This window comes from Candidatus Eisenbacteria bacterium, assembly GCA_016930695.1.
Taxonomy (GTDB): domain Bacteria; phylum Orphanbacterota; class Orphanbacteria; order Orphanbacterales; family Orphanbacteraceae; genus JAFGGD01.
On the sequence record JAFGGD010000034.1, the window covers coordinates 1 to 57,671 of the forward strand.

The following is a 57,671-nucleotide window of genomic DNA, read 5'->3' on the forward strand; positions in this document are numbered from 1 at the left end:
CGCCTCGTGCCCCGAACCCTCGTGACGAAACCATCCCTCCCCGCGGCCTATCGAATTCTTCGGTGCCGGATACCTTTTCACTCGCTACGCTCATGAAAAGAGAATCCGGGACCGAAGAGCGCTAACCCTCTCCCGCCATCCTCTCCGCCTCCTCCTCGGACGGACGGCGTGATCCTTCGAGGAGGAGGGGCGGGCGGGACCCCCACCTCTCGAGGTGCGTGAGAAATGGCCGCGCGAGGTCGCACCCTTGTGGAAACTCCGTGGCAATCATGAACCCACCCAGGGGGCGGCACGCCCCGGACTCCGAGAGGGATTACCCGTCCGTCCCTCTCCCCACACCGTGCCCCGAAGGGAGAGCCGGCGGGGGAAGGGGATAATTCGATACCGATAACGATTCCAAACGGTACGGATCCCTCCTTCGTCGCTTCACGCGCCCGGGGGCGCTTGACAGGTGGGGCGGTCACCCGCAGACTGATAAGCCGTCCGTGAAGCGGGCTCGGTTCAGGGAGACCGGTGCCCGGCCGATGATCCGTTTGGAAGGATCGATCGAAAAGGGGCAAGGATGTACTGCCAGTACTACGGGTTCTCCGAGGATCCGTTTCAACTCACGCCGGACCCGCAGTTCCTCTATCTGGACGAGGTGTACCGCGAGGCGATGGCGCACCTCGAATACGGGGTGACCAGCGGTAGGGGATACGTTCTCCTCACCGGTGAAGTGGGAACCGGCAAGACCACCCTGATCCACTCTTTCCTCGATCAGCACCGGGAGGACCTCCTCACCGCTTTCATCTTCTCCACCGCCATGAACTTCGTCGAGCTTCTGAAGATGATCCACGAGGATTTCGAAACCGGTTTCCGGGGCGAGGACTCGGAGGCGATTCTCCTGATCGAGCTGAATCGCTTCCTGCTTCGCAAGTACCACGAAGGGGTTCGGTGCGTGCTGATCCTGGACGAAGCGCAGAATCTGAGCGTGGAGCTTCTCGAGAAGATCCGGATGCTCTCCAACCTGGAGGCGCGGAAGTCGAAGCTCGTCCAAACCGTGCTGGTGGGGCAGCCGGAGCTGGTCGGCAAGCTGGAGAGGGAGGATCTCCGGCAGCTGAAGCAACGCGTGGCGGTTCGCTTCGACATCCCGCCGATGACGGCGGACAGAACCGAGAATTACATCCGGCACAGGCTCGGCGTGGCCGGCTCGCCGGACCGCGGTCTGTTCACCGATCAGGCGGTTCGTCTGGTGCAGAAAGAGGCGGGGGGAATCCCGCGGCTCATCAACGTGATCTGCTCCAACAGCCTCCTGCTCGGCTTCGGGATGGGGGTGAGCCGGATCGACGAACGCGTGATCGGGGAGGTGATTCGGGACATGAACCGCGGACTGGACCGATTCCGCGGTTCCGAAAAGCCGGAGCGGCCGGTGGCGGCGCCTCTCCCGGCGTCCCCGCCCGCCCACTCCCTCCCCGCGACGGGGGACGCGCCCCTCACGGCGCGTGAAGGGGCCGCCTATCTACGCGTTTCCGTTCGAACCCTGCGGGAGCTCTTCCGCTCCGGCTCGATCCCCTGCGTGAAGGTGGGGGGAGGGTGGCGCGTTCTCCGGAGCGACCTGGATTCCTTCGTCCGGGGCGTCGCCGCCGGCACGGCCGCGCGGCATGACCCCGCCGGGGAGAGCGGATCGCGCGACCGGGAGGAGGACCGCCCCTTCGTTCCGGATCCCGCCGCCGTTCCGGTCCGGGGGGAGGAGGACGGCCGGTGAAGATTCTGGTGACCGGCGGGGCCGGATACATCGGTAGTCATACCGTAAAGGAACTGGTCCGGGCCGGCCACAAGCCGGTCGTTCTGGACGATCTCTCCGAGGGCCACCGCCCGGCGGTCCGGGGCGCGCCCCTGCATGTCTTCAGCCTCGCGGATCGGGAACGCCTCGCCGCGCTCTTCGAGGCCGAGCGTTTCGAGGCGGTCGTCCACTTCGCCGCTCACTGCTACGTGGGCGAGTCGATGGAGGATCCTCTCAAGTACTGGCGAAACAACACGGCGAACGCGCTGAACCTCCTGGAGGCGACCGTCGCCGCGGGGGTCCGCGCCTTCGTCTTCTCCTCCACCTGCGCCACCTACGGGGAGCCGGAGAGAATCCCTCTCACCGAGGACCATCCCCAGAATCCGGTCAACGTCTACGGGGAAACGAAACTGGCGGTGGAACGAATGCTCCGCTCCGCGGATCGGGCCTATGGACTCCGGTACGCCGCGCTCCGCTACTTCAACGCCGCCGGCGCGGATCCGGAAGGGGAACTGGGGGAGGATCACGATCCGGAGACGCACCTTATCCCCCTGGTTCTCCAGGTCGCCCTCGGCAAAAGGCCGGAGATCCGCGTATTCGGCGATGATTACGAAACACCGGACGGAACCTGCATCCGTGATTATATTCATGTCGTGGACCTGGCGCAGGCGCACATCCTCGCCCTGCGACACCTGGCCGGCGGCGGCGGGAGCCTGGCGGTGAACGTCGGGACCGGCCGCGGCTATTCGGTGCGCGAGGTGATCGAGTGCGCCCGCGGGGTCTCGGGCCATCCCATTCCGGCGGTTGTCGACCAGCGGCGCCCCGGCGACCCGGCCCGTCTCGTCGCGGGGAACGACATGGTCCGCCGCCTGCTCGGTTGGGCGCCCCGCTATCCCGATCTCGAGGATGTCGTTTCCTCGGCCTGGAATTGGCACAGAGACCACCCAGACGGCTACGGGATTTGACGGGAAGCCCGGTCCCTCCGTACAATCGGTTCGTATTCCAGAGAATCACGGAAAGGAGTCCTGTCTTGATCAAACATGTCCTGGCCCCGGCTCTGATCACTCTCCTCTTCCTCGCTCCGGCCTGTTCCAAGCAGGAGGAGAAGGGGAACCCGTCGGCGCCGGCGGCGCCGGAGTTCGCGGTGAACGCCGTCGACGACAACCGGGTGATCCATCTCACGGACTACAGAGGAAAAGTCCTGGTGCTCAACTTCTGGGCCACCTGGTGCCCGCCCTGCAAGATGGAGATCCCCGCCTTCAACGAACTCTACAAAGAGTACCAAGGCGACGGGTTGGAGTTTCTCGGCGTCAGCGTCGATCAGGGCGGCTTGGATGCGGTGAATTCCTATCTCGCTTCCGGCCCGAACAATCCCGCCGTGCCCGGTTATCCCGTGGCGATGGCGAACGATGGGATCGTGCGCGCCTTCCACGCGATTCAGCCGCTCGGGTCGATCCCCACCACGTTCATCATCGATCGAAAGGGGCGGATCCAGAAAATCGTGGTCGGCTCGCGCGAGAAGAGCGAGTTCGAATCGATGGTCACCGCGCTTCTGTAGACGGGATTGCGCGCGGAAAATACGCTGCGGCTTCGGCGGGGATCCCCACCGAAGCCGTTTTTTTAAGGGCGGCGAGCGGCGAAGGAGCGCCCTCCTCTTCGCGAGGGCGACGGACCGGATCGGGGATCGGCCGAGCCCACTCGATCCGTTCCGCCGCCCGTGGTATCTTGGAACGACCACCTTCGAGGGAGGAGCGCCGGCGTGCTGGTCCTTTTCAACGGCAGGATCGGATGGGGGGCGGTGGGGGAAACCGCCCTGCTGGCGCGCGCGGGGATCATCGAAGCGGTCGGCGGTGATGGAGAAATCCTGGACCTCGCCCCCGCCCGGGCGGAGAGAATCGATCTGCGGGGGGGGCTCCTGCTTCCCGGATTCACCGACGCGCACGTCCACCTTCTTCACCTCGGCCGCCTTTTGCACCGTACCGATCTGGGAGAGGCGCTCTCCCTCGCCGGGGCGCTGGAGAGGATCGAGCGGACCGTTCGGGAGAGCGCCGAGCCGGTCCTTTTCTTCGAAGGGGCCGACGAGTCGCTCTGGCCGGAGCGCCGCCTGCCGACGCGCCGGGAGCTGGACCGCCTCGAACCGCGCCGTCCGCTCCTGGTTCGCCGTGTCTGCATGCACATCGCCGTCGCGAACGGTCCCGCGTTGGAGCGGATCGGCGCCCGCCGCCCGGACGTGGACCCGGAGAGTGGGAGATGCGAGGAGGAGTCGGTTCTTCATCTGGAGGACGGCCCTTTCCGGCCATCGGAGGAAGAGGATCGCCGGGCGGTGCTGCGCGCCCAGGAGAGGGCGCTTTCGTTCGGAGTCACCACGGTCCACGAGATCGATTCCCCCCGGTTCGCGCGGGTCTGGCGCGCCCTGGAGAGTGAGGGACGCCTCCGGACGCGCGTCTTCTTTTACGCGGCCTCGGCGCCGGAGGAGACGGCGGAGCTGGCGGCGGAAAACCGGGAAGGGGATCTCTTCCGTGTCGCCGGCGTGAAGGCGTTCTTGGACGGATCGATCGGGGGATGCACGGCGGCGGTGACGGAGCCCTATCCGACCGGCGGCGACGGGACGCTTCTTCTGGAACGCGATGCCGTCGAAAAGTTGATCCGTAAGGCGGAGGAACTCGAGCTGCCGGTGGCGCTTCACGCCATCGGAGATCGGGCGATCGAGGAGGCTCTCGCCGCCCACGAGGCGATCCGGCGGGAGGGCCCGCCCCCCGTTCCCCACAGGATCGAGCACGCGGAGATGCTCACGCCCGCCCAGGCCGGCCGTGTCCGCCGCCAGGGGCTCCTCCTTTCCATGCAGCCCAACTTCCCGCTCCGGTGGGGCGGCCCCGGGGGGCTCTACGAGACGCGTGTCGGGCGGGAGAGAGCCCGCGGTTGGAACCGGATCGGCGAGTGGATCCGCGCGGGGATTCCGGTCGCCTTTGGGTCCGACGGCATGCCTTTCGATCCTTTCACCGGGATGGAGGGAGCCGTCCGCCATCCCGTCCCGGCGGAGAGGATCTCGCCGGAGGAAGCCTTCCACGCCTACTCCGGGAGGGCGGAGCGCTTCGTTCCCGGCGGAGGCGCGGGCGGGTCGATCGCCCCCGGTCGCCGCGCGGATCTGATTCTGTTCGACGGTCCGCCGGCGGAGGGGGAGCCGCTGCGCCGGGAAAGGCTGGCCCGCGTGTTCGCGGCGGGGGAGACGGTGTATGTGCGCGAGTGAGGAGACCCCGGACCTCTTCGGCGTCGGCCAGGGAGAAGGGGAGTCGAAAGAGCCGCGAAGCCCGCTGGCGGACCGTCTCCGGCCGCGTACGCTGGAGGAGTTCGTCGGCCAGGGGCATCTGCTCGGCGAAGGGGCGGTCCTGGAGAGGATGATCCGGGGGGGCGAACTCCTTTCCGTCATCTTCTGGGGGCCGCCGGGGACGGGGAAGACCACCCTCGCGCGGCTCATGGCGCGTTACGCCGGCGCCGTCTTTCTCGAGTTCAGCGCCGTTCTCTCCGGTGTAAAGGAGATACGCGAGGCCGTCGTCCGGGCCCGAAGGGAGAGGGACCTCCGTGGAAAGCGGACCATCCTTTTCGTCGACGAGATCCACCGCTTCAACAAGGCGCAACAGGACGCCTTCCTCCCCCACATGGAGGACGGGACCATCACTCTTGTGGGCGCGACCACCGAGAATCCTTCCTTCGAGGTGAACGCGGCGCTTCTCAGCCGGACCAGGGTCTTCACCCTCGAACCGTTACGCGAGGAGGATGTGGTCTCCATCCTGGACCGCGCGCTGGAGGACCCGGAACGCGGCCTCGGCGTTCGCGTCGAAATCGGACCGGAGGAGAAGCTGAGGATCGTTTCCTTCAGCGAGGGGGACGCGCGCCGCGCCCTCTCTCTGTTGGAGCTGGCGGTGCGGATGGCGGCCGCCGGGGAGGGGGGCGCATGCCGGGTGACGGGGGAGACGATCGACGCGGCGGCGCAGAAGAAGGCGCTCCTTTACGACAAAAGCGGGGAAGAGCACTACAACCTGATCAGCGCGCTCCATAAAAGTCTACGCGGCAGCAACCCGGACGCGGCGCTTTACTATGCGGTCCGCATGATCGAGTCGGGCGAGGACCCCCGCTACCTCCTCCGGCGCCTGATTCGTTTCGCCGTCGAGGACGTGGGGCTCGCCGATCCACGGGCGCTCGCCGTGGCGTTGAACGCCGACGACACCTACCGTCGCCTCGGATCTCCCGAAGGGGACCTCGCCGTCGCCGAGGCGGTGATCTACCTCGCCGTCACCCCCAAATCGAACGCCCTTTACGCCGCGTATAAAAAGGTGCAAGGGGACATCCGCGAGAGGCCTTCCCTCCCCGTTCCCAAGCATCTCCGCAACGCGCCGACCCGCCTCATGAAGGAACTCGATTACGGGAAGGGGTACGTCTACGACCCGAATGATCCGGAGGGAGGGATGGCGCAGGAGCACCTCCCCCAAAATCTCCGGGGGCGCCGTTATTACGAGCCGAAGGGGGAGGGGGTGGAGCGGGAGATCCGGAAGAGGCTCGAGGAGTGGCGGGCGAACCGCGAGCGGGCGTCGAAGGGGAGGGGGAAGGGGGAGACCTCTCCGAAAGGAAAAGAGCGACGCGACGAATCGGGTGGTTCCGTAAAACCATCCTAATATGAAGAAACAATAATAGTTATGGCCTTGGTCCCCGCTCCTGCTTTCCGCCTGCCGTCCGGTTTTCTCCCCGTTTTCTCCCCGTTTTCTCCCCCTGTTTTCCACTGATTCAATCATTCCGGAAAATGCGCGATAAGAAGAAGGTAAGCCGCAATCGGGGGGGTTGCGCTTCGCCCGGGACCGAGTCGGTTCGGTGCGGCGATTCGCCTCGACCGGCCGAATCCCGGCGCGGGGTGGAGATGCGCCCGCCGCGACGGTTCGCACCTCTTGCGGGGCATGTGGCTGATGATCCGTACGGGAATTTTCTTCCGGTCGGGAACGCGCCGGTTGTCGCTTCTCGCCGGTTTTCTTTTCTTCCTCACGGGGGGAACGCCGGCGGATCACGGCGCCGCCGGCGATGAGCCGCGCCGCGTTCTCCTCATCAGTTCTTATCACCACGGACTCTCCTGGGCGGACGGCATCACCGAAGCGATTCAGGAAGAATTCGCCTCCGAGAACGTCAATCTTCACGTGGAGTATCTGGACAGCAAACGCTACCCGCTGGAAGAGGTGAGCGGGCCTTTCTACGAATTCCTGCTGAACAAGTACGCCGACAAACCGGTGGATGTGATCCTCGTCGCGGACAACAACGCCTTGACCTTTCTCCGGGATCGGCGCGCCGGGCTCTTTCCCGACACGCCCATCATTTTCTGCGGGATCAACAACTTCACGCCGGAAATGCTGGAGGGATTGGGACCGGATGTCACCGGCGTGGTGGAGATCAGCGATCCCCTGAGCACGGGTCATCACGCGCTCCGTTTATTGCCGGGGCTGAAACGTCTCGCGATCGTCAGCGGTATCACCACGACGGCGATCAACGTGCGTGAGGAGGCCCGCATCGCGATGCGCCCTCTGGAGGACCGTCTGGAGCTTCTCTGGTGGGACGGATTGGAGACGGAGGAACTGATCGGCCGGCTGGAGACATTGGGGCCGGGGGACGCCGTCCTTCTCGTTCTCTACAATCGGGATGGCGCGGGACGTTACTACAGCAACGAGGCGGCCGGCCGCTTGGTCGATTCCCACTCCCCCGTTCCCGTCTTCGGTCTCTGGGACTTCTATATGGGGACCGGCGTGGTGGGAGGGCGGCTGATCAACGCCCGGGATCAGGGGACCGCCGCCGCGGGCCTCGCTCAAACCATCCTGCGCGGAATCCCCGCCTCCCGAATTTCCGTGGTCGGCGCGAGCCCCAACCGGGATATTTTCGACTATGAGGCGTTGGTGCGGCGCGGCCTGAGCAGGCAGGACCTCCCCTCCGGCGCGACCCTGCTCAACGCTCCGGACGACTCGATTCGAGAGTACCTGGTCTACCTGTTCGTCTGCCTCGCCCTCGCCTGTGTCGTTTTCCTCCTCTTCGTGGCGTTTCAGATCGTCGGCGCCCTCGCTCGAAGGCGCGGGCAGGCGCCTCGGTTCAGCGCCGACATCAACCGCTTGATCATCGCCATCCCCCTCGTCGCCATCCTGCTGGCTTCCCTCCTCTGGGCGGCGCAGGACTACATCCGCTTCCGGCAGGACACGTGGAAACTTCGCGGGGACCTTTTGGAGAAGCAAAAGACGCGGGTCGCCCACGAGGTGGACCGGGCTGTGGACGAGATCGCCTTTTTGCGGGAGACGGAGCAAAACCGGCAGAGAGAGCGGATCCGGGAAAGGGTGGATTTCGCCGAATCTCTCGCCCGGGACCTGAGCGAGAAAAATGCGGGGCGGTCCGCCGCGGAGACGGAGAACCTCGTGGCCGACGTTCTCTCCTCTTTCCGTTGGGACGGAGGCGCGGGCTATTACTTCGCTCTCGACGAGACGGGGGTTTTCCGTGTTCATCCCGTGAGGCCGGAATGGGTGGGAAAGAGTGAGTCGGATTGGGCCGACCCGTCACTGGGCAGGATCGTCCGGGAGATGTTCTCGATCGCGTCCCAGGAAAGCGGCGGGTTCATCACCTACGATTGGCCCCGTGGAGAGGAGTCCCTCTCCCCCGTGCCCAAACTCTCCTATGTCCGTGCCCTTCCTTCCTCGGGATGGATCATCGGCGCGGGATCCTATCTGATGGACCTGCGGGAGGGAGCGGAGCGCATGGTGCTCCGTCACCTGGAGTCGATTTCCTTCGGCGAGGGCGCGGGCGCTCTTTTCGTCCAGAACACCGAAGGGACTCTGTTGGCGGATCGGGAGCGGCCGGAATCGGTCGGCCGAAACTTCGTCAACCGGATCGACGCGAATGGAGTCCCGGTTACGAAGGAGATGCTCGCCGCCGCGAAAAGACCGGGCGGGGGGTTCGTTTCCTATGTCGACGGGGAGAAGGATCCCTCCGGCGCGCGCCGGGAGATGCTCGCCTATGTCCGCGGCATCGACGATTGGGGCTGGATCGTAGGAACCGACTTCCCCATCAGCGATCTCGACGAGGTCGTTGAGGCGGAGAGACGGAAGATGCTCGCCGGGTTCGTGACCCGCCTGCTGTCGATGATCGGCGCCATGCTTGCGCTGGGTCTGCTCAGCCTCGCGCTGGGGCGCCGATTCAGCCGGCGGCTGGGGGACCAGATCGAGGCCTTCGAGAGAGGTTTCGGCGACGCGGCCCGGGAAGACCGCACCATGGACGAAACCGCCTTCCACCACGCGGAAATCCGGAAGATGACCCGGCGGATCAATGAGATCCTCGCGGCGCGCAATCTCGCCCGTGAGGAACTGCGGCTCATGCGGGAGAGGCTGGAACTCGCCATGGACGCCGCCGAACACGGGTTCTGGGATTGCGACATCGAATCCGGCAATGCCTATTTCAGCCCACGCTACTACACCATGCTCGGTTATGAGCCGGGCGAACTGCCCATGCGGTTTCAGACCTGGATCGATCTTCTCCATCCGGAGGACAGGGAGTGGGCGGTTCCCCTCGTCGTTCGGAATGTCGAAGAGGGGAAACCCTTCCAGGCGGAATTCCGACTCCGCACCAAGGATGGGGGTTGGCGCTGGATCTCGGGACGGGGGAAGGGATTCGGCTGGGATCACGACACCAAGCCGCGAAGAGTGGTGGGCGTTCACGTGGATGTCACGGAGAGAAAGGAAGCGGAAGAGGAGCTTCTCAGGAGCAGGGAAAAATTCCGTTCCCTCTTCGAACAGTCGAACGACGCCGTGTTTCTTCACGACCTCCAGGGAAACATCTTAGATGCCAATGAACGGGCCGTCGAGCTTCTGGGGTACGATCGAGAGGAATTGCTGCGCACCCCTCTCGCCCGCCTACACTCCGCATCGGAGCGGGAATCGTCGAAGAAAGCCCTCGATGTTACGAAGAAAAAAGGGGGCATCACCTTCGAGTCCCGTTTCCTCGCCAAGGACGGCGATGTCATCGACGTGGAGATCAGCGCTCGCGTGACGGACAGGGAGAGAGGAATCGTTCAGGGGATCGCGCGTGACATCACGGAGCGGAAGAGGGCGGAGGCGAAACAACGAGATGTTCTGGACGAGATGAAGAGACTGAACGATCACCTGGAGCTGCAGACCGCCCGCGCGAACGATATGGCGGCGCAAGCCGGGATGGCGAGCGCCGCGAAAAGCGAGTTTCTCGCTCGAATGAGCCACGAGATCCGCACGCCCATGAACGGCGTGATCGGGATGGTCACCCTCCTTCTTCATACCGATCTGAGCGAGGAGCAGCGTCGTTACGCGGAGACGGTGCAAGCGAGCGGTGAAGCACTTTTGACGCTGATCAATGACATCCTCGATTTCTCCAAAATCGAGGCGGGCAAGATGGAAATCGAGACCGTGGACTTCGATCTGCACGCCCTTCTGGACGATTTCCTCGGGCTGATCGCCGTGAAGGCCGCGGAGAAGGGCCTCGAATTCGTCTGTTTCGCCGATCCCGAAGTCCCCGGAGCCCTACGCGGCGATCCCGGGCGGCTCCGGCAGGTGCTCCTGAACCTGGCGGGCAATGCCGTGAAATTCACCGGGGAGGGGGAAGTCGCCGTCCGAACGCGGTTGGAGGAGGAGACGGAAAGGGAAGCGGTTCTCCGGTTCACCGTGCGCGATACCGGTATCGGTATCCCGAAGGAAAAGCAGAAGCATCTTTTCCAAAGTTTTCAACAGATCGATCCGTCGAACACGAGAAAGTACGGCGGCACCGGCCTCGGACTCGCCATCTCCAAGAACCTGATCGAGATCATGGGAGGCTCCATCGATTGCGAGAGCGAGGAGGGGATGGGGACGGAGTTCGGTTTCTCCATTCGATTCCCCAAGCAGGAAAAGCGGGCGCCCTTGCCGGCGCCGGCCGGTTCGAAGGGGACGAGGATCCTGGTGACGGAAAACCATGCAACCAACCGGGAGGTGCTCGTCGCGTGGCTCCGGGCGTGGGGGATGCGCGCGGAGGGCGCGGCGGACGGCGCCGGAGCGCTGAAGCTCCTTTCCGACGCTGCGGCGGAGGGCGATCCCTACCGCGCGGTGATCGCGCAAGAGTCGATGCACGACCTGGATGGCGATGCATTCGGGCGAGCGGTCCGCGCCGACCACCGCCTGTCGGAAGTCGCGATGGCGCTGATGCGGCCTATGTCCCGGAACATGGATGAGAGAGGGATAGAGGGCGTCGGTTGGAACGCCTGCCTGGTGAAACCGGTGCGAAGATTCGAGCTCTTCGCCTGCGTGGAAATGCTGTTGGGTTCGCGCGTGGCGGGGAGAGGCGTGCGGATGGAGTCGTCCCACCCGTCCTGGTCGGGCGGGAAGAAGACCGCCGCCGCAACTCGCATTCTTCTCGTCGAGGACAACCCGATCAACCAACAGGTGGCGATCGGCATCCTGGGGAAACTGGGATACGGGGCGGATCTGGCGAACAACGGCCGGGAGGCGATCCGGGCTTTGGAGAAGCAGCAATATGATCTCGTGCTTATGGACGTGCAGATGCCGGAAATGGATGGATGGGAGGCGACCGCCGAAATAAGAAACCCCCTCTCCTCCGTACGCGACCACGAGATTCCGGTGATCGCCATGACCGCGCACGCCATGAAGGGGGACCGGGAAAAATGTCTCTCCGCCGGCATGAACGACTACATGACCAAACCGATTCGCCCGGAGGTTCTCATGGACGTGTTGATCCGTTGGGGGCGGGTGGAGTCGGGAAGGATCGAGGCGGAAGAAGAGAACGGGGTCTCGCGGGTGGACGGCGCCGGGGAATGCGTTCCTCCTTGCGTCACGGACGATCGGTCCGGTGAGCCGAGCCATCCCGAGAAAGGGCCGGCGCACCCCGTCTTCGACCGGGAGGCTTTTCTCGAGCGCGTGATGGACGACCCGAACCTCGCCAAAGTGATCGTAGAGAGTTTTCTCAAGGACGTTCCGGAACGGCTGAAAAAGATGGAGGAACATCTGGCCGAAGGGGACGTGAACAGCGCGGAGCGGCAGGCTCACAGCATCAAGGGAGCGGCGGCCAACGTGGGGGGGGAGGCACTCCGCGAGGTCGCCTTCACCATCGAGAAGTCGGGAAGAGCGGGGGACCTGGCGTCGATGAGGGACCTTTTTCCGGGGATGATCGCGGAGTTCGAACGCTTCCGGGTAGTCGCTCTCGAAACGGTTTAATCGAAACGCGTTTCCCCCGACCCCCCACCTGCCGGCCATCGCCCCGCCTTCGGCGTCGTGTCCCCTCTCTCTCTCGTTCTTTCGACCCCGAAAATAGGCCGCGCGCTCGGTAAGAGAACGCGCCGCACTCCCGAAATTACCCTACGAACTTCCCATCCGATCCCGGCGGGGGCGAGCCGGGGCCGAAAACCGGGTCCGTGCAGTTCCTCTTGAATGCCACGGTCGATCCGGGCGATTCCCATTGATCCCATCACGAACACCCCCCGATGATGCATGCATCCAATAGGGAACCAAAGGACTCCTTGCAGCAAACGGTTTGTATGAGCTTATAAAATAGTCGGTTAGCGTGTGTGCAGCTATTTTGATTAATTGATTGACTTAATCGATCGTTTGATTATAATAAAAGACAAAGTGGGAAACGGTCGTGGCTGGATCGGAGGTGTACGGATGGAAGAAAGAGGGGAGGGGGCCGGGACTCCGGAAAGACTCCGCGGACTTCTGGAGGAACTCCCGGAGGAGTTGGCGCCCCCCGCCCCCGAGTCGCCGGCCGGCAGAATCCTCGCCGCGGCGAGGGATCTCGCCGCCGAGTCGGGCTTGGAGGGAATCTCCATGCGGGCGGTCGCGGAGGGGGCCGGCGTCAACCAGGCGATGATTCACTATTATTTCGGTTCCAAAGAGAAGATGATCGGCGCCTTGGTTCGCCGGGAGATCCTCTGCATCTTGCGGGACGTGGTCCGCGGCTTGGACGCCGCCCCGGCGGGATCGGATCTGCTCGTGAGCTTCCCCCTCCGCCTTCTCGACGCGCTCCGCTCGGATCGAATTCGCCTGCGGCTCGTGCGGCGGGTTCTCGCCACCCACCCGGACCGTCTCTCCCGGGCGATCCATGAATTGGGGCGGCACGGCCTGCTCGGATCGAGCCGCATCCTTCTCGAGCGGATCGAGAGCGAGCGGGAGGAGGGGAGTCTCCCCGGCGTGGAACCCCGTTCGGTTCTGCTTTTTTTGCTCTCTTCGGTGTACGGGCTGGTCCTGTTGGAACCGGTGGCGCGGACACTCATCGGCTTTCACATGGAGGACGACGCCGACTGGCGCGGTTACGGCGTCGATCTCGGCTTCCTGATCGGGAAGGGCCTCCGGGGCGGGGCCGGAAGGGAGGAGTGAAAATGCGGTATCGGTCCGGGATCGCCGCGCTCGTGTTCGCGCTGTCCGCCTCGTGGGTCGGCGCCGCTCCGTCATCGGAAGGGGAGAGGGGGGGCGTTCTGACGCTGGAGCGATGTGTGTCGCTCGCCCGGGAAAACGCTCCCCGCCTCCGGGCGGCCTCCGCCGGAGCGGAGGCGGCGCGGGCGCGGGCCGACGAGGCGTCGTCGCGAAGATTCCCCTCGGCCGACCTGGGCGGCAGTTATCGATTCACCAGTGAAGTGATGAAAAAGGAGATCTCCATCGGCTTCGGTCTCCCTCCCTTCGCGCTCGCTTTCGGCGACGAACATCAGGCGGATTGGAATCTGGGGATCGTCGTTCCGATTTTCACCGGTGGGGAACTGGGGCGGATCGCGCGGGCGGAGGAGGCGGAGGCGCGCGCGGCGGAGAAGACGAGCGAAGCGGCTTTGCTCGATCTGACGAGGGATGTGCGCGCGGCGTTCTTCACCGCCATGGGACGGCGGGCGGGCGCGGATGCGGCGGCGCTCGCCGTCGATCGCCTGGAGAGAAGGGTGAGGGAGTTGGACGCCGCGATACGCCTGGGGGGGGCGACCGCGGAGGACAGGCTCCGCGCGGAGGCGCGTCTCGGCGACGCGCGCCGGCGGATGTTGCGCGCCGAGGCCTCGAGGGACTCGGCGGCATTCGAGCTGGGGCGCCTGATCGGGCAACCCGGTCTTCCCGCATCGCCCGAGGGGGATCTGGAGGAGTCGATCTTGAAAGGTCGCGATCTCTCGACGGATCGGATCGCGGGGAGACCCGAACTGGCGGCGATGGAGAAACGACGGGAGCGGATGGAATCGCTGGCCGCGGCGGCGGGCGGGAGGTTTCTTCCCCGAGTGATGGGTGATCTCCGCGCCCATTACGGCCGGCCGGGCGTGGACGTTTTCGAGAACGACTGGATGGAGTACGCCACCGCCTCCCTCTCGCTGAACTGGACGCTCTGGGATTTCGGCGGGCGGTCCGCCGCCAAACGCCGGGCGGAGGCGGGCGTCCGCCGGGCGGATGCGGAACGGCGCGAGATGGAGGATGTTTTCGTCGCCGCCCACGGGACGGCCGAATCCCTTTTACGCTCGTCGCGGCTCGAGTGGGCCGAGGCGGAACGCCGGGTGGAGCTGAGCCGGGCGATTGTGGATCTCGTCGGCCGTCGCCGGGCGGAGGCCGAGGCTTCGGAGAGCGAGTACCTGGACGCCGAGGACGATCGCGCCGAGGCCGAAATCGGTTTGGCCCTCGCCTACGCCCGGATTCGGCTCGCGGAAACGGCTCTTCTCTGGACGTTGGGCCAATGATCGCGGAGGAGATGAAACGGATGAGAAGAACAAAGGGAGCGGGGAGGAGCGGTGCGTTTCCCCGAGGCGCGGCGGCGCTGATCGTGCTGGTCGTGGCGGCCGGATGCATGGGCGACGAAAAGCCCCGCCCCGCCGGCACCTTCGAGGCGGCAACGGTCGACGTGGCGCCCGTCCAGAGCGGCCGAACGCTTCTCGTGGCCGCCGAAGAGGGGGAACGGATCGCCGCGGGGGATACGTTGATCCTTTTAGACACGGATCTGATCGGGCTCCGCCGGACCGAGGCCGAAGCGGGACGCGCGGGCCTCCGGGCTCAGCGCGCCGCCGGGGCGGCCGAAATCGACCAGGCGGAGAGGAGCCTGGCGCATCTGGAGACCACGCGGGAGAGGGCTGGAAAGCTGCGCGACGCGGGAACCGCCACGGACCAACGGGTGGATGACCTTACCGCCGAACGGGACATGGCGCGGAGCCGTCTCGCGGCGGCGCGGGCGCGCGTCGAGGCGATCGACGCCGAAGGGAAACGATTGGACGCGGCGCTTGCCGTTTTCGACCGGCAGATCCGGGACGGCGTCATCGTTTCTCCCGTGTCCGGCACGGTGTTGGCGCGCGCCCTCGAGCCGGGGGAGGTGGCCGTCGCCGGCCGCACCGCCCTCCGCGTGGCCGACCTCTCGGAGATGGAGCTACGGATTTATCTGGAAGCGATCGACCTGGATCGGGTGCGCGTGGGCGACGAACTCCCGGTCCTGGCGGACGCGCTCCCCGGCGAACGGCTCGTCGGAAGGGTGAGTTGGATCAGCGACGAAGCGGAGTTCACGCCCAAGAACGCCCAAACCCGAAACGCCCGCGCCCAGCTTGTCTACGCGGTCAAACTGCGGGTTCCCAATCCGGAGGGGCGTCTTCACGTGGGGATGGCGGCGGAGGTGAGAATTCCTTGACAGGCGAAACGCCCGCCCTGTTCGTCGAGGATTTGCGGAAGAGCTACGGCGCCGCCGCCGCGCTCCGCGGGCTCTCCCTCGCGGTGGAGGCGGGTCGGATCTGCGGCCTGATCGGTCCCGACGGGGCGGGGAAAACCACCGCCATGCGGATCCTATGCGGTCTTCTCCGCGCGGACGGCGGAACCGCGCGAATCCTCGGCCGGGATTGTACGGCCGAGGCGGTTTGGGTGAAGGAGCGGATCGGCTACATGCCGCAGCGGTTCAGCCTCTACCCGGACCTCACCGTCGCCGAAAACATCCGTTTCTTCGCCGATCTCTTCGGCGTACCGGCGGAGGAACGCGCCGTCCGGGAGGCGCGGCTCATGGAATTCAGCCGTCTCGCTCCCTTCCGGAAGCGTCGCGCGGGAAAACTCTCCGGAGGGATGAAGCAGAAACTCGCGCTCTGCGCCACGCTGATCCACACGCCGAGGGTGCTGATCCTGGACGAGCCGACAACCGGCGTGGATCCGGTCAGCCGCCGCGAGTTCTGGCAAATCCTGCGGGAGTTGGCCGAGGATGGACTCGCCCTTCTGATCAGCACGCCCTACATGGACGAGGCGGATCTTTGCGATGAGGTGGTCCTGATGCACCGGGGAACGGCGATCGCCCGCGGCGCGCCGTCGCAGCTCGCCTCCCTCTTTCCCCGCCGCATCCTGGAGGTCTCCGGCGCGGGATTGACCGAAGCGCTCGTTCGGCTCGAAAGCGCGGCGCTTCCCGGCGTCGCGGTGCGGCGCTTCGGCGACCGTCTCCATCTGGTTTACGACGACGACGGGCAGGCGGCGGATACGGCACGACTCCTGGAGGGTTGCGGCGTGTCTATCGAAACGGCGCGACCCGGTGTGGAGGATCTTTTTTTGGAGCGGATGGGGGCCGAGGAGGGCTCCGGCGAAAAGGGTGAAACATGAACCTCTCTCCGGCCCCGCGAATCGCCGGAACGGTCGAAGCGGCCGTCTCCGCCCGCGGCCTCACCCGGCGCTTCGGTTCCTTTACCGCCGTCGATGGAATCGATCTGGACGTGGCGCCCGGCGAGATCTTCGGCTTTCTCGGCGCGAACGGCGCCGGGAAAACCACGGCGATCCGGATGCTCTGCGGTCTCCTTCGCCCGACCGCCGGCTCGGCGACGGTGGCCGGCTGCCGGGTGGGACCGGAATCGAGCGCCCTTCGCCGGCGCATCGGTTACATGAGCCAGCGTTTCAGCCTCTACGAGGATCTGACGGTGCGCGAGAACATGGCTTTCTTCGGCGGCGTCTACGGGCTTTCCCCGGGGCGGATCCGGGATCGCGCCGCCGCGCTTCTCCCGCAACTCGGCCTTTCCGGCCGCGAAGACCGTCTCGCCGGTGCCCTCCCCCTCGGCTACAAACAGCGTCTCGCCCTCGGCTCCGCGCTCCTGCACGAGCCGCGCGTCCTCTTTCTCGACGAGCCGACCGGCGGCGTGGATCCTCTGGCGCGTCGCTCCTTCTGGGATCTGATCTACGCCCGCGCCGCCGCGGGGACCACCGTTTTCGTCACCACGCACTACATGGACGAAGCGGAGTATTGCGGTCGAGTCTCGATCATGATCGAGGGGCGCATCGTCGCGCTGGACACGCCGGCGGGGCTGAAGCGTTCCACGGGCGGAAAGGACATGCAGGACGTTTTCCTTAGGCTGGTGGACCGATGAGAAAGATCGCCGCCATCGCGCGCAAGGAAGTCCTTCACATCCTCAGGGACCGGCGCAGCCTCGCCGTGGCGATTCTCATGCCTCTCGCGATGGTCCTCCTTTACGGCTCCGCCATCGACATGGAGCTCCGCGAACTGCCCGTGGGCGTCCTCGACCAGGACCGGAGTGATAGCAGCCGCGAATTTCTCCTCGCCCTCGCGTCGAGCAAATTCAACGTGATCGCCGAGATCCTTCCGGGCCGCGGCGCCGTGGAGCCCGGATTCCGGCGCGGCCGTTTTCTCGCGGCGCTGGTGATCCCCCGGGGATTCGCGGAGCGCCTGGAGAGGGGAGAGGTTTCCCCGCTGCAGGTGTTGGTGGACGGCTCGGACGCCGCCACCGCCGCGATCGCCGAGAACTACCTCCTCGCGGTGAGCGCCCTCGAGAACGCGCGGCTTCGAGGAGAGGGAACGGCGGCCCCCTTCACCGTCCGGACCCGAATATTCTTCAACCCCGAACTGACCAGCGCCGATTTCGTCGTTCCGGGGTTGACCGCCCTCATTCTGATGATGATCTGCGCGCTCCTTACCAGCATCGCCCTTACCCGAGAGAAGGAGAACGGCACGCTGGAGCAGATCCTCACGACGCCGGTCTCTCCCGCGCAGGTGGTTCTGGGCAAGGTCCTTCCCTACGTGGGGCTCGGCGCGATCGACGCCACGCTGGTGCTGGCGACGGGGAGGATCGCCTTCGGCGTGCCGATGGCCGGCTCCTGGTGGGTCTTGGCGGCGTACAGCCTCCTTTTCATCGTCATCGCCCTCTCCATGGGGCTGCTCATCTCCGCGCGCTCGTCGACCCTCCGCGTCGCGATGATGGCGGCCCTGATGGCGACCATGCTCCCCACCATGATCCTGTCCGGTTTTCTCTTCCCCGTCGCCGGCATGCCCGAGCCGCTGCAGTGGCTCTGTCGTCTCATGCCGGCCACCCACTACCTGGTGGTGATTCGCGGTATCCTGCTGAAGGGACGTGCCTGGTTCCCGGTGGAGACGGCGGTGCTCCTCGGAATGGGCGCCGTTCTCCTCACGGCGGCTGTGCGCGGTTTCCGCCGCGACCTGGAGTGAAGCGAATGGGTCCTCTTCTCTGCATCGTGCGCAAGGAGCTGATCCAGCTGCGGCGGGACAAGGCGCTCCTCCGTCTCGTTCTGGCCGTTCCGATGCTTCAGCTCCTGATCTTCGCCTACGCCATCAACAACGACCTCAAGAACGTGAGGGTGAGCGTGCTGGACGAGGACCGGACCCCTCTCACGCGGCGGCTCGCGGAGGCGCTCTACCAGGCGGACGCTTTCGTTCCGGGGCCGGCGCCCGCGGGCGAGGCGGACGCCGCGGAGCTGCTCCGGAGGAGCGAGACGGACCTCATGGTGCATGTGCCCCGCGGATTCACCCGCGCCGTGCTGCGGGGGGAGTCGCCGCAGGTAGGCGTGGTCGTGGACGGGACGAACAGCAGCACGGCGGGCCGCGCCGCCGGTTACACCGAAGCGGTTTTGACGCGGGAGGCGGTGCGTCTCTTCCGCGCGGAGGCGGGAGCGCGAGCGGCGGCCCAGACGGGGCGGATCTCGACGACGACCCGCTTTCTCTTCAACCCGGAGCTGGAGAGCCGAATCTACATGGTGCCGGGGATCATCGTCATGTTGGTCACCATCATCTCCGTGTTCGTTACCGGAATGGCGGTGGTCCGGGAGAAAGAGATCGGCACTCTCGAGCAGGTGCGCGTGACCCCTCTTTCGACGACGGCGTACCTGATCGGGAAGACGCTCCCCTTCGCGGCGATCGCGCTGGTGGATCTCGTCCTCGCGACGGCCTTCGCCATGGCTTGGTTCGGCGTTCCCATGGTCGGATCGCCGCTGACGCTTCTGGCGGGTGTGCTCGCCTACCTGACCGTGACCCTCGGCCTCGGGCTCCTCGCCTCCGCCGCTTCGGGCACGCAGCAGCAGGCGATGTTCACGATCTGGTTCTTTCTCATCTTCGCGGTTCTTCTCAGCGGTTTTTTCGTTCCCGTGCAGAACATGCCGTCCTGGGCGCGCGCGCTCACCTGGCTGAACCCGATGCGGTTTTTCATGAACGTGGTGCGCGGGGTCCTACTTCGCGGCGCGGGTTTCGCGGACCTCCGAACCGAGTTTCTGATGCTCCTGGGAATGGGCGCGCTCGCCTATGGTTCGGCGGCGCTCCGTTTCGGCCGGGAGGGGGAGTAGGGGCGCGCTCCGGCTTCCTTCGGTCGTGAGAAAGGGCGCGACGGTTTCTTCCCGCCGCGCCCTTTTCGATCGAAAACGAGTTTCGGGCCGCTAGTCCACGCCGAGGAGCCGCTCCATCTCGGTGATGGTCCGGTCCATGAGCCGCGCCGCCGCATCCACCGCTTCCGGTTTCGTCCAGTCCAAGCCGGCCTTTTTCAGAAGCGTGAGGGGAGGCGCGGAGCTTCCCGACTTCAGCATGTCCAAGTAGCGCTCCACCGCCGAGGGATCGCCGGACTGCACCTTCTCGGCGAAGGCGATTCCCGAGGAGAGGCCGGTGGCGTAAGTATACATGTAAAACTTGTAATAGAAGTGGCCCACGTAGGCCCATTCCATGCCGTCGTTCTCGCCGAGGGAGAACCCCGGTCCGTAGTAGTCCCGGACCAGCGCGGCGTAGGTGGAGTCGAGGAAGGAGGCGGTGAGCGACACGCCGCGCTCCGCCGCCTCGTGGGCGGCCAGTTCGAACTCGGCGAAAAGTGTCTGCCTGTAGATCGTGGTCCGGATGCTCTCGAGCAGCTCGTTCAGAAGAAAGAGCTTCACTTCCCGGGACTCGGCGTTGCGCATGAGGTCGTCGGCGAGGAGCTTCTCGTTGCAGGTGGAGGCGATTTCGGCGATGAAGCTCGCGTAGTCGGCCGTGACGTAGGGTTGGTTGGTGTTGGACAGGTGGGTATGAAGCGCGTGGCCGTACTCATGGGCGAGCGTGGAGAGGCCGTCGTAATCGTCGAACCAGTTCATCTTTACGAAGGGACGAACGCCGTACACGCTGGCGCTGAAGGCGCCGCTCTCCTTGTGCTCGTGCGGGTAAAGGTCGATCCAACCGTTGGCCGGATCGAGGCCGGTCCGGAGAACGCTGCCGTACTCGTCGCCGAGCGGCGCGAGGGCTTCCGGGAGGATCCGCCGCGCATCTTCGAAGGTGAACGTCATCTCCTCGCTCGGCACCAGGGGAACGTAGAGGTCGTAGATATACAGATCATCGAGGCCGAGCACCTTCTTCCGCAGCTCCACGTAGCGATGGAGGGGCTCGAGGTTGGCGCGGATCGCCGTGATCAGGTTGCGGTAGACGGCGGGGTCGATGTCGTCCATCGCCAGATAGGCCTCGAGGGAGGAGTCGTATCCGCGCGACCGGGAAAAGAAGACCGTTTGGTTCACCTGTCCCGCGAAAGTCGCGGCGAAGACGTGCTGGTATTGGCGGAGCGTGCCGAAGAAGGCCTCCACCGCCTCGCGCCTCACCTCCCTGTCCGGCGAGCGCCGGAAGCGCGGGTAGTTGGAGAAGGCGAGCTGCACCGGTTCGCCGTCCTCGCCGGTGACCATCGGAAGGGGGATGTCGTTCATCATCGAGTTAAATGTCTTCTCGTGATCGGAGGGAAGTTCGTTCAGGTCGATCTCCGCCCACAGGTTGTCGCCGGCGAGGGAGAGGATCCGCTCCGCCTCGGCGTCGAGAACCCGATTCTTCCGCCGCCTGATCTCGTCGATGTAGGGGCGGTACGCCTCGAGCGCCGGTTCCCGTTCGTAAGCGGCGCGCATCGCCCCGTCGTTCAGGGCGAGGATTTCCCGGCGGATGAAGGACGCTTCCGCCATCAGATCGTTCATCGCCTGGAGCGCGCGGTCGTTCATCGCCTGGAGTTCGGTGGAGACCAGATCGGTTTGCAGGCGAAGGTTGGCGTAGAGGGTCAGTTTATTGGTCGCAAGACGGGTGTCGAAGTAGAGGGCGAGACACTCCCGGAGCGCTTGGGGATCGGAAAGCCGTCCCGCGTATCCGGCGAGCTTTTCCCGCTCGGTGTTCACCTTCTCCAGGGAGGGCCCGAAGGCGGCATCATTCGGAAGGAGCACCGAGAGGTCCCACTTATAAATGTCGGGAATCTCGCTGCGGGGCATGTTGGCGTCCGGCGTGAAGGTCGACGCCGAAGACGCAGCGAGAAGAAGGAGAGCAAGGACCGGAAGAAGCGGGGTTCGTCGCAAGTCGTGCATGTTCACCTCGATCGGCCCGGGATGGGGGCGCCCCGCGCCGGAAGAAAGGAAAGCCGCGGATCGATAGGGGGGCGCGCGGACCGGCGCGACCACCTGTCTCACACAAGGATAGCCGCCTTCGCTCCGGGAGACAAGCACCGGGAAAAGGGTCCCCTCTCGGTACCGGGTTTTCTTCTCAAGAGCAAAGCGAGCGAAGAGGTGTCCGGCACCGAAGAATCCGGGAGAGGGTGTCCGGCGCCGATGAAGCCGGGATCGACGGTCCCGTCGGAAATGGTGTATTCTGATCGGGAAGCGATCGCGTCAATCATTCGAAAACCAGCCCATCGGGAGAGAAACCATGCGCATCGATCGAATTCCGCGAACCGCCGCGTGGGGGGGACTGTTCCTTCTGCTCGGCCTCTCTTGGACCGCCACCCGGGCGGCGGAGCCCCCGGAGAGGACCCACGATCTCACCGTGGAGGATTACTTCACCCAGGGGTTCATTTACGACTGCGTGATCGCGCCGGAGGGCGGGCACGTGGCGCTCACCGACCTGCGTTGGGACCTGGACGCGGACACGCGCCACACCGATCTGTGGATCGCCGACGTCCGGACCGGGCGTCTCCGCCGCGCCACCTTCCACCCCACGAACGACGGCTCGCCCAGTTGGAGTCCCGACGGCCGATGGGTCTACTTCACCAGCCGGCGCGGTGAGAAGGGGGATCTGCCCCCCCGGAACGGGAAAACGCAGGTCTGGAAGGTCGCCGTGGACGGCGGGGAGCCGGAACCGGTCACCCGTTTCAAGGACGGCGTGGAGGACTACTCCCTCTCCGCGGACGGGCGCACCCTCTACTACGTGAAATCAAGCGAGCAGGTGGAGGATCCCTGGAAGGATCTCAAGGAGACCCACGACGAACTCGAGTACGGCCGCGGGGTCATGAACACCAGCGAACTCTGGTCGCTCGACCTCGAGACCTGGCGGACCGAGAAGCTGATCGACGAGGGGCGCGTGATCCGCGAGTTCGCCGTCTGCCCCTGCGGCGGCCGAATCGCGATGATCACCACGCCGAACGAGGAGAACATCTCCAACGAGGGGCTCTCGCGGGTCGATGTCTGGGACCGGAAGAGCGGCGAGATCACGATCGTGCCGGACCGCCTCTGGCGGGCCGAGGCGCCCTCTCCCTACGGCTGGCTCGAGGGTCTCGCCTGGTCCGCCGACGCCGCGGCTCTCGCCTTCCGCGTCGACTTCGACGGCTATCCGGCGGAGCTGATCGTGACGCACTTCGGCGGCGGCGCGCCGGTTTCCCGCCGGCTGGATCGCCCCCGCGAACTCACCCTCGGCGGCGAACCGGACATTCGGTGGATCGGCGACTCCAAGGACATCTGTTTCCTGGCCGAAGAGAAGGCGCGGGTGCGCCTCGCCTGCGTGCGGAACGTCACCCCCGGCGGCCAGGGAGCCTTCGAGATTCTCACCCCGGGCGATTGGGTCGCCAAGACCTTCGACCTGACGGCGGACGGGCGCACCTACGCTGCGGCGCTCGGCGACGTAACCCAGCCGAACGACGTGTTCATAGGCGCCACCCGGGGAAAGGGTAAGCCGCGCCGGATCACCCGTATCAACCCGCAGATCGATACCTGGAAACTCCCGCAAATCGAGATCGTACAATGGGCCGGCGCGGGCGGCGATACGGTGGAGGGAATCCTGGAACTGCCCCCCGGCTACGAGAAAGGGGATGGACCGCTCCCCCTTCACGTGGCGCTTCACGGCGGACCCACGGCGGCGGATCTTTTCTACTTCGAGTTTTGGATCTACGGGCGCGGCCTCTGGCCGGCGCTCGGCTGGGCGGTTTTCGCCCCCAACTACCGCGGCTCCACCGGCTACGGCGACCGTTTCATGACCGATCTGATCGGCGCCGAGTGCGACATCGAGGTGGAGGACGTGATGAAGGGGGTGGACATGCTGATCGAGCGCGGTATCGCCGATCCGGAGCGAATGGCCGTTTCCGGATGGAGCAACGGCGGCTTCGTCACCAACTGCATCATCACGCAGACGGACCGGTTCAAGGCGGCCTCCTCCGGCGCCGGCGTGCTCGATATGGCGCTGCAGTGGGGGATCGAAGACACGCCGGGTCACGTGGTCAACTACATGGAAGGGCTCCCCTGGGAGAAGCCGGAGGCGTACCGCAAGGCCTCGCCTCTCTGGGCGCTGAATCGCGTGAAGACCCCCACGCTGATCCACGTCGGCGGGGAGGATCCCCGGGTGCCGGCGGCGAACGCCCGGGCGCTTTTCCGCGGACTCGACTTCTACCTCGGCGTTCCGACGGAGCTGGTGGTCTATCCGGGCCAGGGACACGGGCTCGGCAAGTATACCTATAGAAAGGCGAAGCTCGAGTGGGACATCGCCTGGTTCGATCGTTGGGTCCTCGGCGAGAACGCGGAGGATCCGGAAAAGCCTTAGCGTCGCAAGGATCGCGGGACGCGGATCAAAAAAAGCCCCCGGCGGCCGCCGGGGGCTTTTCATGCATTCGGGGAAAGGGGCGGCCCCGCTCCGCCGCTCAACCGTCCCGGAGGCCCGCCCGGAAGACCTCCCGCGTCTCGTCGATCTCTCTTTTCGTCCGCGCCCCGTCCCATCCCGCCTCGGCGGCGACCACCGCCGCGCACTCTTCCAGCGCGCCGTCGCCGGGGTCGCCGAAGAGGCCCAATTCGGTCCTGCGGAAGACCACGTCGGCGAGCTTCATCGCCGCCTCTTCGCGGACCGCGTGAACCGCCTCCGCCGCGATCACCGGGGACGACGGGGAGAAGGGGGTCCCCGGGTCCCGGCCGACGGGCGTATGGGCGAGCACCTCCGGATAGGCGCCGCCGTAGTTGCGCGCCAGATGGCGCACCGTATCCTCGCCCAGAGCACCGCCGTCCCGCCGGATCGCCCCGGCGAGGAATTCGTCGAACCGCCCGATCGAACCGCCCCAAAGGGGCGTTATCCCGGTGCGGCAGGGGGGAGGCTTCACCCCGCGATCGCGGAAGACACGGTCCACGATCCCCTCCGCGACCCTGCGGGCCATGGTGAACTTGATCCCCACCACGGACAGAAGACCCGCCGGGCCTCCTTCGCGCGCGTGATCGATCAGGCGCGCCTTGGTGGTCAGTTTCCACTCTCCCCGAGCGGCGGCCCGTTCATCGGCGGGGAGGAGGCCGGTGTGCACGAAGGCCGCGTCTTCCCGCCGGAGTCCGAGTCCGGGACGGGCGCGGCGAAGCTCGGCGAGAAAGCCCTCCACCTGCTCCTCCCGGACCGCCGGCCGCTCCAGGTCTCCCTTCTCGACGGGGAATTCGGCGATGCCGACGAGGGAGTGATCGTGCCAGGGGAGGAGGAAGAAGTAGCGGCCGTGCCGACCGAGAAGGCCGACGGAGCCGCGCGGGACCGGTCGCCGCACGATCAGGTACATCACCTTGAGGAGAGGCACCGGCCGGACCGGCTCGCCGGTGAGGCGCCGGTTCAGGCCCTCCGCCCACGGACCCGCGGCGTTCACGACGAAACGCGCCCGCACGTCCCTCTCCGACCGATCCCCTTGGAGACGGTCCCGCACCCGCACGCCGGCGGCGCGGCCCCCCTCCAGGATGAGCCCCGTCGCCTCCGTGTAGTTCACGAGAGTCGCGCCGTCCTCCGCGGCCGACCGGAGGAAACCGAAGAGGAGCCGTTCCGAGTTGTGAATCCCGCCGTCGTGAAAGACGGCGCCCCCGGTGAGCGCCGGCTCGTCGAGTTCCGGAAGCGTCTCCAGGCTCTCCCGCCTGTCGATCAGCCGGCCCCGCGGAATCCGCCTCCGCGGGTCGTCGAGACGGTTCCGATCGAGGCTGAGGAGATCATAGACGAGCAGGGCCGCGCCGAGGAGCCAGCGCGGCTTGCCGCCGTCCCGGTAGGTGGGGATCAGGAAGGGAGAGGGATAAACCAAGTGGGGCGCGACGGTGAACCAAGCGCGGCGCTCCTCCACCGACGAGCGGATCCTAGGGAGATCCATGTTCTGCAGGTAGCGGAAGCCGCCGTGGATCGTTTTCTGGGAGTGGAAGGTGGTTCCCCGCCCGAAGTCGTCCTTCTCGACGAGAGCCGTTCGGAGGCCGCGCTGCGCGGCGTCGCGGGCGATGCAGGAGCCGTAGATCCCGCCCCCGATCACGCAGAGGTCGTAAATCCCGTCGGAGAGTCTGTCCGGGATCCTTTTCATGTCAGCGAACCGCCTTGACCACGAGATGAGCGCCGAAGGGGCGAACGATCCTCTCCGGCGTGATCCGGAAGAGGCCGAGGAGGAGAGAATAGACGAACCGCGCCGCCGCGCCGCGGTGGAGCCCCGTCTCGGCGGGGAAACGCTCCGGTACGATCTCGACGCGGGAGAAGCCGGCGAGCATCTTGCGGAGCTCCCGGGGAGAGTAAGAGCGGAAGACGGGCGCCTCTTCGTGCCGGAGGTTCTTCCCGGACAGTTTGGAAAGGAGGGTGAGCCAGGAGTATCGGTTGTAGGCCATGAGGAACATCTCTCCTCCCGGCGCGAGAACCCGGTGGATCTCGCCGATCATGCGGGCCGGGTCGGGGGTGTAGGGGAGGACGCCGTGGGCGTAAACCAAATCGAAGCTCCCGTCCGGGAAGGACATCGCTTCGCCGTTCATGACCCGGAAATCGCCGGCGAGCCCGTGCATGTCGAAATAGCGCTTTGCCTCTTCCAGGCGCGACGGGGCCAGCTCGATTCCGGTTGCGCGGGCGCCTCCGCGGGCGAAGCGAATCAGGTCGAGGCCGATCCGACAACCGATCTCGAGAACGCGCTTCCCCCGCCAGGCGCCGAAATCGACGTGGCGGGGGAGATAATCGAGCCTTCCCACGCGGAACTCCTCCAACTCGGCGAAATGCTCCACCGTGCCCGCGGGCCGGACGGCGACGCGCACGTCGTCGTAGAGGAATTCGTCCCAGAAACGGCGTACCGTCTCGACCGCCCCGTCCGTTTCGGGGGGGGAGGTGGCGTTGCGATTTCGCGCCCCGCCGGTATCGTCGATTCGATTCATTTCACTACACAAGTGATATCCGCTCCGCAGAAAACACCGCGCGCCTGCCCGGCCGTCGTCGCCCGGAGTATAGGGGATCCGGCGGCCGTTGTCTTTCGGGAAGGGAGATCGCGTCGCCGTATCCCGTTCTCGGCTTACGCCGCTTCGACGCTTCCGCCCCGGCCACGGGTCAGCAGCGCACGCCCTTTCTCCATCAATTCCTCCACCAGGAGGTAGAGGCTCGGGACCAGCACGAGCGTGATCCCCGTGGCGAAGAGGATTCCGTAGCCGAGGGAGAGGGCCATGGGGATCATGAAACGCGCCTGCCTGGAGGTCTCGAAGATCATCGGCGAGAGGCCGCCGAATGTGGTGAGCGTGGTGAGCAGGATGGGGCGGAATCGACGCACCCCCGCTTGGTGGATCGCCTCCACCTTCGGGACGCCCTCGCTCCGGAGACGGTTCGCCTTGTCGATCAACACGAGCGAGTCGTTGATCACCACGCCGGAGAGGGCGACGATTCCCATCATGCTCATGACGCTTAAACTGTAACCCATGATGTAATGGCCGATCACGGCGCCGACGATGCCGAAGGGGATCGAGATCATCACCACCAGCGGTTGGGTGTAGCTGCGGAACGGGATCGCCAATAGGGCGTAGGCGGCGAGCAGGGCGAGGGCGAAGCCGCCGACAAGCGAACTCATGCTCTCCTTCATGTCCGCCTGCCGCCCCTCGTAGGCGTATTGGAGGCCGGGGTGGTCTTTCGCGAGCGCCGGGAGAGTTTCCCGATCCAGGTCGGCCTGAACCGTGGAGGTCTTCTCGAAGGGCTCCACGTTGCAGGTCACCTGCACGGTCCGGCGACCGTTTCGCCGGGTGATCGTCGTGTAGGCGCGCCCGCGTTCCACATCGGCGATCTCCATCAACGGCACCCAGATCCCGGCCGGAGTGCGCACCATCAGCTTCTCGACGTCCGATTCCCGGGTCCGCTGCTCCTCGGGAAGGCGGACGAGAACGCGCACCTCGTTGCGGCCGCGCTGCTGCCGGATCGCTTGAGATCCGTAGAAGGCGGAACGGACCTGGCGCGCCACGTCGTCGGCGTTCAGCCCGAGCGCCCGCCCCTCCGGGCGGATCCGGAAGTCCAACTGTTCCTTCCCCGGGCTGTAGCCGTCGTCGATGTCCTTCGTGTAGGCGAACTCGTCGAGCCGCGCCGCCAGATCGGTGCTCGCCCGGTCGAGCGCGTCGATGTCCCGGTGGGCGAGTTCCACCGTGAGCGACGCGCCCGACCCGGGGCCGCCCCGGTCCGACTCGAAGCGGAGCATCTCCAGACCCGGGATTTGTCCCGTCTCCTCGCGCCAGAAACTGCTGAAGGCGGAAGTGCCGAGGGGACGCACGTCCGGATCGGTCAGATAGACCGTGACCTCCACGCGGTTCTCCTCGATATCGCCGAGAACCCCCTCGGCGAGTCGCTCGCCGCCGTGCGCGTCGATCACGCGCCGCGCCGCCTTCTGCATCCGATCCCGCACCTCGCGGGCGCGATCCATCGGCGTTCCGTAGGGGAGCACCGCCGTGGCGATGGCGTAGTCCGACTCCACCTTGGGCATGAGGACCATTCCCATCCGCCCGCTCTTCACGTAAGAGAGGACCAGGAGAAGAACCGCCAGGCCGATCGCCACGGTGATCCGGCGGTGATGGAGGGTCCAGTCGAGGAACGGCGCGTACCGGCCGTGGATGAAGCGGTCCACCCGCGCGGCGAAGGAGCGCTGCCACCGCTCGATGCGTCGCATCACTTTTCCGTAGCCTTCGGGCGGGCTGTACGCGAGGTGGGCGGGGAGGATGAAGAGCGCCTCCACCCAGGAAACGAGGAACACGGTGATCACCACAATGGGAATGGTGATCCATATCTTTCCCATAACGCCGGGGATCAGGGCGAGGGGGAGGAATGCGACGATGTTGGTCAGGATGCTGAAGCTGATCGGCATCGCCACTTCCCGAGCGCCCCGGATCGCCGCGTCGAGGAAGTTCATCCCCTTCCGCCGATACTCGTAAATGTTCTCTCCCGCCACGATGGCGTCGTCCACCACGATGCCGAGGGCGACGATGAACGCGAACATGCTGATCATGTTGATCGTGACGCCCAGGCCGGGGAGGAAGAGGAGTCCGCCGAGGAAGGAGACGGGGATCCCCATGGTCACCCAGAAGGCGAGACGCAGCTCCAGGAAGAGCCCGAGCACCACCAGCACCAGGATCAGCCCGAGAAAGGCGTTTCGGAGGAGAAGGTGGAGGCGCTGGCCGTAGATTTCCGAACGGTCTTCCGTGACCGACAGGTTCACGCCGGGCGGGAGCCCGGCCGTGAGGTCCTCCATCGCCTCGTGAACCGCCGCCGCCACGCCGAGCGGGGTTTGGTCGCCGACGCGGTAGATCTCCAGGTCCACGCAGGGGAAACCCTCGAAGCGCCGCTCCCGGTTCGCCTCTTCGAAGCCCTCCCGGACGGTGGCGATATCGCCGAGGCGGACCACGCCTCCGCCGGGAGTCGTGATCACCGGCAACTCGGCGAACTCCCGCGCCCAGTCGCGCCTTTCCTTGACCCGTAAAAGTATTTCCCCGCCCTCGGTTTTCACCGAGCCGCCGGGCAACTCCAGAGCGGCCTCGGAGAGGATTCGCGCCACGCCGTCCAGCGAGAGGCCGTAGGCGCGCAGTTCCTCGCGGGAAATCTCCGCGTGGATCTCGTAATCCCGCACGCCCGCGAGGTCCACCTGGGTGATTCCGGGAAGGGCGAGCAGGCGGTCCCGCGTCTCCTCGCTGATCTCCCGAAGAACCCATTCGTCCACGTCGCCGTAGAGGGTGAGCTGCGTGACCAGGCGCCGCCGCGTGACCAGGCTGACCCGCGGCTCCTCCGCGTCCAGAGGAAAGGTGACGATGCGCGCCACCTCCTGGTCGATCTCCTGGTAGGCTTTCTGGGCGTTCACGCCGGTCTGCAGTTCCGCCGTGATCGTGCCGGCCCCTTCCCGCGCGACGGCGGTCACCTCCTTGATCTCCGAGATCCCGCGGATCGCCTCCTCCACCACCAAAACGATTCCCTGCTCGACCTCCTCGGGCGAGGCGCCGGGATAGGCTATGGTGACGGTGACCAGATCCAGGTCGAAGTCGGGGAAGACCTCCTGCTTGATGCGGCTCGTCGTGAAGAGACCGCCGACGAGAAAGACGATCATCAGGATGTTGGCCGTGACGTGGTTTTTCGCCATCCACGCGATCGGCCCCCTTTGTTCGGTCGCCGTCATCGGCTTTCCGCCTCCTCCGCTCCGTCGCCGGGCGCCTCACCGGAAACGCCCTCCTGCACCCGGAGGGGCATCCCTTCCACGGGGGCGCCGATCTCCGTGGTGACCAGCCTCTCGCCCGTCTCGAGCCCTTCCGCCGCCAGGATCCGGTCCTCGCCGACGTACACCGGCTTGATTTTCCGGATCCGGAGAAGATTGTCTTCATCCATCAACCAAACGGTCGAACCGTCGTGGACGTGACGGCGATTGACGGCCACCACGTCCCGGAGCGTTCGTCCCAGAATCTCGACGCGCACGAAGGCGTTCATCAGAAGCACCGGCTTTCCCGCGTTCTCCGGGCGGAGGGAGAGTGGGTCCTCCACCTCGACGAGAAGGCGGGCCATGCGCCCTTCCGCCTCCAGGCTGCCGAGGCGACGAAGCACGCGGCCGGAGCGCCGCTCGCCCTCGTCCCACGCCGTGTCCTGGCGGATCCACACGGTCGACGCGCTGTCGCCGTTTCCCTCGGGGATGCGGATCCACCGGAGTTCGTCGGCGGGCACCGGCACTTCCAACCAGAAAACGTCCGTGCCGGCCAGATCGGCGATCACCGTGTTCGCCGACAGGACCGTTCCTTTATCGACGTGCTTTTCTTCGACCACGGCGTTGAAAGGGGCGGTGATCCGCGTCCGTTCCCGGTCGAGGAGCGCCTGATCGAGGGAGGCCGCCGCCGCCGCGCGGGCGCTCCGCGCCGTCTCCAGCTGGGGCCGGCGGAGTACCAATTCCGCCTCCGATTCGCTCAGGTCCTCGCCCAGAAGTTCGTACTCCCGGCGCGCGACCGCCTGGCGCCCCTCCTCCAGCAACCGGTTCTCCTCGGCCTTGGCCAGATCGTCTTCCCTCTGGCGGACGGCCAGGTCGTAGTCGCGCCGGTCGATACGGAGAATCGTTTCACCCTCGGCGAGGACGCCGCCGGGGACAAAGGATTCGCTCACTTCCACGACCTCTCCGCCGACGATGGCGCGCAGTTCCACCGAACGGGCCGCCGTCACCGTCCCCATCGCCTCGATCACCACCGGGACGTCGTTTCTCTCGAGGGGGAGCACTTCCACCAGCCGCGCCTGCCGCTGGGGGACGCGCCTGGGGGACTCGGGACCGGTGTTCGCGATGACCGCCGCGACGAGGCCGGCGCCCGCCAGTATGCAGAGGGGGAGCCAAAAGGTGCGTACCGATCGTTTCAAGACTCCATCCTTTCCTCGTAAAGGTTTGCGCCCCCGTCGATTGCTTCGGGATTCCATCCGCCGCCGAGAGCGCGGCAGAGCTGGATGCGGTATTGAATCCACGCGCGCCGGGCGGTGAGAGAGGAGCGTTGCAGCGCCTGCTGCGACGTCAGCGCCTCGAGAACGCGCAGGTAATCCGCCTGGCCGCTCAGGTAGTCGTCGCGGCTCCGCTCGACGAGCGCGTCCGCCGTCTCGAGCTGCAGGCGAACGCTCTCGAGATACTCCCCCTGCCTCGCCTCCCGCGCGAGGGCGTCCTCTACTTCCCGGAGGGCGGCGAGAACGGCGCTCTCGTAGGCGTGAAAGGCTTCCCGGGCGGCCGCTTCCCTTCGGTCCGCCTCGGCGGAGCGGGCGCCGCCGTCCAGCAGGGGGAGGGCGAGATTGGCGGCCAGTCTGCCGAACCAGTCGCCGAAGAGGACCGACGTTTGGGCGCCGCCTGTGCTCCCCGAGGCGCTGAGCGAGATCTTGGGGAATCGGTCCGCCAGGGCGGCGGCGAATTCCGCGTTCGCCGCGGCCACGTCCAGGCGGGCGGCGCGCAGGTCGGGGCGGCGACGGAGCAGGTCGGCGGGGAGGCCTGTCTCCGGGAGAGCGGGGAGATCGATCAGGACCGCTTCCGTCCCGATCCGTTCCCGGGGGGTCCTGCCGACGAGAACCGCGAGCTGGTGGCGGAGCGTGGCGAGGCGCGCCTCGGCGAGATGCAGGTCACCGCGGACCGCCTCGGTCACCCTCCTCTGGGTGAGCACGTCCGACGCGCCGGTCAGTCCGCTTCGGAAGCGGAGGCGCACCAGATCGAGCATCCGCTCGTTCGTGCCGACTTGCTCCTCCAGCAGGCGGACCTGCGCCGCCGCTTCGGCCGTTTCGTACCAGACCGAGGCGATGGACGCGCTCAGGGAAAGCTCCGCCGCCCGGAGGTCCTCGCCCGCGGCCCGCGAGGAGAGGAGCGCCGATCGGCGTCCGGCGCGGAGGCGCCCCCACAGGTCGATCTCATAGGAGGCGGCCGCGCCGAGGGCGTAATCATTCTCGTAGATGTCCGGTCCCTCCTCCGGCCAGGAGGCGGAGCGGGACGCGTCTCCGGACGCGTTCAACGCCGGGCGCAGGCCGGCTCCTCCCTTCCGGGCGAGGGCGCGGGCTTGGTCGAGCCGGTCCCGCCACGCCGCCAGGTCCGGGCTCCCGGCGAGTCCTTCCTCGATGGCGGCGTCGAGAGCGCCGTCGCCGAAGGCGGTCCACCACCGCCCCGGGAGCGGTTTCGTGCCGCCGTCTCCGAAGGATTCGGGGAGACCGGCGATGGCCGGGACGTCCCGGCGGCCGACGGAGCATGCGGTGAGGAGAAGGAGAAGAAACGCGGCGGCTCTCTCCACGGTTCGTTTCGGCCTTTTCATCGGATTCCCTCCACCGTCGAAGCAGCGCCGCGACCCGCGATTTTATCCTTTAGGTCCAAAAGTCCCGCGCGGGCGAAACGGAAGAGATGATCGGCGAGCGCGTCCGGGTCGAAACGGGGTGGGGCCCGGTGGGGGAGAGGGTGGAGGCGTTGGCGCATCCGGTGCATTCCCAACCCCATGCAGGGGGCGAGGACGGCGAGACGGCACATCTCCATCTCTTCCGGGGTCACCCCCTCGCCGAGAAAATCGCGGAGGATCGTTTCAAACGCCCTGTTCTTCCTCTTCCAACCTTCCATCAGCGCTTCCGCGAGAAAGGGTTGCGGGTCGTGGATCTCGAAAACCAGAATACGGGAGAAGCGGCCCGCCGCCCCCTCGTCCAAAATACGTTTAATATGTGAACTGAGAAAAAAGCGCAGGCGTTCCTCGGCGGGCGCGCCGGGTTCGGGATGTTCGAGCGGATGGAACTCCTCGGCCAGCGCGGCGGTATACTCCCAGACTTCCCGATAGAGATCTTCCTTGCCGCCGAAATGATAACTGACGGCGGCCTGGTTCACCCCCGCCGCTTCGCGGATCCGGGAGACGGTTCCTTCCGTGTAACCCACTTCGGCGAACACTTCGCTCGCCGCCTCGAGGATCTTCTGCCTCGTTTCCCGTCCATCGCTTCTGGGAGAACGCATCGCGAGCCTCCTAACTGGAAACGAAAATATAAAACGAGTGTTTGAATTTGTCAAACCAATCGGGGCGGATTCGTAACTATTTATAATGCAATGGAATAAAAGCTATCGGATCGCGCGCGCTCCCTCGCCGCCGTATCGGGAGAAGGGGAGAAGATCGCCGGAATCGAGGCGCGCGCGTTGACCGGAGAGGAGCGGCGCGCCCTTCCCGGAACATGGGGAACGCCATCTCCACCGGAAGGGGCTAGAAAGTGCGTTCGGGGGATCCGGCGGGCATTCTCTCCACGAGGCGGTTCTCCCCCCACGCGGCCCGGACGAGATCGAAGGCGTCGTACAGCTCGCCGGTCGCCGTTCGCGCCTCGAACCGGAGAGTGTCGCTGTCGACGGAAACGACCTGATAGAACTGTGTGTTCTCGGCGGCCCTCACCATCCAGCGTTCCTCGGGGAGTTCGTACATCTTCGGTCCGCTCACGGAGACGACATACACGGGGCCCTTCGGATCGGCCCCGCCGGTGTCCCCCGGCAGGTTTCGGCCGCGCGCGTAGGTGTGGTCGTGCCCCTGGAGAACCAGATCGACGCCGTACCGATCGAAGAGGGGACGCCACAACTCACGCAGTTCCTTGTTGTCCCGGTTTTGCGCCGCCGAGAAGACCGGATGGTGGAATGTAACCACGGTCCAGCGTTCTCCGCCCTCCCGGAGAACCCGGTCCAGCCAGGTAGCCTGTCGTTCCGGGTTGTCGCGGGAGTTCAACACGATCACGCGAACGCCGTTGTAGACGAAGGTGTAGGCGTATTCCTCCATTCCGGCGGGACCGTTCTCGGGGAGCGTGAACTGGGCGCGCCAGTGCGCCGTGGGGAGATCGGCGTCTCCCGCCCACCGCCGGTGATACTCGTGGTTGCCGACGACGGGGACGCTCGCCGTCTGGGCGTGTATCCACCCGCCCGCTTGGAACCACTCGGCCCAGATCGCGTCGTCGTCGCCGGTGGTGACCAGATCGCCCGTGTGAATCAAAAAGCGCGCGTCCGGCGCGGAGGCGTAGGCGGCGCGCACCACACGGGACCAGGAGCCGAGGATGTTGTTCTGTGCGTCTCCGAGATAGAGAAAGCGGAAGGGTTCGTCTTTCTCCCCGGCCGCGCGCAGCGTGAACCACTCGCTCCATCCCGCGCTGCTCCCGACGCGATAGAGATAGGACTCGCCGGGGAGGAGCCCGGAGAAGAGAACGGAGTGACAAAGCGCCGCACCGCTCTCCGTATCGAAACGCTCCGTCCTCGCCCGGATACGGCGCGCGTTCCGGTGGAAATCGGGGGAGGGATCGGCCGGCGTGATTTCGGCGAAGGCGTCCCCCACGGAGTCGTCCGTGCGCCAGGTCACGGCCCGGCAGGTGGAGGGGTCGCCGGCGAAGGTTTGGATGATACGGTCGGGCAGAGGGGAGGGGGCGGGGTCGACGTCCGCCGTGGGGCCGTAGTCGCCGCCTCCGGCCGGCGCGGCCAGGAAGAGCGCGAGGAGCGCGGCGATGGTGGAGAGGACGCGTCGCGGGCGGTCGGATACGAGTCGAGAACCGCGCATGGCGGAAAACCTCCTGCTGGATGAGTCCGGGCGGACCCTCTCTCCGGTCCGACCCATTCGCCGGGGTCGGGCACAGCATACGGCAAGATCTCCCTCCGGGGAAGGGTGGGTTCGAACCCACGAGGCGCGGCGCCTCCTTGGACAGGCCGCTTGAAAGCCGCGATCCCCGGCCGTCCCCCGGCGGGGGGAAGTCCCCCCTGCTCGGTCTTTTGGGTGCACCGGCGCGGAGAGGGACGGTGGATCTTGCCGGACCGGATCGCGCGGCTGTATGCTGCCGGGACACGCGCCGTCCCGGTAGGGCGCTCTCGATCGACGGACAGGAGGGAGGAACGCCGACGATGACCGAGGAGAAACGCCGCGAAGAGGAGCCGCAAGGGATCCCGAACCCGATCACCGAACTGATCGACTCGATCCGGGAACTGCGGGGCGCGCCGGCCGGTTTCTGGTACACCAACGTCGCCTACTGGATGGACGGCATCGCCTACTTCGGGATGCTCACTCTTCTCGCCATGTTTTTCCACGATCTGGCGGGGCTGTCGGACGACACGGGGCACAAGCTGGTCTCCGTATACACCGGCCTCATCAGCGGGCTCATGCTCGTTTTCGGTCCCGTCGCGGACAAGCTCGGCGTCCGCCGATCCCTGATCGTCTCGGTGGTGCTCTACATCATCGGCAGGATCTGGTTCCCCCTCGCCCCGAGCCTGGTGCCGCCCGGGTCGACGCTCATGATCGTCCTCTCCGTGGTGGCGCTCGTCATCGCCGCCGCCGGGAACGGCTTCATGCAGCCCGCCTGTTACGCCGGCGTCCGCAGGTTCACCGACGAGAAGACCGCCGCCATGGGTTACGGACTCCTCTACGCCGGCATGAACCTCGGAATCGTCGTCATCGGCCTCCTCTCGTCGCGGATCCGGACCGGGCTTCACATCGGCAGCCCCTTCGATTTCGACGGCTTTGGCATCACCGGCGTTTTCTGGTTTTGCGTCGGCGTGAACGTGCTCATGCTCGTGCTGCTTCTCTTTTTCTTCACGCCGAAAGTGGAAAGGGAGTCGACGATCTTGGGCGCGGGCCCGGAAGGGGCGGAGGGAAAGGGGGACGCCGGACCGCGACGCGGCCCCGTGGAAGGGATCGTGCACTGGTTCCATACGAGCCCCCTTCTGAACGCACGGTTCATGTTCTTCATCTTCGTCCTCCTCCCCGTGCAGACCCTTTTCGCCTATCAGTGGTTGGTGCTCCCGCAGTACGTCACGCGCGCCTACTCGGAAGCGGTGGCGAACAACATGGAAACGATCGTGAACGTCTCCAACCCGCTGATCATCGTGCTCGGCGTACCGGTGATCACCGCCCTGACCCGCCGCGTTCCCGTCTACCGGATGATGATCATCGGGTCGATGGTGAGCGCCCTTCCCACCTTTTTCTTCACCGCCGGGCCGAGCTTTACGCTTCTGATGGCGTACATCGTTCTCTTCTCCATCGGCGAGGCGCTCTGGCAGCCCCGTTTCCTCCAGTACGCCGCCGAGCTCGCCCCGGAGGGGCGGACCGGCGCTTACATCGCCTTCGCCAACATCCCCTGGTTCCTGATCAAGTTCCTCGCCGGCCTCTACACGGGCCGGATGATGGAGATCTACTGCCCGGCGGAGGGGCCGACGCGGACCGAGACGATGTGGCTGGTCTACGCGCTGATCGCGCTGGCGAGCCCCATCGGACTTCTCATCGGCCGCAAGTGGGTCGAGAGAGGTCTCCGGGAGAAGGGGGATGGCTGAGGACCGGCCGGGAAGGCCGGCATCGATCGCGCGGATCGGAGTGAACCAAAGGGGCTCGTTCCTCGTCTTTTCTTGCAAGGCGCGGGCGCTTCCGGGCGCGCCGCGCCGCGAATAGGTGCCCACCTCGCAGTGGAGTGGACCCCGTCCGGGTTCGTTCCGGCGGGACGGGCCCGCGACGGAACGACCGCCGGGCTCTCCTTCCCGCGACACCCACCGTATGGAAGGAAATCGCAATGACGACACACCGAGAAAAGAGAGCGCGCGCCGCGGGGGTGGCGCCGTTCCTTCTGGCCGTCCTGCTCGGGATCGCTCCCGTTCCGGGGGCGGCGCAAGATGTCCCTCCGGATCCGCTCGATGAATGCGTCCGGCTCGCCCCGCTCTTCCGGGAGGCGGTCGACGCGGGGGAATGGACGCTCGCCCTCGAAACGGGCGAGGAGATGGCCTGGCAGGCGATGACCCTGCACACCGACCTTCTTTTCGAGATCGCCCGCCAGCACGCGTTGCTCGGCGAGCCGGCGGAAGCGTATCTCTGGCTCGACCGGGCGCGGGCGGCCGGTTTCTGGGATGTCATGCGGGTGCGCGAGGACGAGGCGTTCGCGAATCTGATCACCGAGGATCATTTCCGCGCGCTGCTTCGCGGAATATGGCTCAACGGGTACATCGCCATGCTCGAGAGAGACGAGAGGGACGACTTCCAGATGCCCGCCCGCGTGATGGAGACCCTCGCCCTCGAACCGGGCGAGCGGGTGGCGGACGTGGGCGCCGGATCGGGCTATTTCACCATCCCGGTGGCGAAGGCGGTCGGGCCGGAGGGGGTCGTTTGGGCGATGGACATCCGTCAGGAGATGCTCGACTTTCTCGAGAAACGTCTCCGGGGAGAGAAGATCGAGAACGTCCGCGTGCGGCTGGTGGAGCCGGACGATCCCGGCCTTCCGCCCGGAGGGGTGGATACCATCCTGATGGTGGACACGTGGCATTACATCCGCGACCCGGCGTACGCGGCGAAGCTGCGGGCCGGCCTCGCTCCGGGGGGGCGGGTGGTGGTGATCGACTACCGGCCCAAACCTTGGGAAGAACGCCCCTGGGGGGTTCCTCCCCAGCAGCAGACGCCGCGGGAGGAGTTGGACGCCCACTTCGCCGAGGCGGGACTCCAACCGGTACGGGTGCACGACTTTCTTCCGGAGCAGTACTTCGTGGAGTACGAGGCGCGCTGATCGGCGGGGCGGGCGGGGGGACGCGCGCGCGCGGTGCGTTCCTCAGTCCGCCCCTTCTTCCAATTCCCGGCGAGCCGTTTCCGGGTATTCGTCCGCGCTCCCCGGCGCCATCCCCTCGCGGAGCCGGGGGGACTTGAGCGCTCGGACCATCTCTCCGCGGAGCTTTTCCGCCCTCTCCCGGGCGTTGGGGGTGAGCGTCTCCCGTTCCAAGAGGAAACCGAGCAGTCGGGCCGCGCGGTCCGGGTCGCCCGCGCCGAAGCGGACCCGGGCGATCTCGCCGAGCGTCTCGAGAACGGTGGGCTCGTCCATGTCCTCCAAGGCGGGGCGGAGCGCCGCCCGGTACCGGCGGAGCGCCCCGCCCCAATCTCCGTCCTCGGCGGCGATCCTGCCGGCGGCGAGATCCAGCCAGGCGCTCCGGTAGCCGCGCACGCTCCCGATGTCCAGCGGGGGGTTTCTCTCGTTGGAACGGAGTTCCTCTCCCCGGTCCACGATCTGGCCGAGCAGGAAACGGGCCTCCTGCAGGTCCCCGGAGGCGAAGGCGTTGTCGGCGAGCACCGCGTAGAGAAGATTCACCCAGGAAAGATCCCCCAATGATTGAGCGAAGTCGACCGCGGATTCCAGCTCTTCTCGGGCTCGGTCCCAGCGACCCATGTCGTAGGCGATCATCCCGAGGCGGGTCTGGGAGAAGGCGACGCGCCAGTCGTGCCCCATTTCCCGGGAGAGTCGAATGCACTCCTCGAAAAGGCGGAAGGTCTCGTCGAAGTTTCCCGTGCGCCGCGCCAGCGTCCCGATCCTCTCCAGGATGTTGACGCACCCGTCCAGGTCCTCCCCCATCTCCCGGCGGATTCGGACGCTTTCCCAGTATCGTTTTTTCGCCACGCGGGGCAGGTCCTGCTGTTCGGCGATTCTCCCGAGAAGAACGTGGGAGAGGGCGATCCCCCAACGATCCCCCATCTGATGCCGTAGCCGGAGGCATTTCTGCCCGCACCGGAGCGCCTCGTCGTGATCCGTGTGGGTGAGGATGCTGCTGATCACCTCCAGGGTCATGGCTTCCCAGAAACGGTTCCCTTCTCTTTCGAAGATGGCGAGGGCTTCCTCGAGCCGGACTTTCTCCTTTTCGGCGTAATCCATGAAGAGGATCGCCGACACGACCAGGGCGAAGGCGTACTCCGGTGTCGGACCGAGCGGCTCCAACGTCTTCAGGCCGCGGCGGATCAGTTCCTCGCAGAGGCCGACCCGCTCGTATCGCACGAACCAGGCGCGCCCGGTGTAGAGCGCGCCGAGGAGGAGGCCGGCGTCCTCTTCGTCGCGTTTTTCGAGGAGGCGGATCGCTTCGTCGAAGAAGTCCGCCCCTTCCGGAAAACGGCTCCGGATATCGAAGTAGAGGAACAGGGTGAAGAACGCCCCTCTCATCGATTCGATCCGGCCCATTTCCGACGCCCGGATCCATGCGGTTCGTATGTTCTCGATTTCCCGGGCGATCTCCATCAGGGCTTCCTTCTGCCCCCCACCCTCGATCGCCTTTTCCAGCCGCGCCATTTTCTTCAGGTAGTAATCGACCAGCTTGCCGACGACCTCGTCGTGCTCCTCCTGGTTTTCCCGGAGCTTCTCCTCCGCGAATTGGCGGAGGACCTCGTGAATCTCGTAGCGCCCGGAGGGATCCGCATGGAGCAGGGATTTGTCCCCCAGGATCTCCAGCACGCCGATGGGGCAACCCGCCGTCTCTCTCGCCGCCTCGCGAGTGAACCCTCCCCGGAAGGAAGCGAGGCGGCGGAAACAGGTCCTCTCCTTCTCGGACAGCATCTTCCAGGAATGATCGAAAACCGCCCGGATGCTCCTGTGTCGCTCGGGAATGTTTCTCTGGCGGCTGGTGAGAAAGTCGAGGCTCTTCTCGATCTCGGCGTCGATCTCGTCGCACCGGAACATCTTGGTCCACGCCGCGGCGAGTTCGATACCGAGGGGTCCCCCGCGAAGGCGCCTGCAGATACGGCCGATCGCATCCCGGTTGTCTTCTTCGGGGGTGAAGGAAACATCCGCCCTCTTCGCGGCGTTCAGAAAGAGCCGCACCGCCGGGGAGGAATCGTACTCCTCCCGATCCGCCCCCTCCTCGGGATAGGGGAGTCCATCCAGTTCGAGGACGTACTCTCCGCCCATGCGGAGCCTTTCCCGGGAGGTGGCGATCACCTGAACATCCGGCGCTTCCTCGAGAATCTCCCGGACGTCGTCCAGGGCTCCGAGGAGATGCTCCATGTTGTCCAGGACGAGGAGCATTCTCTTTTCCCGCAGGTAATCCGCCAGGAGGCGCCTCTCCGAAACGCCGGCCCGGCGACCGGCCGCTCCCTTTTCCCCCTTGCCGCGGGGGAGGGGGACGCGGAGGGTCTCCACGATCGTCGGGATCAGGTTTTTCGGGGATACGACCGAGGCGAGGGGGACGAAAAAGATGCCGTCCGGATAAGCGCCCAACTGCTCTTCCGCCGCCTGGATCGCCAGGCGGGTTTTTCCGCTCCCCCCCGGACCGACCAGGGTGAGCAGCCGCCAGTCCGGGTCCCCGAGAAGGCGCCTGATCTCCCCCATTTCTTCCTCACGGCCGATGAAACGCGTCTCCCGGGCGGGCAGGTTGTGCCGGGACCTTTCCACCTCGGGGGCCCGCGCGATTCTCGCGAGGCCGGCCGAGAGGATCCGGTTTCGGAGTTCGGTGGTTTCCTCGGCGGGGGTCAGCCCCAGCTCCTTCTCCAGCAGGCGGGCGCTCTGATCGTAGAGTTCGATGGCGGAGGTTCGTTGCCCCGCTTCGGTGTAGAGGTCCATCATCTCCCGCTGCGCCGGTTCGTGGAAGGGATCCAGAGAAAGCCAACGCCGGCCGTAGAGAATCGCCTTGTCGAACTCGTGTCGGGTTCTGTGGTACCGGACGAGTCGATCGAGCACCGACGCAAACTCGGCCCGCGCCGTCTCCTTCTCGTGGAGCTGCCATTCGTCGAAGGAGTAGCTGTCCTTCAGGCCGAAGCCGGCCATGAAGTGATCCCTGTAGAGAGAGGCGGCCCCGGCGAGGAGGTCGGCGTCGCGGGGAGGTATGTCGAAACCGCGTCCGTCGGTCCCCCGGCCGGCGCGGGAGCGCTCCCGGAACTCGATCACGTCGGTCCACACGCCCTCGCGCGCCAGTTCCACCGTGTCGTACTCCGCCGACAACTCGATCGGCGCGACCTCCTGTTTCAGGATCCAGAGGAGGTTTCTGAGATTGGCGTGGCTGCGCGCCGGGTCCGCTTCCGGCCAAAGAAGGGTGGAGAGCGCCTCCCGGCTGTGGCTCCGGCCGGTGACGGCGAGATAGGCGAGAAGCGCGAGCGCTTTCCGGCGCCGGATGGGGATCAAACGATCTCCGCGACGGATCAGCGGTGTTCCGAGGAGGTGGATCTTCAGAGGTATCAATGCGGTCTCCCCATTCCCCCTATATGAGAATCGGCCGCTCCCATCATACGCAAAGAGGGGGAATGAGACCAGAGGTGACGATCAGGAGACGGCCCCCACGTAATATGAACCGGAAAAGCACGTCTCGCCCCTTCCCGGGGGCGTGGGGAGGGGAAGAATGCGGTCCGATACCATACGCGTCTTTCCGGCCGAGGAGGCGATTCGGCCGGTCCCCGGCGGAGCGCCGTCCGGTGGGGTCCGTTCCCGGCCGTCCTTCCGGCGCGTCGCCGTCGTCGGGACGCTCGGTTTCTCCCTTCTCTTCTGGGCGGCCGATTTCGTCTACCGGACGGTGGAGGATATCTCCTTCGTGAACCGGGAGGAGTGCGTGCTCATCCGCGCCCTCCCGCCGATCGGCGACCTCCTCTGGGAGTACTTCGTGGAGACGCTGATTCTGGTCCTCGTCGGCGCCTTTTTCGCCGTTCTTCTCGGCCGCTGGTTCCTTCGTTTCCGGCGCTTCTACCCCCGCGGTCCGGCGACCGCCTTTCTCTGCGGATCCGTTCTGCCGGTCTGCGCCTGTTCGGCGATCCCTCTTCTTTCGAGCATGAAGGGGAGGTGGCGTTTCGGGACCGCCCTCTCCTTCGTCCTCGCCGCCCCTCTTCTCAGCCCCTATATTCTGGTCCTTTCCTTCACCGTTCTCGGTCCGGTCTACGGCGCGCTCCGCGTCGCCGGCGCTTTTTTGACGGTGATGGGGAGCACGGCCTTCCTGAGCGCTCTCGTCCGGCGGAACCGCTCTTTCGGAGCGGAGTGGGTCCGGGGCTCCTGCGACCGCTCCTGCGCCGCCGCCGGGGGGGACGTGGTCGAAGAGACGTGGGCCCTCTTCCGCCGCATGATCCCCTACCTTTTGGCCGCCGGTGTGCTCGGTCTCGCACTCGAGTCGCTCGGCCCGCGGCGGTTCCTCCTGCTGCGGAGCCTTTCGGAGGGCCCTTGGGGAGTGCTCGCCTGGATCGGGGTCGGCATTCCTCTCTATTTCTGCGGCGGCTCGGAGGTCCTCTTCCTCCGGCCCCTCATGGAGCACGGCTTCCCGGTCGGGACGGCGGTCGCCTTCAGCCTGACCGCGACGGCGATCTGCTCTTCGTCGATCGCCATGCTGATTCAGGCGATCGGCGCCCGCCTGACCGCCGCGCTCGTCATCTCGGTTCTCACGATCGCGACCGCGCTCGCCCTCGTCCTGAACGCGCTTTTCTGAGAAAGGCGGGAGCGGGAACACCCCCCCCTCGCGTCTCGCCGATTCCTTTCGTATAGTGGCATCGATCGGACGGCGACCTCTCCCACGGGACTCCCACCCGTTTCTCCCTCGACCGGTCCCCGGCGCCCCCGATACGACCGGAAGTCCCACCGAAGAATTTCACGAAAACCACTCCTCTGCCTTGAACGGTGCGCCCGGCGCGGCGGCGAATCGCGAATGGTGCTCTTTTCAGCGGCCGGACCCCCTTCGGCCTCGAAAAAACGCCTCCGGCGATCGTTGCGAGACGGTTCGGGTGACGATGAGGAGACGCCGGAAGCGGGATAATTTCAATCGTACATGGTCGATGGACGCCGTAGGTGGGACATTCCCGTCGCCGCGGGCGGGGGGGATGCTCGGTGATCCGGAAGAGCGTGTGCGCTGTGAGGGGGGCGCCCGGCGGCGGGCGGCGGATAACGAGTCGGTCCGTCGTTCGGCCGGGACGCCTCCCCACCTTCGAAGGGAATCGGGAAGCATCTCCGGTAAGTACAAATTAGGGAAAGGAAGGAAGGCATGCGCAAAGCGAACAACGCGCTGGTCATCGCCGCGCTCTTCACCCTCCTGCTCGTGACCGCCTCCGCCTCGGTCGCCGGCGCGGAGGGTGAGGCCGGCGCCCGGTCCGGGGAGGTGAGCGTGCTGGCCATGATGTGCACCCCCTACGGACTCAACTACAACCTGATCCAGGACGTGATGGACCTGTACGGGTGGAACGTCACCACCATCGCCGTGTCCGACACGGTCAATCCGTGCGCCGACGGAAGCCCGATCGTCGTGGACACCCTGGTGACCGAGGTGGACGACCTCTCCGCCTGGGACTGTCTCTTCATCATGCCCGCCCGCGCCTACACCGGAACCTCTCACGCCGACCTGTTGGCGAGCCCGGAGGCGCTCGATCTGGTCGCGCGCGCGGACTCGATGGAGATGGTCATCGGCACGGTTTGCGGGGGCGTCCGCGTCCTCGCCGCGGCGGACATCCTGAGCGGCGTGACCGTCACCGGCCATCTGGACTACAAGCAGGAGTATCTCGACGCGGGCGCGATCTGGGCGGGCGACGTGGTCCCGCCGGTGGTGGACGGACGCATCCTCACCACCCGGCGCGGGCAGTATTACCGCACGCAGATCTGCGAAGCCCTCCGCCGGATGATCGACGACAACCGCGCCGCCCGATAGGCGCGGGCGGCTCGAACGAAAGGAACGGGAGAAGGATCATGAAGAGAACGTTCATCATCGGATTCCTGATCGCCGCCGCCTTCGGTTCGGCCGGGGCCCAGCTGGACTCGGTCTGGACGCGTCCCTTCGGCGGCCCGGGGAACGACGGTTTCCGCTCGGTGGTCGCCACGAGCGACGGCGCGATTCTGGCGGTCGGTTACACCTACTCCTTCGGCGCCGCGGACGTGAACGTCTACGCGGTGAAGGCGGACGCGAACGGCGACACGATTTGGACGCGCGCCTACGGAGGAGCGGGACGGGACTACGGGTACGGCGTCTGTGAAACCGCCGACGGCGGATACGTCATCACCGGCTACACGACCACCGCCTCCGCCGGTTATGAGGACCTTTATCTGATCAAGATCGACGCGGACGGCGACACGCTCTGGACACGCTCGTACGGAGGCGCCGGCACCGACGAGGGGCGGGCGGTCTCCGCCACCTCCGACGGCTACATCCTGGCCGCCGGGACGACGGAGAGCTACGGGGCGGGGCTCGGCGATATCTGGCTCCTCAAGCTGGACGCCGCGGGCGACACCGTCTGGACGCGCACCTACGGAGGCGTGGAGCACGACTGGGCCCTCGGGATCTGCGAGACCGGCGCCGGGATCTACGGCCTCTCCGCCACGACCGGTTCGACGAGCGACAACCGGGACATCGAAGTGCTCCGCGTCGATCCGAGCGGCGCCCTCCTCTCGGACAACTGGTACGGGAACACCGCCGCCATCTCTCCCGACTGGGGGGGAGGGATCTGCGCCACCCAAGACAGCGGCCTGGCGGTAGGCGGTTTCCGTTCCCAGGAGGGGAACGTGGGAGACGCCTGCGTTCTCGTTCTCTACGGCGACGGGAGCCAGCGCTTTTTCCGCACCTACAGCAAGAACTTCTACCAGTACGCATGCGACGTGTTGCAGACCTGGGACAACGCATTCCTCACATGCGGAGCCGACAAGGACCCGACCACCATGTCGAACGATCTCTACCTGCTCGCGCGCAAGGCGGGCGCGGGTTGGGTCGTCGACCAGACCATCGGCGGCCCGGGGAACGAGTGGGGGAGCGCCATCGACGAGATCGCTCCCGGGCATTATGTGGTCGCCGGGCACACGAATTCCTACGGCGCCGGCGGCTTCGACGGCTGGCTCGTTCGCTTGAAGGATCCGGCCACCTCCGTCGGCGGAGTGGAGGACTTGGACCGCCGCGTCTTCTTCTCCCCGCCGCGCCCGAACCCGGCGCGCGCATCCCTCGCCTTCCGGATGAATCTGTCCTCTTCCGGATCGGTGAACCTACGCGTGATCGATGTCTCGGGACGTCACGTGCGGACGCTCCACAGAGGCGACGTCGGCCCGGGCGCCCATGACTTCCGTTGGGACACGCGGGACGACCGGGGCCGCGAGGTGGCGTCCGGCGTCTATTTCATCGTGGCGGACGGATCGGTTACCGGGATGAGGCGGGCGGTGGTGATCCGCTAACCCCGGCGCGCGTCCCCCAAGCGCCCCGCGCGGACCGCCGGAAGACGGCCCGCGCTCCCCCACGGGGCGCCTCGCCCTCCTTCACCCGGGCGGTCCGTCCCCACGCGGACGGACCGCCCTTTTTCATCTCCTTTAATACGCCGGGATCGCGATCCGGAGGGGGGATTTCCCCTTTCGATCACGCGACGGCTCTCGTCCCGTTCGAAATCACCGGCCCGCGATCCGGCCGATCCGTCGCGCCCTCCCCTCCAACGACGCCACGACTCCGCCGCACGGAGAAGAGACGCCTCCGGAGACGCTCGGGTGACGGCCCAAGAGACGATCGCCGGACGGCCCCCGCTCATAATCATTCTTGAAGAGTGAGATCCCGAGCCGTGGTCCGACACCGGCGGGCCGGAAAAGGAAGAGTCCACGCTCCGAAATGGTCCGCGCCGGACGGCCCGCGAGGGTCCGGCGCGAGAGAAGAAAGGAAGGAAAGAGGGCTATGAAGAGAATCATCCTCGTTCTGATCTCCTTGGCGGCGGTTCTCGCCGCCGCTACGGGCATTCCGTCCGTTCCGGCGGCCGAAACCGGCGCCGGAGGGGGGGGGCGATCGGGTGAGGTGCGCGTCCTGGCGCTCCTCTGCGCTCCCTTCGGCACCAACACGAACCTGATGAGGGATTGGATGGAACTTTACGGGTGGACCGTCACCACCACCGGCGTGGTCGATTCGGTCGCCCGCTGCGCCTACGGAGGCCCATACGTGGTGGACACCCTGGTCTCCGAGATCGACGACGTCACGGCTTGGGACATCCTCTTCATCATGCCCTCCCGCGCATGGACCGGCAATTCCCACGCGCAGCTGCTGGCGGACCAGGACGCGCTCGATCTGGTCGCGGCGGCGGCGGCGGCGGACCTGGTGGTCGCCTCCATGTGCGGCGGGACCCGCGTGCTCGCCGCGGCGGACGTGATCGACGGGAGGCAAGTGACCGGGCGGCCCGAATACCTCGCGGAGTACGAGGCCGCCGGCGCCACCTACGTCACCTACCCGGTTCCGCCCGTTCAGGACGGAAACATCATCACATCAAGGGATGGCCAGTATTACGGGAGGAGGATCTGCGAGGTCGCGCGGGCGACGCTGGACAGTCTGCGCGCCGCCAAAGCGGGCGACTGATCACGGACAGGCGGCGGTTTTTCATAAGGAGATGAACCATGCGACGCATACTCGGAATCGGGCTGTTCTCTCTCGCCTTTGCCGGCGCGGCGGCGGCCCAACTGGATTCGATTTGGGCGCGCACCTACGGCGGCCCCTCCAACGACGGTTTTCGGTCCGTCGCCGTCACCGCCGACGGCGGTTTCCTGGCGGTCGGGTACACCTACTCCTTCGGCGCCGGGAACACGGACCTCTACGCGGTGCGCGCCGACGGAAACGGGGACACGCTCTGGACAAGGACCTACGGCGGTGCGGGACGGGATTACGGGTGGGGCTGCGCTCCGACCGCGGACGGCGGTTTCGCCATCGCCGGCTACACCACCTCGCGCGGGTCGGGGAAGGAGGACCTCTGGCTGGTCCGTATCGATTCCGGCGGCGACACGCTCTGGACGCGCGCTTACGGCGGCCCCCGAGACGACGAGGGACGCGCGATTCTGGAGACGCCCGAGGGGGATCTGATGGTGGTGGGTTGGACCGATGTGGGGGCGAATGAACTCGACCTCTGGATTCTCCGAACCGAAAGCGACGGCGATACCCTTTGGACCCGGCGATACGGCGGGACCGGCGTCGACGTCGGCTACGCGATCGCGCGGACCGCGGACGGTTTTTACGCGGCGGTCGGTTGGGACGGCGAGGACGGGGGATACCAGCAGGCGCTTCTCGTCAAAGTGGACGACGACGGTTACGAGGTTTGCTCGGAAATCTACGGAAACGATCACCCGGTGAACTACGAATGGGCGATGGATGTCTGCGCGCTGGAGGACAGCGGCGTCGTCATGAGCGTTACACGCGGCGTTGAGGGGAGCGACCCCGCCGACGCCGGATATGTCCAGACCTTCGGCGACTGTTCCCAGAGGCGCTACCGGGCCAACACCGGAGTCTATTACGAGTACGGGAACGGGATTCTGCGGAAGTGGGACGGCGCGTTTCTGGTCGCCGGGGCGAGCAAGAGAGAGAACGACCACACCAACGATCTCTTTCTCGCGGAGCGGTCCGGCGGGGCCGGCTGGATCTACAACCAAGCCATCGGCGGCGCCGGCACGGACTGGGCGCAGGCCCTGGAGAGGATCTCTCCCGGCCGCTATGTCCTCGCGGGCCACACGAACTCGGAGGGGGCGGGCGGTTTCGACGCCTGGCTGGTTCTCGTTCAGGAACAGAGCGTTTCCGTCGAGGCCGGGGAGCCTGCGGCCCGGTCCGCCCTCCTCTCGGCGCCGCGGCCGAACCCGGCCCGTTCCTCCCTCGCCTTCTCGATCCACATGGCCCGGTCGGGATCGGTCGACCTCCGCGTTCTGAACGTGGCGGGCAAGGTGGTCCGCAGATTGCATGGAGGCGATCTCCCTCCGGGGACGCACACCTTCGAGTGGGACACCCGGAACGACCGGGGAAGGCCGGTCTCCAGCGGTGTCTACTTCCTCGCCGCCGAAGGGGCGGTCCACGGGATGAGAAAGGCGATCGTGCTGCGCTGATCGGATGCGAAGCAATCAAGGGGGCTCCGGCCCCCTTCGGAGACCCGGCGTTCCACGGACCACCTCCAGAAACGCGCCGGGTCTCCTCCTTTTTCCTCGAACGGCACCCGTCGACGAAATACTTGACAAATGTTTAGCTTTTCGATACGATTCCCGGGTGGTTGCCTCGAAAGCGTCGGTGGGGATCGGACCCGGCGGAGGGCGTCCGGGCCGGACGAAGAGAGAGGGAGACGATGAACTGGACCGAATTTCTGAAGAAGGAGATGGAGGAGGCCTACGAAACGACGGAGAAGCTGATGGATTTCGTGGAGGAAGGCTCTCTCGGCTGGAAGCCGGCGACGGGCTCCAATTGGATGACCGTGGGGCAGGTTCTCCATCACCTGGGCAACGCATGCGGTCTTTCGATGCGCGGTTTCATCACGGGCGATTGGGGATTGCCGGACGGGACGGATCTCGCCGAGATGTCGCCGGAGGAGATGATGCCTCCCGCCGAGAAGCTACCCGCCGTCGGGAGCGTCGCGGAGGCGAAGAAGATGCTTTCCGAGGACAGGAAGGTCGCGCGGGAAGCCCTGGGATCGACCTCGGAGGGGGATCTCTCCTCCAAAAAGGCGCCCGCCCCTTGGAATCCCACGCCGATGATCCTGGGGCACAGGTTGCATCAGATGATTCTCCACCTGGTCCTGCACAGGGCGCAGCTTTTCTATTATCTCAAGCTTCAGGGGAAGCCGGTGCACACCGGCCATCTCTGGGGGATGTAGCGGAGCGGAGAACGGCCGGCCCGGGTTTGCGGGCCGGCCGGCGCGCTTCAGGGGAAAGGACCGGCGCGGAAGGCCGCGCGGCGGGGCGGTTCGTCCGGCGGCGGATCAGACCGCCGTGCCCGAGCCGTTCTTCTTTACGAACATCCGATAGATGATCCTTTCGATCAAGACGAGCGCGCCTCCCATGCCGACGCAGGAAAGTCCCGGAAGCCCTTCCTGCGTCCCTTCCGTGATCGTGATCACTATGGTCATCACCACGCCGATCAGGATGAAGAAGACGCCGATTGCGAGGAGCCAGATCCGTGTGGTCCGGTAGTCGCTCGGTTTCTTCTCTTTTTTCTCTTTCTTCCCGTAGAGGATTTCGGGGATCTCCTTCCCCTGCTCCATCAGGAACAACCTCTCCTTGTGCAGTCGCTCCTTTTCCTTGTGGCGCAGGACCATCGCGACGATACCGATCGCGATGAAACCGAGGAAAATGCCGGCGAACATGAGAAAGGGAAGCGCTTCCTGGAGCAAGCGGCCGGTTACGGCGAGAGAGTCGGGCATGACGGTTCTCCTTGGGATTCGGTTCTCAGCGGGGGTTTTCGCCTCCCCGCGGTTCTTTCGATTTTTCCGCTTCCACCCCTTCCGACTCCCGAGACGCCCGTTTGTTTCACCGAAGGGCGGGGCGTTCGTGTGAAACCTTTCCGTTTCCCGTGAGTCCAATAAGGAGAAGACGAGTTCCCCGCTGCTTCTCGTTGCGTTTCCGGGCCCCGGGCTTACAATCGGAATGGGGATGGGAGAGCGCGGGGGAGGGAGCGGCTCGGGTGAATCGGAAGGTGGATGGAACCGAAGACGGAGCGGACCGACGAAGAGTTGGTGAGGCGCTGTCTCGCCGGGGACCGGGACAGTTTCGCCTTTTTGGTGGACCGTCACAAGGATCGCGTCTTCTGGTTGGTCCGCCGAACCGCCGGGAATGAGGAGGCGGAAGATCTGACGCAGGAGACCTTTCTTCGCGCGTATCGGGCTCTTCCCCGGTTCCGCGGCGAAAGCCTCTTCGGGACCTGGCTCTACACGATCGCCCGGAACATCGCCCTCTCCCACTTAAGGAAGCGATCGGGGAGGGGGGAAGCGATCAGCTTCGAGGAGGAAGGGGAGGAGAAGATCCACCTGCTGGCGGAAGGGACGATCCGGCCGGAAGAGGCGTTCGAGGAGAAGGATCTGGCGGATCGGGTGAGGGCGCTGGTGGAACGGTTGCCGGAACCGTACCGCACCGTGATCACCCTCTATCATCTCCATCAGCTGCGCTATGAGGAGATCGCCGCCGTCATGGATCTGCCCCTCGGCACGGTGAAGACGAACCTGCACCGGGCGAGAAAGCGCCTCCGGGACCTGGTTCTGCTGGAGACCGGTCTCCGGAGCGCCGCGGAAGGAAAAGGGGGAATCGAGTGAAAAACGATTCATGCGCCCTCTCGATCGACCGGATCGCACGGATGCTCGGCGGTTTCCTTCCGGAGACGGAGCGGACGGAGCTGGAAAACCATCTGCGGGACTGTTCCCGTTGCCGCGCCGAACTCGCCCTCCAAAGGGCGATCGGGGATGCGCTCGCCGAGAAGCCCGCCGCCGTTCTCCCGGCCGATTTCACGGAGCGTGTCATGGGGCGGCTGGAGCATTTTCCCACGCGCCTGCGTCCCCGGCTCCGTCCCGTCCTTCTGCGGGGCGCGGCGGTGGCCGTTCTCGTCGCGGCCTCACTCGCGCCTCTCCTCTCCGGTGGTCGGGGTGGGGGCGTCGGGCTCTCCGGGGTGGTGGAGAGGGTGGGCTCGGTTTTCGCCGTTCTTGCCGCTCCCCTCGAATGGTCTCTTCGCGGCATCGCTTCCCTGGCGGAGCCGGCCATGGAAGCGGCGGCCCGGATGATTCCTCTCGGGCCGATTCCACTCCTCGCCCTCCTCCTCGTCGGGGCGAGCGGCGTCTGGGGTCTCCGGGCTTTCCACGACTACCTGCGGGAATAGGAGAGCGGGGCGTGCGCGGAAGCACTGTTTCCGCTTAAAAAAACGGGGGGAAGGCATCCCCTCCCCCCGGTTTCTCTCGCGATGCGAATCGGCGATTCCTTTAGTGGAAGATCACGTTACCCGAACCGTGGACGTTGCTCCGCACCTTCCCCTTCCCCCGGCAGTGCAGATTTCCCGATCCGTGAATCTCCGCCTCGATCGCCGTGTCGGCCTGGATCGAGGCGTCCCCGGAGCCGTGGATCGACACGTCCGCCCGGTCGCTCTTCATGCCCGAGGCGGAGTAGTCCCCGGAGCCGTGGATCGAAACGGTCTGCTCGATCGTTTCGCCTCCGCCGATCTTGACGTCTCCCGAGCCGTCGATCCGGACCCGCAGTTCCCGCGTTTCCGTTCGGGCGACCCGGATGTCGCCGGATCCGGAAATCCGCGCGCTGAGGTTCTCTACACGGAGATCGCCGAGGGCGATGTCCCCCGAGCCGTGCGTTTCGATCCGCACGTCCTTGGCGCGCAGATCCTCCCCCTCGAGATCGCCGGAGCCGTGGATCTCGATCCGGAAGTCTCCCGTCTCTATGTCGCCGAGCAATACGTCGCCCGAGGCGGACAGTTGAATCCGATCCAGGTTTTTCACGGTGAGTTCGTATCGGATCGGCTTGCCGGGGTCGAGGTTCACCCGGTCCTTCCGTCCGATGCTCAGGTGGCCGTCTTCGTTCTCGATCTCCAGGTACTCGAAAATGTTTTCCTGGGCCCGCACGCGCAGTCCTTCCCGGTCCCCCTGTTCGATGACGAGGGTTCCGACGGCGGCGAGCGTCACTTCCCGGGCGCCGGCGGCGTCGAACTCCCGATCCACCAACGGCCCCTCGCCTCGGATCTTCTCGTGTCCGAAGGGTCCCCAACCGGCGGTGCAGAACAGGAACGCCGCCGCCGTACCGATGAAAAGAGCTTTTCGCATGTTTCTCCTCTCGTTTCCCGTCCGGGCGGCGCAACCCGGAGCGCCGCCGTTCTCGGGGTTCGATCCCGAAAGAGAAGACGGTCCGGGCGGGAGAAAGGTTTAGAGGATCGGCCGCCGGAGGAGGAGGGCGGGGCGCCTTCGATCAGTCGCCGAGCCAGAATCGGACGATGTAGTAAAAGGCGGCCACCCCGTCCTTCCAGCCGATCTTTTTCCCCTCGGCGTAATCACGGCCGTCGTAGGAGATGGGGATCTCGTAGACGCGGTACTTGCGCCGGGCGATCTTGGCGGTGATCTCCGGCTCGATGCCGAACCGGTTCGCCTTCAAAGGAAGCGATTTCAGAATGTCCGACTTGAAGACCTTGTAGCAGGTCTCCATGTCGGTGAGATTCAGGTTGGTGAACATGTTGGAGATCGTCGTGAGGGTCTTGTTCCCGAGGTAGTGCCAGTACAGATGGACCCGGACCTCTTCCCCCTTGAAGCGGCTGCCGTACACCACGTCCGCCCGGCCGTCGACGATCGGCCGGACCAGCCGGGGATACTCGCCCGGGTTGTACTCGAGGTCCGCGTCCTGGATGACGGCGATGTCGCCCGTGATGTGGGGGATGGCGGTTCGGATGGCGGCCCCTTTTCCCTGATTCTTCTCGTGAAGAAGGACGCGTACGTTTCCTCCCTCGAGTTCCTTCAGAATCTCCCGAGTCCCGTCGGTGCTGCAATCGTCGACCAGGACGATCTCCTTCTCCAGATCCACTTCCTGGATCCGGCGGATGATCTCCCGGAGCGTCCTCTCTTCGTTGAAAACCGGGACGATGACGGAAAGCACGGGCATGGAAGCCTCCTATCCGAATGAAATTGGTAGCGTTAAGGCTATCCGTCGGCGCCGGTCCTGTCAACGGAAAGTTCTTCCCTATCGGCGGCGGCGCGCCCCCGCTTTCCCTTTCAACTTGACAGGTCCCGGCGCCGATTCGTACGTTCAAGCGGTTTCATTTTTGTCCCACAGCTCGCGTCCGGAGAGCGGAGTTCCGAGAGGTTCGCCCTCCGGATCGGGTACCGCCGATCGATCGCGGCCGGAGTCGTCCGCACCGCGGTTTACCCCCGTTGCCCGGGGAGAGAGATCCCCGGTTCGGAAGGAGAACGACCATGACTCGTCTCGGATTTCTCCTCTTGTTCCCCCTGCTCGGTGCGTTTTTCGTGCTCGGGTGCGGAGCCGGCTCTTCCGGTGACGTGGACCTGATTCCGCGCGAGGTTCTTTTCGGCAACCCGGAGAAGGCGGGTCCGCAGGTTTCTCCGGACGGGACGAAGATGGCCTACGTCGCGCCGGTGGACGGCGTGCTGAACGTGTGGGTCGGCTCCATCGCCGAAGGAGACTACAAACCGGTCACGCGCGACACGGACCGCGGGATCCGGGGATACTTCTTCGCCAAGGACAACAAGCATCTCCTTTACGTGCAGGACAAGGGCGGCGACGAGAATTGGCGCCTCTACGCGGTGAACCTCGAGACCGGCGACATCCGCGACCTGACCCCCTTCGAGGGAGTGCAGGCGCAGATCGTCGATCTGCACAAAGACTATCCGGACGAGATCCTGATCGGTCTCAACATGGAGGACCCCCGTCTGCACGACGTCTATCATCTGACCATCAGCACCGGCGAACTGAACCTGGTGGCGAAGAACCCCGGGAACATCATCGGATGGCAGACCGACGCCGACTTCACCGTGCGGGGCGCTCTCGCCGCGAACATGGAGGGCGGCTTCGATCTGCTCGTGCGCGAGAGCCTCGACGATGAATGGGAAAAGATCCTGACCTGGAGCAGCGAGGACAACATGAACAGCGAGCCGGTCGCCTTCTCCAAGGACGGCGGCTCCATGTACCTCCTCGATTCGCGCAACGCCAACGCGGCCCGTCTCGTTCTGATGGACCTCGCCACCAAGGAATTCGAGGTCATCGCCGAGGACCCGGTTTACGACGTGGGCGGCGTGATGCTCCACCCGGACGAGTACACCGTGCAGGCCTACGCCATCGACCGCGACCGGACCGAGTGGACCGTCGTGGACGACGCCATCCGCGAGGACTGGGCGATCATCGAGCGGCTCCATCCCGGCGACCACGGCCGTCCCCGCCGGAACACGGACGACGACGTCTGGGTGGTCGGTTTCACCGCCGACGACGGCCCGGTCAAGTACTACATGCTCGACCGGAAGACCAAGCAGACCAAGTTCCTCTTCGATCACAAGCCGGACCTGAACGATTACACCCTCGCCAAGATGGAGCCGATCGAGTTCACCTCGCGCGACGGTCTCACCATCCACGGATACGCCACCTTCCCGCCCGGGAAAGGCCGCCGGAACCTGCCGATGGTGCTGAACGTGCACGGCGGGCCTTGGCACCGGGACGGCTGGGGTTACAACCCGGAGGCGCAGTGGATCGCCAACCGCGGCTACCTCTGTTTGCAGGTCAACTTCCGCGGCTCCACCGGCTACGGCAAGGAGTTCCTCAACGCCGGCGACAAGGAGTGGGGCGGCAAGATGCACGACGACCTCGTGGACGCCGTGAACTGGGCGGTGGAGCAGGGCTACGCCGACCCGGAGAAGGTGGCCATCTACGGCGGTTCGTACGGCGGTTACGCCGCGCTGGTGGGCGCCACCTTCACGCCGGAGCTCTTCTGCTGCGCCGTCGACATCGTCGGTCCTTCCAACCTGATCACCTTCATCAACACCATCCCGCCTTACTGGTCCACCTTCCTGGAGGTGATGTACAAGCGCGTCGGCAACCCGGAAACGGACAAGGAATTCCTGGAGTCCCGGTCGCCGCTCTTCAAGGTGAATCAGATCCAGATCCCGATGCTGATCGCCCAGGGCGCCAACGACCCGCGGGTCAACCAGGCCGAGTCGGAGCAGATCGTGGCGGCGCTGAAGGATAAAGGGATCGAATACGAGTACATGCTCTTCCCGGACGAGGGGCACGGCTTCGCCAAGCCGGAGAACCGGCTCAAGTTCTACGCCGCGGCGGAAGCGTTCCTCGCGAAGCATCTGGGCGGGCGGTTCGAGCCCGCGGCGGAAGCGCCGGCGGAAACCCCCGAGGGTGCGGCGCCGGCCGGATCATAAACGAACGAATCGAACGATCCCACGGGGGGTTCCGGGATCGCGGCCCGCGCCGCCGTCCCGGGCCCCCCGAACGACCCGACTCCCTTCCCCCCGCGCGAGGAGCGCGCCCATCTCATGACGAAACCGCTTTGGATGAAGCTCTTCCCGCTTTTCCTGCTGGCGGCGCTCGCCTGCGCCTCTTCGGAAAGGGAGGAGGCGGCGTCGGAGATTTTCGTCGCCGGGGAAGAAACCGCCGTGGCGGAGGAATCGCTGACCGTCGAGGCGGGGAGTCTTCGCAGGGGGGAAACGCCGATGGGTTGGGCGCTCCGGGCCGGCCTCGATCGGAACGAGGCGGCGGACGCGCTTGCCGCCCTCGCCCCGTATCTCCCCCCGTCCCGCTACCGAACCGACGACAGGATCGAGGCCCAGCGCGACCTCGCGGGGAGCCTGGTCCGCTTCGCCGTCACCCGCCGCCACCGGGAGCGCTTCGTCGCGGAGCGCGAGGGAGAGGGATGGAGCGCGCGGCTCGACGCGCCGCCTCTCCGCAAGGAGATCGTCCGCTTCGAGGGGGAGATCGACGGCTCCCTCTGGGAATCGCTCCGGTCCGAGGGGGCGCCGGCGGATCTTGTGGTTCGTTTCGCCGATATTTTTTCCTGGACCTTCGATTTCCTGACCGATTGCCGGGCCGGCGACCGGTACTCTTTTCTCGTCGAGGCGTACTTCGAGGGGGACGAGCTGAACCGTTACGGCGATCTTCTCGTCGCCCGGTACGAGGGGGACCGTGGGAGCGTCTCCGGCGTGATCTACGAGCCGGAGGGGGAGCGCGCGAGCTACTACGCGCCGGACGGAACGTCGCTCCGCAAGATCTTTCTGCGATCCCCGCTCAATTACCGCCGGATCAGCTCGGGGTTCAGCCGAAGCCGTTACCACCCGATCCTGAAGTACTACCGTCCCCACCTGGGAATCGATTACGCAGCCGCCTCCGGGACGCCGGTGGTGAGCGTCGGCGACGGCACGGTGATTTTCTCCGGCCGCAAGGGGGGCTTCGGCAACTACGTGGAGGTGCGGCACAGCCATTCCTACACCACCTGCTACGGCCATCTCTCCCGGTTCGGCAAGGGGGTCCGGAACGGAGCGAGGGTGACGCAGGGGCAGGTGATCGGTTATGTGGGCTCCACCGGCCTCGCCACCGGACCCCATCTGGACTTCCGTATGCGTCGCGGGACGACCTACATCAATCCCCTGTCGGTGAATCTCCCCTCCGCCGATCCGGTTCCCGCCGAACGCCTCAAGGATTTCTACTTCGTCTCCCGCGTTCACTTCGCCGCCCTCGATTTCTTCCCCAGCGGATCCACCGAGGGGAGGAGGGACTTCTTCACCCTCGCCTATCGGGCCGGTCCTTCGGCGGGGCTCATCCCCGGCGCGGGCGGCTCGCAGGATCATCCGATCCCTTGAGCCCCGTGGGAACCCCGTCCGTCGATTGACGGCGACCCGCCCCTCTGCTACCGTCGGTTCGACGTCCACGCGAACTTTTCCGGAGGGATTTCGGAATGAACGTACACGATCTATTGCCTTCGCTCGCCCAAGAGAAGGGGGAGAAAATCGTCTTCGTCGTGTTCGACGGCCTCGGCGGCCTCCCGGACCGGGTGAGCGGCAAGACCGAACTGGAAGCGGCGAGCAAACCCAATCTGGACCGTCTCGCCAAGAAGGGGCAGCTCGGCCTGATCGATCCGGTCGGCCCGGGGATCACGCCCGGCAGCGGACCGGGCCACCTGGGAATCTTCGGTTACGACCCGCTCGAGTATCAGGTGGGGCGGGGGGTGCTGGAGTCCTTCGGCATCGGTTTCGAGCTGAACGAGATCGACCTGGCGGCTCGGATCAATTTCTGCACGCTCGACGGCGAGGGGCGGATCACCGACCGGCGGGCGGGGAGAATCCCCACCGAGGAGTGCGAACGTCTCACGGCGCTTCTCGAGGGGATCGAGATCCCCGGCGTGGAGGTGTTCGTCCGACCCGTGAAGGAGCACCGGGCGGCGGTGATCTTCCGCGGGGACGGGTTGGAGGACGGGCTCACCGACTCGGATCCGCAGGCGACGGGGGTGGAACCCGATCCCGTGCGGGCGCTGAAGCCCGAAGCGGAGCGCTCGGCGGAGATCGCCAACCGTTGGATCGCGGAAGCCCGGGAGAGGCTCCGCGGCGAGGAGCGGGCGAACGGCCTCATGCTCCGCGGCATCTCCCGCTATCGTCCCTTCCCTTCCTTCCGGGAGCGTTACGGCCTTCGGGCGGTGGCGCTGGCGCTCTACCCGATGTACCGCGGGCTGGCCCGCCTGGTCGGGATGGACGTTTTGGATGTAAAGGGATCAAACGCGTCCAGCTTCGAGGCGGTCACGGCGCACTATAACGAATACGATTTCTTTTTCGTTCACATCAAGGATACGGACAAGGCGGGCGAGGACGGCGACGGGGAAGCGAAGCGGAAGGCGATCGAGAAGACGGACCGGTTGTTCGCCCGTCTCGACGACCTGCCCGACAAAGTGGTCATCGTCACGGGGGACCACTCCACGCCGTCGCAGCTGAAGTCGCACAGCTGGCATCCGGTCCCTTTCCTGATTCAGGGAAGGACGGTCCGCCCGGACGATCGTGCCCGGTTCGGCGAGAGCGACTGCTCCGGCGGGTCCCTCGGTCGTTTCCCGGCGATTCACATTCTCCCACTCGCCCTGGCCCATGCCGGGCGGCTCAAGAAATTCGGTGCCTGAACGAACCGATCTCCGCGGAGGGGCGGGAGGGGGGAGACTCGCCCTTCTCGTCCCGTTTCTCGCCGGGGTCGTCGCTTCGCTCCCCTTCCAGAAACACGTGCCCGGCGCGTTCGTCCTCTTTTCCCTCGTCCCCTTCCTGCTGATTCTGCGGAGCGAGTCCCGGGATCGATCCCTCTTCCGCGCGCTCCGGACCGGCTGGCTCTTCGGCTTCGGCTTTTTTCTCGCGCTCCTTTATTGGGTCGCTCTTCTCGCCGAGACGGAGATCCCGGTTCGGGCGATCGCGGCGGGGGGATATCTCCTTCTCTCCGCCTACCTCGCCTTTTTCCCGGGGCTCTTCGCGGCCGCCCTCCGGCTCGGGTCGCGGCGTTTCCCCGCGTTCCTTCTCGCCCCCGTTCTCTGGGGCGTGCTGGAGTATCTCCGCGCGTCGGGTCCCCTCGGCTTTCCCTGGGGAGCGCCCGGATACGCACTGATCGAATATGCGTCTCTGGTGCAGATCGCCCGGCTCGGCGGGGTGGACGCGGTCACCTTCGCCGTGGTCGCCGTGAACGCCCTCGTCGCGGAGGGGATGGTCGGCTTCGCCCGAGAGCGTCCCCGAACGGGCGTCGCCGCCTTCGCCGCCGCAGCCCTCCTTCTCTTCGGGATCGGCCTGGACGGCGTTCGGGCGGTCCGCTCCAA

The 57,671-nt window shown here is 66.0% G+C and carries 40 protein-coding genes (1 of these 40 running past the window's edge); 28 read left to right on the forward strand and 12 right to left on the reverse strand.

Annotated elements, in window-relative coordinates; translation table 11 throughout:
• Positions 1 to 562: 562 nt before the first annotated feature.
• The 13 genes from JW958_07585 to JW958_07645 all read left to right on the forward strand — a co-directional run bounded on the left by JW958_07585 (position 563) and on the right by JW958_07645 (position 19,338).
• The gene (locus tag JW958_07585; GenBank protein MBN1826110.1) at positions 563 to 1,744 is read left to right on the forward strand and encodes an AAA family ATPase; all 1,182 of its coding nucleotides are present in this window, start codon (positions 563 to 565) and stop codon (positions 1,742 to 1,744) included.
• A complete protein-coding gene (gene galE / locus JW958_07590; protein ID MBN1826111.1) occupies positions 1,741 to 2,727 on the forward strand; it encodes a UDP-glucose 4-epimerase GalE in 987 nt (328 codons plus the stop codon). The genes JW958_07585 and galE overlap by 4 nt, the downstream gene beginning before the upstream one ends.
• 65 nt (positions 2,728 to 2,792) lie before the next feature.
• Entirely contained in the window at positions 2,793 to 3,320 is a 528-nt protein-coding gene (locus JW958_07595; GenBank protein ID MBN1826112.1) for a TlpA family protein disulfide reductase, read from the forward strand.
• A gap of 201 nt (positions 3,321 to 3,521) precedes the next feature.
• Positions 3,522 to 5,009: an amidohydrolase gene (locus JW958_07600; protein ID MBN1826113.1), complete on the forward strand. Its 1,488-nt coding sequence runs from the start codon at positions 3,522 to 3,524 to the stop codon at positions 5,007 to 5,009.
• On the forward strand, positions 4,996 to 6,432 hold the full coding sequence (locus JW958_07605) for a replication-associated recombination protein A (GenBank protein MBN1826114.1): 1,437 nt from the start codon (positions 4,996 to 4,998) through the stop codon (positions 6,430 to 6,432). The genes JW958_07600 and JW958_07605 overlap by 14 nt, the downstream gene beginning before the upstream one ends.
• Positions 6,433 to 6,717: 285 nt before the next feature.
• Entirely contained in the window at positions 6,718 to 12,006 is a 5,289-nt protein-coding gene (locus JW958_07610) for a cache domain-containing protein (GenBank protein ID MBN1826115.1), read from the forward strand.
• Positions 12,007 to 12,453: 447 nt separating this feature from the next.
• The gene (locus JW958_07615) at positions 12,454 to 13,164 is read left to right on the forward strand and encodes a TetR/AcrR family transcriptional regulator (protein ID MBN1826116.1); all 711 of its coding nucleotides are present in this window, start codon (positions 12,454 to 12,456) and stop codon (positions 13,162 to 13,164) included.
• A 2-nt stretch (positions 13,165 to 13,166) separates the two neighbouring features.
• The gene (locus JW958_07620) at positions 13,167 to 14,486 is read left to right on the forward strand and encodes a TolC family protein (protein ID MBN1826117.1); all 1,320 of its coding nucleotides are present in this window, start codon (positions 13,167 to 13,169) and stop codon (positions 14,484 to 14,486) included.
• Positions 14,487 to 14,506: 20 nt separating this feature from the next.
• On the forward strand, positions 14,507 to 15,418 hold the full coding sequence (locus tag JW958_07625; protein ID MBN1826118.1) for an efflux RND transporter periplasmic adaptor subunit: 912 nt from the start codon (positions 14,507 to 14,509) through the stop codon (positions 15,416 to 15,418).
• Positions 15,415 to 16,362, forward strand: a complete 948-nt coding sequence (locus JW958_07630; protein ID MBN1826119.1) for an ABC transporter ATP-binding protein — start codon at positions 15,415 to 15,417, stop codon at positions 16,360 to 16,362. Before JW958_07625 ends, JW958_07630 begins: the two co-directional genes overlap by 4 nt.
• Entirely contained in the window at positions 16,359 to 17,117 is a 759-nt protein-coding gene (locus JW958_07635) for an ABC transporter ATP-binding protein (GenBank protein MBN1826120.1), read from the forward strand. The genes JW958_07630 and JW958_07635 overlap by 4 nt, the downstream gene beginning before the upstream one ends.
• Positions 17,114 to 18,211 carry an ABC transporter permease gene (locus JW958_07640; GenBank protein ID MBN1826121.1) on the forward strand — a complete coding sequence of 366 codons (1,098 nt, stop codon included), beginning with the start codon at positions 17,114 to 17,116 and terminating at the stop codon, positions 18,209 to 18,211. Before JW958_07635 ends, JW958_07640 begins: the two co-directional genes overlap by 4 nt.
• Before the next feature lie 5 nt (positions 18,212 to 18,216).
• Complete coding sequence (locus tag JW958_07645) at positions 18,217 to 19,338, forward strand: ABC transporter permease (protein MBN1826122.1); 1,122 nt, start codon at positions 18,217 to 18,219, stop codon at positions 19,336 to 19,338.
• A 90-nt stretch (positions 19,339 to 19,428) separates the two neighbouring features.
• Here the strand turns inward: JW958_07645 and pepF are convergent, their stop codons facing one another.
• On the reverse strand, positions 19,429 to 21,444 hold the full coding sequence (gene pepF / locus JW958_07650; protein ID MBN1826123.1) for an oligoendopeptidase F: 2,016 nt from the start codon (positions 21,442 to 21,444) through the stop codon (positions 19,429 to 19,431).
• 235 nt (positions 21,445 to 21,679) lie between these two features.
• Here pepF and JW958_07655 point away from each other — a divergent pair, with 235 nt between their 5' ends.
• Entirely contained in the window at positions 21,680 to 23,779 is a 2,100-nt protein-coding gene (locus tag JW958_07655) for a S9 family peptidase (GenBank protein MBN1826124.1), read from the forward strand.
• A gap of 97 nt (positions 23,780 to 23,876) precedes the next feature.
• Here the strand turns inward: JW958_07655 and JW958_07660 are convergent, their stop codons facing one another.
• The 7 genes from JW958_07660 to JW958_07690 form a co-directional block, all read right to left on the reverse strand.
• Entirely contained in the window at positions 23,877 to 25,532 is a 1,656-nt protein-coding gene (locus JW958_07660; GenBank protein ID MBN1826125.1) for a glycerol-3-phosphate dehydrogenase/oxidase, read from the reverse strand.
• A gap of 1 nt (position 25,533) precedes the next feature.
• Complete coding sequence (locus JW958_07665; GenBank protein MBN1826126.1) at positions 25,534 to 26,370, reverse strand: class I SAM-dependent methyltransferase; 837 nt, start codon at positions 26,368 to 26,370, stop codon at positions 25,534 to 25,536.
• A gap of 122 nt (positions 26,371 to 26,492) precedes the next feature.
• Positions 26,493 to 29,612 (reverse strand): efflux RND transporter permease subunit, encoded by a 3,120-nt coding sequence (locus JW958_07670; GenBank protein ID MBN1826127.1) that lies wholly within the window; start codon positions 29,610 to 29,612, stop codon positions 26,493 to 26,495.
• Positions 29,609 to 30,823: an efflux RND transporter periplasmic adaptor subunit gene (locus tag JW958_07675; protein MBN1826128.1), complete on the reverse strand. Its 1,215-nt coding sequence runs from the start codon at positions 30,821 to 30,823 to the stop codon at positions 29,609 to 29,611. Before JW958_07675 ends, JW958_07670 begins: the two co-directional genes overlap by 4 nt.
• Positions 30,820 to 32,238, reverse strand: a complete 1,419-nt coding sequence (locus JW958_07680) for an efflux transporter outer membrane subunit (GenBank protein ID MBN1826129.1) — start codon at positions 32,236 to 32,238, stop codon at positions 30,820 to 30,822. Before JW958_07680 ends, JW958_07675 begins: the two co-directional genes overlap by 4 nt.
• Positions 32,235 to 32,915: a CerR family C-terminal domain-containing protein gene (locus tag JW958_07685; GenBank protein ID MBN1826130.1), complete on the reverse strand. Its 681-nt coding sequence runs from the start codon at positions 32,913 to 32,915 to the stop codon at positions 32,235 to 32,237. The genes JW958_07680 and JW958_07685 overlap by 4 nt, the downstream gene beginning before the upstream one ends.
• A gap of 241 nt (positions 32,916 to 33,156) precedes the next feature.
• Positions 33,157 to 34,479 (reverse strand): metallophosphoesterase family protein, encoded by a 1,323-nt coding sequence (locus JW958_07690; protein MBN1826131.1) that lies wholly within the window; start codon positions 34,477 to 34,479, stop codon positions 33,157 to 33,159.
• Positions 34,480 to 34,715: 236 nt separating this feature from the next.
• Between JW958_07690 and JW958_07695 the strand changes: the two genes are divergently transcribed.
• Positions 34,716 to 36,239, forward strand: a complete 1,524-nt coding sequence (locus JW958_07695) for an MFS transporter (GenBank protein ID MBN1826132.1) — start codon at positions 34,716 to 34,718, stop codon at positions 36,237 to 36,239.
• Positions 36,240 to 36,472: 233 nt separating this feature from the next.
• On the forward strand, positions 36,473 to 37,453 hold the full coding sequence (locus JW958_07700) for a methyltransferase domain-containing protein (GenBank protein ID MBN1826133.1): 981 nt from the start codon (positions 36,473 to 36,475) through the stop codon (positions 37,451 to 37,453).
• Between the two features lie 42 nt (positions 37,454 to 37,495).
• Here the strand turns inward: JW958_07700 and JW958_07705 are convergent, their stop codons facing one another.
• Positions 37,496 to 40,873, reverse strand: coding sequence for a tetratricopeptide repeat protein (locus tag JW958_07705; protein MBN1826134.1), 3,378 nt, complete (start codon positions 40,871 to 40,873; stop codon positions 37,496 to 37,498).
• A 157-nt stretch (positions 40,874 to 41,030) separates the two neighbouring features.
• Between JW958_07705 and JW958_07710 the strand changes: the two genes are divergently transcribed.
• From JW958_07710 to JW958_07735, 6 genes are all read left to right on the forward strand, one after another.
• Entirely contained in the window at positions 41,031 to 42,098 is a 1,068-nt protein-coding gene (locus JW958_07710; GenBank protein MBN1826135.1) for a permease, read from the forward strand.
• Between the two features lie 549 nt (positions 42,099 to 42,647).
• Complete coding sequence (locus JW958_07715) at positions 42,648 to 43,304, forward strand: DJ-1/PfpI family protein (GenBank protein MBN1826136.1); 657 nt, start codon at positions 42,648 to 42,650, stop codon at positions 43,302 to 43,304.
• 38 nt (positions 43,305 to 43,342) lie between these two features.
• A complete protein-coding gene (locus JW958_07720; GenBank protein ID MBN1826137.1) occupies positions 43,343 to 44,809 on the forward strand; it encodes a hypothetical protein in 1,467 nt (488 codons plus the stop codon).
• A 484-nt stretch (positions 44,810 to 45,293) separates the two neighbouring features.
• Positions 45,294 to 45,962 (forward strand): DJ-1/PfpI family protein, encoded by a 669-nt coding sequence (locus JW958_07725; GenBank protein ID MBN1826138.1) that lies wholly within the window; start codon positions 45,294 to 45,296, stop codon positions 45,960 to 45,962.
• Positions 45,963 to 46,000: 38 nt separating this feature from the next.
• Positions 46,001 to 47,467: a hypothetical protein gene (locus JW958_07730; GenBank protein MBN1826139.1), complete on the forward strand. Its 1,467-nt coding sequence runs from the start codon at positions 46,001 to 46,003 to the stop codon at positions 47,465 to 47,467.
• 233 nt (positions 47,468 to 47,700) lie between these two features.
• Positions 47,701 to 48,225 carry a DinB family protein gene (locus tag JW958_07735; GenBank protein MBN1826140.1) on the forward strand — a complete coding sequence of 175 codons (525 nt, stop codon included), beginning with the start codon at positions 47,701 to 47,703 and terminating at the stop codon, positions 48,223 to 48,225.
• Between the two features lie 105 nt (positions 48,226 to 48,330).
• Here JW958_07735 and JW958_07740 read toward each other — a convergent pair whose 3' ends face one another.
• Positions 48,331 to 48,771, reverse strand: coding sequence for a hypothetical protein (locus JW958_07740; GenBank protein MBN1826141.1), 441 nt, complete (start codon positions 48,769 to 48,771; stop codon positions 48,331 to 48,333).
• 276 nt (positions 48,772 to 49,047) lie between these two features.
• Here JW958_07740 and JW958_07745 point away from each other — a divergent pair, with 276 nt between their 5' ends.
• Positions 49,048 to 49,656: a sigma-70 family RNA polymerase sigma factor gene (locus tag JW958_07745; GenBank protein ID MBN1826142.1), complete on the forward strand. Its 609-nt coding sequence runs from the start codon at positions 49,048 to 49,050 to the stop codon at positions 49,654 to 49,656.
• Positions 49,653 to 50,213 carry a hypothetical protein gene (locus JW958_07750; GenBank protein MBN1826143.1) on the forward strand — a complete coding sequence of 187 codons (561 nt, stop codon included), beginning with the start codon at positions 49,653 to 49,655 and terminating at the stop codon, positions 50,211 to 50,213. The genes JW958_07745 and JW958_07750 overlap by 4 nt, the downstream gene beginning before the upstream one ends.
• Before the next feature lie 100 nt (positions 50,214 to 50,313).
• Here JW958_07750 and JW958_07755 read toward each other — a convergent pair whose 3' ends face one another.
• Positions 50,314 to 51,159, reverse strand: a complete 846-nt coding sequence (locus JW958_07755) for a DUF2807 domain-containing protein (protein MBN1826144.1) — start codon at positions 51,157 to 51,159, stop codon at positions 50,314 to 50,316.
• 142 nt (positions 51,160 to 51,301) lie between these two features.
• Complete coding sequence (locus tag JW958_07760) at positions 51,302 to 51,985, reverse strand: glycosyltransferase family 2 protein (GenBank protein MBN1826145.1); 684 nt, start codon at positions 51,983 to 51,985, stop codon at positions 51,302 to 51,304.
• Positions 51,986 to 52,296: 311 nt separating this feature from the next.
• On the opposite strand from JW958_07760, the gene JW958_07765 reads away from it, so the two are divergent.
• The 4 genes from JW958_07765 to lnt all read left to right on the forward strand — a co-directional run.
• Positions 52,297 to 54,261, forward strand: coding sequence for a S9 family peptidase (locus tag JW958_07765; GenBank protein ID MBN1826146.1), 1,965 nt, complete (start codon positions 52,297 to 52,299; stop codon positions 54,259 to 54,261).
• Between the two features lie 114 nt (positions 54,262 to 54,375).
• Complete coding sequence (locus JW958_07770) at positions 54,376 to 55,695, forward strand: M23 family metallopeptidase (protein ID MBN1826147.1); 1,320 nt, start codon at positions 54,376 to 54,378, stop codon at positions 55,693 to 55,695.
• Positions 55,696 to 55,790: 95 nt separating this feature from the next.
• Positions 55,791 to 56,996 (forward strand): 2,3-bisphosphoglycerate-independent phosphoglycerate mutase, encoded by a 1,206-nt coding sequence (locus JW958_07775; GenBank protein ID MBN1826148.1) that lies wholly within the window; start codon positions 55,791 to 55,793, stop codon positions 56,994 to 56,996.
• A protein-coding gene (gene lnt / locus JW958_07780) for an apolipoprotein N-acyltransferase (protein MBN1826149.1) crosses the window boundary here: on the forward strand, positions 56,989 to 57,671 show its start. Its footprint extends 898 nt past the window's final position; 683 of the gene's 1,581 nt are visible here — the first part of the coding sequence; its start codon is at positions 56,989 to 56,991; the stop codon falls past the right edge of the window. The genes JW958_07775 and lnt overlap by 8 nt, the downstream gene beginning before the upstream one ends.

Excerpts from the sequence above, each read along its gene's own strand:
- JW958_07585 (MBN1826110.1), top strand. The coding sequence starts at position 563 with ATGTACTGCCAGTACTACGGGTTCTCCGAGGATCCGTTTCAACTCACG.
- JW958_07605 (MBN1826114.1), top strand. The coding sequence starts at position 4,996 with ATGTGCGCGAGTGAGGAGACCCCGGACCTCTTCGGCGTCGGCCAGGGA.
- JW958_07610 (MBN1826115.1), top strand. The coding sequence starts at position 6,718 with ATGATCCGTACGGGAATTTTCTTCCGGTCGGGAACGCGCCGGTTGTCG.
- JW958_07615 (MBN1826116.1), top strand. The coding sequence starts at position 12,454 with ATGGAAGAAAGAGGGGAGGGGGCCGGGACTCCGGAAAGACTCCGCGGA.
- JW958_07620 (MBN1826117.1), top strand. The coding sequence starts at position 13,167 with ATGCGGTATCGGTCCGGGATCGCCGCGCTCGTGTTCGCGCTGTCCGCC.
- JW958_07625 (MBN1826118.1), top strand. The coding sequence starts at position 14,507 with ATGAGAAGAACAAAGGGAGCGGGGAGGAGCGGTGCGTTTCCCCGAGGC.
- JW958_07635 (MBN1826120.1), top strand. The coding sequence starts at position 16,359 with ATGAACCTCTCTCCGGCCCCGCGAATCGCCGGAACGGTCGAAGCGGCC.
- JW958_07640 (MBN1826121.1), top strand. The coding sequence starts at position 17,114 with ATGAGAAAGATCGCCGCCATCGCGCGCAAGGAAGTCCTTCACATCCTC.
- JW958_07645 (MBN1826122.1), top strand. The coding sequence starts at position 18,217 with ATGGGTCCTCTTCTCTGCATCGTGCGCAAGGAGCTGATCCAGCTGCGG.
- JW958_07655 (MBN1826124.1), top strand. The coding sequence starts at position 21,680 with ATGCGCATCGATCGAATTCCGCGAACCGCCGCGTGGGGGGGACTGTTC.
- JW958_07660 (MBN1826125.1), bottom strand. The coding sequence starts at position 25,532 with ATGAAAAGGATCCCGGACAGACTCTCCGACGGGATTTACGACCTCTGC.
- JW958_07670 (MBN1826127.1), bottom strand. The coding sequence starts at position 29,612 with ATGACGGCGACCGAACAAAGGGGGCCGATCGCGTGGATGGCGAAAAAC.
- JW958_07680 (MBN1826129.1), bottom strand. The coding sequence starts at position 32,238 with ATGAAAAGGCCGAAACGAACCGTGGAGAGAGCCGCCGCGTTTCTTCTC.
- JW958_07685 (MBN1826130.1), bottom strand. The coding sequence starts at position 32,915 with ATGCGTTCTCCCAGAAGCGATGGACGGGAAACGAGGCAGAAGATCCTC.
- JW958_07690 (MBN1826131.1), bottom strand. The coding sequence starts at position 34,479 with ATGCGCGGTTCTCGACTCGTATCCGACCGCCCGCGACGCGTCCTCTCC.
- JW958_07700 (MBN1826133.1), top strand. The coding sequence starts at position 36,473 with ATGACGACACACCGAGAAAAGAGAGCGCGCGCCGCGGGGGTGGCGCCG.
- JW958_07710 (MBN1826135.1), top strand. The coding sequence starts at position 41,031 with ATGCGGTCCGATACCATACGCGTCTTTCCGGCCGAGGAGGCGATTCGG.
- JW958_07715 (MBN1826136.1), top strand. The coding sequence starts at position 42,648 with ATGCGCAAAGCGAACAACGCGCTGGTCATCGCCGCGCTCTTCACCCTC.
- JW958_07720 (MBN1826137.1), top strand. The coding sequence starts at position 43,343 with ATGAAGAGAACGTTCATCATCGGATTCCTGATCGCCGCCGCCTTCGGT.
- JW958_07725 (MBN1826138.1), top strand. The coding sequence starts at position 45,294 with ATGAAGAGAATCATCCTCGTTCTGATCTCCTTGGCGGCGGTTCTCGCC.
- JW958_07730 (MBN1826139.1), top strand. The coding sequence starts at position 46,001 with ATGCGACGCATACTCGGAATCGGGCTGTTCTCTCTCGCCTTTGCCGGC.
- JW958_07735 (MBN1826140.1), top strand. The coding sequence starts at position 47,701 with ATGAACTGGACCGAATTTCTGAAGAAGGAGATGGAGGAGGCCTACGAA.
- JW958_07740 (MBN1826141.1), bottom strand. The coding sequence starts at position 48,771 with ATGCCCGACTCTCTCGCCGTAACCGGCCGCTTGCTCCAGGAAGCGCTT.
- JW958_07745 (MBN1826142.1), top strand. The coding sequence starts at position 49,048 with ATGGAACCGAAGACGGAGCGGACCGACGAAGAGTTGGTGAGGCGCTGT.
- JW958_07755 (MBN1826144.1), bottom strand. The coding sequence starts at position 51,159 with ATGCGAAAAGCTCTTTTCATCGGTACGGCGGCGGCGTTCCTGTTCTGC.
- JW958_07760 (MBN1826145.1), bottom strand. The coding sequence starts at position 51,985 with ATGCCCGTGCTTTCCGTCATCGTCCCGGTTTTCAACGAAGAGAGGACG.
- JW958_07765 (MBN1826146.1), top strand. The coding sequence starts at position 52,297 with ATGACTCGTCTCGGATTTCTCCTCTTGTTCCCCCTGCTCGGTGCGTTT.
- JW958_07770 (MBN1826147.1), top strand. The coding sequence starts at position 54,376 with ATGACGAAACCGCTTTGGATGAAGCTCTTCCCGCTTTTCCTGCTGGCG.
- JW958_07775 (MBN1826148.1), top strand. The coding sequence starts at position 55,791 with ATGAACGTACACGATCTATTGCCTTCGCTCGCCCAAGAGAAGGGGGAG.